Source organism: Hamadaea sp. NPDC051192 (assembly GCF_040682475.1).
GTDB lineage: Bacteria > Actinomycetota > Actinomycetes > Mycobacteriales > Micromonosporaceae > Hamadaea > Hamadaea flava.
This window is the reverse complement of record NZ_JBFBAZ010000050.1, coordinates 1-52600: the sequence shown is the minus strand read 5'-3', so window position 1 is coordinate 52600 and position 52600 is coordinate 1. Positions and strand designations below refer to the sequence as shown.

The 52600-nt window shown below is 70.1% G+C and carries 53 protein-coding genes; 29 read left to right on the top strand and 24 right to left on the bottom strand.

Annotation, left to right across the window (positions count from 1 at the left end; genetic code table 11):
* Positions 1-13 precede the first annotated feature (13 nt).
* Positions 14-1135 (bottom strand): glycosyl hydrolase 53 family protein, encoded by a 1122-nt coding sequence (locus AB0M47_RS21970; protein WP_363416630.1) that lies wholly within the window; start codon positions 1133-1135, stop codon positions 14-16.
* A gap of 339 nt (positions 1136-1474) precedes the next feature.
* A complete protein-coding gene (locus AB0M47_RS21965) occupies positions 1475-3406 on the bottom strand; it encodes a beta-galactosidase (RefSeq protein WP_363416627.1) in 1932 nt (643 codons plus the stop codon).
* Positions 3407-3677: 271 nt separating this feature from the next.
* Here AB0M47_RS21965 and AB0M47_RS21960 point away from each other — a divergent pair, with 271 nt between their 5' ends.
* From AB0M47_RS21960 to AB0M47_RS21945, 4 genes are read left to right on the top strand one after another with little or no spacing between them, the layout of a single operon-like run.
* On the top strand, positions 3678-5000 hold the full coding sequence (locus tag AB0M47_RS21960) for an extracellular solute-binding protein (protein ID WP_363416624.1): 1323 nt from the start codon (positions 3678-3680) through the stop codon (positions 4998-5000).
* A gap of 1 nt (position 5001) precedes the next feature.
* Positions 5002-5928 carry a sugar ABC transporter permease gene (locus AB0M47_RS21955; RefSeq protein WP_363416621.1) on the top strand — a complete coding sequence of 309 codons (927 nt, stop codon included), beginning with the start codon at positions 5002-5004 and terminating at the stop codon, positions 5926-5928.
* The gene (locus tag AB0M47_RS21950; RefSeq protein WP_363416618.1) at positions 5928-6761 is read left to right on the top strand and encodes a carbohydrate ABC transporter permease; all 834 of its coding nucleotides are present in this window, start codon (positions 5928-5930) and stop codon (positions 6759-6761) included. The genes AB0M47_RS21955 and AB0M47_RS21950 overlap by 1 nt, the downstream gene beginning before the upstream one ends.
* Positions 6761-7777: a LacI family DNA-binding transcriptional regulator gene (locus tag AB0M47_RS21945; protein ID WP_363416615.1), complete on the top strand. Its 1017-nt coding sequence runs from the start codon at positions 6761-6763 to the stop codon at positions 7775-7777. Before AB0M47_RS21950 ends, AB0M47_RS21945 begins: the two co-directional genes overlap by 1 nt.
* Before the next feature lie 76 nt (positions 7778-7853).
* Here the strand turns inward: AB0M47_RS21945 and AB0M47_RS21940 are convergent, their stop codons facing one another.
* Positions 7854-8702: a hypothetical protein gene (locus tag AB0M47_RS21940; RefSeq protein ID WP_363416613.1), complete on the bottom strand. Its 849-nt coding sequence runs from the start codon at positions 8700-8702 to the stop codon at positions 7854-7856.
* Positions 8703-8777: 75 nt separating this feature from the next.
* Between AB0M47_RS21940 and AB0M47_RS21935 the strand changes: the two genes are divergently transcribed.
* Positions 8778-9368 (top strand): hypothetical protein, encoded by a 591-nt coding sequence (locus tag AB0M47_RS21935; RefSeq protein WP_363416611.1) that lies wholly within the window; start codon positions 8778-8780, stop codon positions 9366-9368.
* On the opposite strand, the gene AB0M47_RS21930 is transcribed toward AB0M47_RS21935, so the two are convergent.
* On the bottom strand, positions 9369-10445 hold the full coding sequence (locus AB0M47_RS21930; protein ID WP_363416608.1) for an NYN domain-containing protein: 1077 nt from the start codon (positions 10443-10445) through the stop codon (positions 9369-9371).
* 69 nt (positions 10446-10514) lie between these two features.
* On the bottom strand, positions 10515-11684 hold the full coding sequence (locus tag AB0M47_RS21925; protein ID WP_363416605.1) for a hypothetical protein: 1170 nt from the start codon (positions 11682-11684) through the stop codon (positions 10515-10517).
* Positions 11685-11823: 139 nt separating this feature from the next.
* On the opposite strand from AB0M47_RS21925, the gene AB0M47_RS21920 reads away from it, so the two are divergent.
* Positions 11824-12357, top strand: coding sequence for a hypothetical protein (locus AB0M47_RS21920; RefSeq protein ID WP_363416603.1), 534 nt, complete (start codon positions 11824-11826; stop codon positions 12355-12357).
* Here AB0M47_RS21920 and AB0M47_RS21915 read toward each other — a convergent pair.
* Entirely contained in the window at positions 12354-12887 is a 534-nt protein-coding gene (locus AB0M47_RS21915) for a hypothetical protein (RefSeq protein ID WP_253762541.1), read from the bottom strand. The two genes, AB0M47_RS21920 and AB0M47_RS21915, sit on opposite strands and share 4 nt — an antisense overlap.
* A 45-nt stretch (positions 12888-12932) precedes the next feature.
* Between AB0M47_RS21915 and AB0M47_RS21910 the strand changes: the two genes are divergently transcribed.
* The 6 genes from AB0M47_RS21910 (at position 12933) to AB0M47_RS21885 (ending at position 17556) form a co-directional block, all read left to right on the top strand.
* A complete protein-coding gene (locus AB0M47_RS21910) occupies positions 12933-13532 on the top strand; it encodes a TetR family transcriptional regulator C-terminal domain-containing protein (protein WP_363416601.1) in 600 nt (199 codons plus the stop codon).
* 57 nt (positions 13533-13589) lie between these two features.
* Positions 13590-14558, top strand: a complete 969-nt coding sequence (locus tag AB0M47_RS21905; protein WP_363416598.1) for a chitosanase — start codon at positions 13590-13592, stop codon at positions 14556-14558.
* A 56-nt stretch (positions 14559-14614) separates the two neighbouring features.
* Complete coding sequence (locus tag AB0M47_RS21900) at positions 14615-15160, top strand: DinB family protein (protein WP_363416595.1); 546 nt, start codon at positions 14615-14617, stop codon at positions 15158-15160.
* Positions 15161-15418: 258 nt separating this feature from the next.
* Positions 15419-15574: a hypothetical protein gene (locus AB0M47_RS21895; protein WP_363416592.1), complete on the top strand. Its 156-nt coding sequence runs from the start codon at positions 15419-15421 to the stop codon at positions 15572-15574.
* A 14-nt stretch (positions 15575-15588) separates the two neighbouring features.
* Positions 15589-16848 (top strand): arginine deiminase, encoded by a 1260-nt coding sequence (locus AB0M47_RS21890; RefSeq protein ID WP_363416589.1) that lies wholly within the window; start codon positions 15589-15591, stop codon positions 16846-16848.
* A gap of 21 nt (positions 16849-16869) precedes the next feature.
* Positions 16870-17556 carry an HAD-IA family hydrolase gene (locus AB0M47_RS21885; protein WP_363416586.1) on the top strand — a complete coding sequence of 229 codons (687 nt, stop codon included), beginning with the start codon at positions 16870-16872 and terminating at the stop codon, positions 17554-17556.
* Here AB0M47_RS21885 and AB0M47_RS21880 read toward each other — a convergent pair.
* The 6 genes from AB0M47_RS21880 to AB0M47_RS21855 are packed head-to-tail and all read right to left on the bottom strand — an operon-like array spanning position 17510 to position 23018.
* Positions 17510-18652: a VWA domain-containing protein gene (locus AB0M47_RS21880; RefSeq protein WP_363416583.1), complete on the bottom strand. Its 1143-nt coding sequence runs from the start codon at positions 18650-18652 to the stop codon at positions 17510-17512. The two genes, AB0M47_RS21885 and AB0M47_RS21880, sit on opposite strands and share 47 nt — an antisense overlap.
* A complete protein-coding gene (locus AB0M47_RS21875) occupies positions 18652-19671 on the bottom strand; it encodes a VWA domain-containing protein (RefSeq protein ID WP_363416580.1) in 1020 nt (339 codons plus the stop codon). The genes AB0M47_RS21880 and AB0M47_RS21875 overlap by 1 nt, the downstream gene beginning before the upstream one ends.
* The gene (locus AB0M47_RS21870; protein WP_363416577.1) at positions 19668-20552 is read right to left on the bottom strand and encodes a DUF58 domain-containing protein; all 885 of its coding nucleotides are present in this window, start codon (positions 20550-20552) and stop codon (positions 19668-19670) included. Before AB0M47_RS21870 ends, AB0M47_RS21875 begins: the two co-directional genes overlap by 4 nt.
* Positions 20553-20554: 2 nt before the next feature.
* Entirely contained in the window at positions 20555-21547 is a 993-nt protein-coding gene (locus AB0M47_RS21865; RefSeq protein ID WP_253762532.1) for a MoxR family ATPase, read from the bottom strand.
* Between the two features lie 23 nt (positions 21548-21570).
* The gene (locus tag AB0M47_RS21860; RefSeq protein WP_363416574.1) at positions 21571-22323 is read right to left on the bottom strand and encodes a trypsin-like peptidase domain-containing protein; all 753 of its coding nucleotides are present in this window, start codon (positions 22321-22323) and stop codon (positions 21571-21573) included.
* 53 nt (positions 22324-22376) lie between these two features.
* Positions 22377-23018, bottom strand: coding sequence for a class I SAM-dependent methyltransferase (locus AB0M47_RS21855; RefSeq protein WP_363416571.1), 642 nt, complete (start codon positions 23016-23018; stop codon positions 22377-22379).
* Positions 23019-23059: 41 nt separating this feature from the next.
* Here AB0M47_RS21855 and AB0M47_RS21850 point away from each other — a divergent pair, with 41 nt between their 5' ends.
* Positions 23060-23551, top strand: coding sequence for a GNAT family N-acetyltransferase (locus AB0M47_RS21850; protein WP_363416568.1), 492 nt, complete (start codon positions 23060-23062; stop codon positions 23549-23551).
* Between the two features lie 30 nt (positions 23552-23581).
* Here AB0M47_RS21850 and AB0M47_RS21845 read toward each other — a convergent pair whose 3' ends face one another.
* Positions 23582-24064, bottom strand: a complete 483-nt coding sequence (locus AB0M47_RS21845) for an 8-oxo-dGTP diphosphatase (RefSeq protein ID WP_363416565.1) — start codon at positions 24062-24064, stop codon at positions 23582-23584.
* 130 nt (positions 24065-24194) lie between these two features.
* Here AB0M47_RS21845 and AB0M47_RS21840 point away from each other — a divergent pair, with 130 nt between their 5' ends.
* On the top strand, positions 24195-25625 hold the full coding sequence (locus AB0M47_RS21840) for a DUF222 domain-containing protein (RefSeq protein WP_363416562.1): 1431 nt from the start codon (positions 24195-24197) through the stop codon (positions 25623-25625).
* Positions 25626-25715: 90 nt separating this feature from the next.
* Here the strand turns inward: AB0M47_RS21840 and AB0M47_RS21835 are convergent, their stop codons facing one another.
* Positions 25716-26318 carry a TetR/AcrR family transcriptional regulator C-terminal domain-containing protein gene (locus tag AB0M47_RS21835; protein ID WP_363416559.1) on the bottom strand — a complete coding sequence of 201 codons (603 nt, stop codon included), beginning with the start codon at positions 26316-26318 and terminating at the stop codon, positions 25716-25718.
* 62 nt (positions 26319-26380) lie between these two features.
* Between AB0M47_RS21835 and AB0M47_RS21830 the strand changes: the two genes are divergently transcribed.
* Entirely contained in the window at positions 26381-27616 is a 1236-nt protein-coding gene (locus AB0M47_RS21830; RefSeq protein ID WP_363416639.1) for a beta-ketoacyl-[acyl-carrier-protein] synthase family protein, read from the top strand.
* Positions 27617-27665: 49 nt separating this feature from the next.
* Here the strand turns inward: AB0M47_RS21830 and AB0M47_RS21825 are convergent, their stop codons facing one another.
* Positions 27666-28190, bottom strand: coding sequence for a hypothetical protein (locus AB0M47_RS21825; protein WP_363416556.1), 525 nt, complete (start codon positions 28188-28190; stop codon positions 27666-27668).
* A gap of 48 nt (positions 28191-28238) precedes the next feature.
* Between AB0M47_RS21825 and AB0M47_RS21820 the strand changes: the two genes are divergently transcribed.
* Genes AB0M47_RS21820 through AB0M47_RS21810 form a run of 3 tightly spaced genes read left to right on the top strand, consistent with a single transcriptional unit; the run spans position 28239 to position 32059 of the window.
* Complete coding sequence (locus AB0M47_RS21820) at positions 28239-28931, top strand: LppX_LprAFG lipoprotein (RefSeq protein ID WP_363416553.1); 693 nt, start codon at positions 28239-28241, stop codon at positions 28929-28931.
* Positions 28921-30522: an MFS transporter gene (locus AB0M47_RS21815; protein ID WP_363416550.1), complete on the top strand. Its 1602-nt coding sequence runs from the start codon at positions 28921-28923 to the stop codon at positions 30520-30522. Before AB0M47_RS21820 ends, AB0M47_RS21815 begins: the two co-directional genes overlap by 11 nt.
* A 10-nt stretch (positions 30523-30532) precedes the next feature.
* Positions 30533-32059 carry an alkaline phosphatase D family protein gene (locus tag AB0M47_RS21810; protein WP_363416547.1) on the top strand — a complete coding sequence of 509 codons (1527 nt, stop codon included), beginning with the start codon at positions 30533-30535 and terminating at the stop codon, positions 32057-32059.
* A gap of 41 nt (positions 32060-32100) precedes the next feature.
* On the opposite strand, the gene AB0M47_RS21805 is transcribed toward AB0M47_RS21810, so the two are convergent.
* Genes AB0M47_RS21805 through AB0M47_RS21795 form a run of 3 tightly spaced genes read right to left on the bottom strand, consistent with a single transcriptional unit; the run spans position 32101 to position 34953 of the window.
* The gene (locus AB0M47_RS21805; RefSeq protein ID WP_363416636.1) at positions 32101-32736 is read right to left on the bottom strand and encodes a DUF998 domain-containing protein; all 636 of its coding nucleotides are present in this window, start codon (positions 32734-32736) and stop codon (positions 32101-32103) included.
* Positions 32678-34042, bottom strand: a complete 1365-nt coding sequence (locus tag AB0M47_RS21800; RefSeq protein ID WP_363416544.1) for an MFS transporter — start codon at positions 34040-34042, stop codon at positions 32678-32680. The genes AB0M47_RS21805 and AB0M47_RS21800 overlap by 59 nt, the downstream gene beginning before the upstream one ends.
* On the bottom strand, positions 34039-34953 hold the full coding sequence (locus AB0M47_RS21795; protein WP_363416541.1) for a DMT family transporter: 915 nt from the start codon (positions 34951-34953) through the stop codon (positions 34039-34041). Before AB0M47_RS21795 ends, AB0M47_RS21800 begins: the two co-directional genes overlap by 4 nt.
* Before the next feature lie 70 nt (positions 34954-35023).
* On the opposite strand from AB0M47_RS21795, the gene AB0M47_RS21790 reads away from it, so the two are divergent.
* Positions 35024-35917, top strand: a complete 894-nt coding sequence (locus AB0M47_RS21790) for a LysR family transcriptional regulator (protein WP_363416538.1) — start codon at positions 35024-35026, stop codon at positions 35915-35917.
* Here AB0M47_RS21790 and AB0M47_RS21785 read toward each other — a convergent pair.
* Positions 35876-37198 carry an FAD-dependent oxidoreductase gene (locus AB0M47_RS21785; RefSeq protein ID WP_363416537.1) on the bottom strand — a complete coding sequence of 441 codons (1323 nt, stop codon included), beginning with the start codon at positions 37196-37198 and terminating at the stop codon, positions 35876-35878. The genes AB0M47_RS21790 and AB0M47_RS21785 overlap by 42 nt on opposite strands.
* 56 nt (positions 37199-37254) lie before the next feature.
* On the opposite strand from AB0M47_RS21785, the gene AB0M47_RS21780 reads away from it, so the two are divergent.
* Entirely contained in the window at positions 37255-37617 is a 363-nt protein-coding gene (locus AB0M47_RS21780) for an MmcQ/YjbR family DNA-binding protein (RefSeq protein ID WP_253762518.1), read from the top strand.
* Here AB0M47_RS21780 and AB0M47_RS21775 read toward each other — a convergent pair.
* Positions 37603-38592: a hypothetical protein gene (locus tag AB0M47_RS21775; RefSeq protein ID WP_363416535.1), complete on the bottom strand. Its 990-nt coding sequence runs from the start codon at positions 38590-38592 to the stop codon at positions 37603-37605. The two genes, AB0M47_RS21780 and AB0M47_RS21775, sit on opposite strands and share 15 nt — an antisense overlap.
* A 65-nt stretch (positions 38593-38657) precedes the next feature.
* Between AB0M47_RS21775 and AB0M47_RS21770 the strand changes: the two genes are divergently transcribed.
* Positions 38658-39323 carry a TetR/AcrR family transcriptional regulator C-terminal domain-containing protein gene (locus AB0M47_RS21770; RefSeq protein WP_363416533.1) on the top strand — a complete coding sequence of 222 codons (666 nt, stop codon included), beginning with the start codon at positions 38658-38660 and terminating at the stop codon, positions 39321-39323.
* A 70-nt stretch (positions 39324-39393) separates the two neighbouring features.
* Here AB0M47_RS21770 and AB0M47_RS21765 read toward each other — a convergent pair whose 3' ends face one another.
* Positions 39394-40428 carry a hypothetical protein gene (locus tag AB0M47_RS21765; RefSeq protein WP_363416531.1) on the bottom strand — a complete coding sequence of 345 codons (1035 nt, stop codon included), beginning with the start codon at positions 40426-40428 and terminating at the stop codon, positions 39394-39396.
* A gap of 86 nt (positions 40429-40514) precedes the next feature.
* Here AB0M47_RS21765 and AB0M47_RS21760 point away from each other — a divergent pair, with 86 nt between their 5' ends.
* On the top strand, positions 40515-41063 hold the full coding sequence (locus AB0M47_RS21760; RefSeq protein ID WP_363416528.1) for a hypothetical protein: 549 nt from the start codon (positions 40515-40517) through the stop codon (positions 41061-41063).
* Here AB0M47_RS21760 and AB0M47_RS21755 read toward each other — a convergent pair.
* Entirely contained in the window at positions 41030-43600 is a 2571-nt protein-coding gene (locus AB0M47_RS21755) for an EAL domain-containing protein (RefSeq protein ID WP_363416525.1), read from the bottom strand. The two genes, AB0M47_RS21760 and AB0M47_RS21755, sit on opposite strands and share 34 nt — an antisense overlap.
* A gap of 366 nt (positions 43601-43966) precedes the next feature.
* On the opposite strand from AB0M47_RS21755, the gene AB0M47_RS21750 reads away from it, so the two are divergent.
* The 5 genes from AB0M47_RS21750 to AB0M47_RS21730 all read left to right on the top strand — a co-directional run bounded on the left by AB0M47_RS21750 (position 43967) and on the right by AB0M47_RS21730 (position 47295).
* Positions 43967-44302 carry a YciI family protein gene (locus AB0M47_RS21750; protein WP_253762512.1) on the top strand — a complete coding sequence of 112 codons (336 nt, stop codon included), beginning with the start codon at positions 43967-43969 and terminating at the stop codon, positions 44300-44302.
* An 88-nt stretch (positions 44303-44390) separates the two neighbouring features.
* On the top strand, positions 44391-45575 hold the full coding sequence (locus AB0M47_RS21745) for a DUF6596 domain-containing protein (RefSeq protein ID WP_363416633.1): 1185 nt from the start codon (positions 44391-44393) through the stop codon (positions 45573-45575).
* Between the two features lie 43 nt (positions 45576-45618).
* Positions 45619-46158 (top strand): hypothetical protein, encoded by a 540-nt coding sequence (locus AB0M47_RS21740; RefSeq protein ID WP_363416521.1) that lies wholly within the window; start codon positions 45619-45621, stop codon positions 46156-46158.
* A gap of 34 nt (positions 46159-46192) precedes the next feature.
* Positions 46193-46612 (top strand): HEAT repeat domain-containing protein, encoded by a 420-nt coding sequence (locus tag AB0M47_RS21735; RefSeq protein WP_253762510.1) that lies wholly within the window; start codon positions 46193-46195, stop codon positions 46610-46612.
* Between the two features lie 8 nt (positions 46613-46620).
* Positions 46621-47295, top strand: coding sequence for a rhomboid family intramembrane serine protease (locus tag AB0M47_RS21730; protein WP_363416519.1), 675 nt, complete (start codon positions 46621-46623; stop codon positions 47293-47295).
* On the opposite strand, the gene AB0M47_RS21725 is transcribed toward AB0M47_RS21730, so the two are convergent.
* Together AB0M47_RS21725 and AB0M47_RS21720 are read right to left on the bottom strand one after the other, a co-directional pair.
* Positions 47255-49732, bottom strand: a complete 2478-nt coding sequence (locus AB0M47_RS21725; protein WP_363416517.1) for an ATP-dependent Clp protease ATP-binding subunit — start codon at positions 49730-49732, stop codon at positions 47255-47257. The two genes, AB0M47_RS21730 and AB0M47_RS21725, sit on opposite strands and share 41 nt — an antisense overlap.
* A gap of 1 nt (position 49733) precedes the next feature.
* Complete coding sequence (locus tag AB0M47_RS21720; protein ID WP_363416515.1) at positions 49734-50024, bottom strand: LPXTG cell wall anchor domain-containing protein; 291 nt, start codon at positions 50022-50024, stop codon at positions 49734-49736.
* Between the two features lie 152 nt (positions 50025-50176).
* Between AB0M47_RS21720 and AB0M47_RS21715 the strand changes: the two genes are divergently transcribed.
* Positions 50177-50701 (top strand): DoxX family membrane protein, encoded by a 525-nt coding sequence (locus AB0M47_RS21715; RefSeq protein WP_363416512.1) that lies wholly within the window; start codon positions 50177-50179, stop codon positions 50699-50701.
* A 218-nt stretch (positions 50702-50919) separates the two neighbouring features.
* Positions 50920-52464, top strand: coding sequence for an alpha-L-arabinofuranosidase B (locus AB0M47_RS21710; protein WP_363416510.1), 1545 nt, complete (start codon positions 50920-50922; stop codon positions 52462-52464).
* The last annotated feature ends 136 nt before the right edge of the window (positions 52465-52600 follow it).

Here is a 52600-nt window from a genome sequence, read left to right as displayed (position 1 = left end):
GTGGGGGTGGGGGTTAGGGGGTCCAGATGACGTTGGGGTTGATGTGGCCGGTCCAGTTGAAGATGGCCATGTTGTCCCACTCGTCGCCGGTGCCGTTGATGTTCGCCGGGTCCCAGCCGTTGCCGGCGACGGCGTACCAGGTCGGCTCCCAGTAGAAGACACCGATCGCGCCGGCGTTCCGGGCGGTGTTCTGCACGTGGGTGAACTCGGTGGCCTGCCCTGCCCAGGTCGCCGCGTAGCCGCTGCACGGCGTGGAGCTGGACACCGCGTTCGCCTGGCTGTCGGCGTTGGCGGCGGTGAACGGGTACGCCGTCTCCATGATCGAGACCGGCTTGCCGTACCGGGTACGGGCGTCGACGATGACGTTGTACAGGTTGGCCAGCGAGCCGTGCCAGAAGCAGTAGTACGACAGGCCGGTGATGTCCCAGGTGACGCCCTTGGCGGTGATGCCGTCGTAGAACCACCGCATGTTGGCGTCGCTGTCCGCGTCGGCGGTGTGGATGATGACCTTGGTGCCGCTGTTGCACGCCTTGGTCGCGTTGTAGCCGGACTTCAGCAGCAGGCTCAGGTTGGTGAAGTCGTTGTTGACCACCTTGCCGTCGTTCCAGAGCATGCCGACGTTGATCTCGTTGCCGATCTGGACGCTGTCCGGCGTGGTGCCCTGCGCTTTGAGGCTGTTGCAGACGTCGTAGGTGTAGTTGTAGACGTCGGTCTGCAGCGCGCTGATGCCATGGCTGGCCCAGGCCGCCGGCTTGTACTGCTTGCCCGGGTCGGCCCAGGTGTCGGAGTAGTGGAAGTCGATGAGCAGGCTCAATCCCTTGGCCTTCACCGTCTTCGCGTACGCCAGCACCTTGGCCTTGTTGTTGTAGCCGCTGGCCGGGTTGTTCCAGACGCGCAGCCGGACGTAGTTGACGCCGAGCGCCTTGAGGATGTCGAGCGGATCACGGGCGACTCCGGACGCGTCGTAGTACGGCGCACCGAGGTCGATCGCCCGCTGCACGGACGAGACGTCCGCGCCGCGCATCGTGAGGGTGTTGGCTGCCACGGCTGGGGCCGGGGCGGTGAGCGTTCCGGCCGCGACGGCGACGGTGGCCGCGAGGGCGAAGAACGCGCGAGCGAGAGTGGGTCGGAGCATGTGGACTCCTCGACAGGGACGGGCGACGCCTCCCGGGCAGGAGGCTTCTGTGAACGTTCACAGTCAAGGAACCAGGGTGGTGGACCAACCCCGAGAAATCAATACCGATTTACCTGCACTAATGTCGATGGCTTACCTGTGCACGTTCACAGAACACTGCCGAGCGTTGATCATGGAGTTTCCGGGCGCGACACACCGTCGAGACAACAGTTAACTCCATGATCAACGAGGAAGGGCTGGGGACGAGGAGGGGGCTGGGGGCGGGGAGGGGCCTGGGGCGGGGAGGACGGGGGACGAGGAGAGGGCTGGGGCGGGGAGGGCTGGTGGGGCGGGGAGGGGCTAGGCGGGCACGACTACGACCTCGCCCGCCGGAACCGTCGCCCCGTACGCCGTGACCTCGGCCGATCCGTGGTTGACGAGGAACCGCTGCGAACCGCGTACGACGACCTCCAGGGTGTCGGGCAGGCCGACGGGGACGTCCACGCCGGCTGCGTCCAGCACCGACCCGAGCAGGTCGCGCAGGTCCGACGGGGCGGTCGCGACGTACCACGCGTGCCCGTCGCCGACGGCGTTGCGGGTCACGGCCGGACGGCCGGCGTCGGGACCGCTGGCGAACGCCCGGACCTGCGACGCCCCGGCGAGGTGCACGTGCTCGGACCAGATCCGGCCGTCCCCGCCGCCGTCGAGGGCCACCCGCTCCCCCGCCCGCAACGGGTGGAACTCCTCGACCCACAGCCCGAGAGTGTCGCGCAGCGCGCCCGGATACGGCCCGACCGGCACGGTGTCGTGCTCGTCGACGATCCCGGAGAAGTACGAGACGACCAGCGTCCCGCCGCCGTGGACGTACGCGTGCAGGTTCTTGGCCCCGGCCTCGCCGAGCAGATACAGGCTGGGCGCGACGACGACCTTGTACGCCGACAGGTCGGACTCGGGGTGGACGAAGTCGACGGTGACGTGCTCGCGCCACAGCTCGGCGTAGTACGCGTCGACGCGCTCCCGGAAGGCGAGGTCCACCGACGGCCGCCAGTCCAGTTCGAGCGCCCAGTAGGACTCGAAGTCCCAGACGACGGCTACCTCGGCCGGGACCGGCTCTCCGCGTACCGCTGAAAGAGCCGAAAGCTCGCCGCCCAGCGCGACCACGTCCCGCCACACCTGTGTGCCCGTCCCACCTTGCGGGACCATCGCGGAGTGGAACTTCTCCGCGCCGAAGCGCGAGGCGCGCCACTGGAAGAACATGACGCCGTCGGCGCCGCGTGCGACGTGTGTGAGGCTGTTGCGCCGCAGTTCGCCGGGGCCTTTGGCGATGTTGCGCGGCTGCCAGTTCACCGCGCTGGTCGAGTGTTCCATGATGATCCACGGCCGGCCGCCGCCGACGGAGCGTGCCAGATCGGCGGACATCGACAGGACGAGGTGGTTGTCCGGCTCTTCGGCGTTGAGGTAGTGGTTGTTGGAGACCACGTCGACCTCGCGCGCCCACTTCCAGAGGTCCATCGACTTGCAGTTGGTCGTCATGAAGTTCGTCGTCACCGGAACGTCCGGGGTGATCTGGTGCAGGATGTCGCGCTGGAGGATGTAGCAGGCCAGGTGCTCGTCGCTGGTGAAGCGGGCGAAGTCCAGGCGCTGCGCGGGATTGACGGCCGTGTGGTTGTGACGCGGCGCGTCGATCTGCTCCCAGTCGGTGTAGCGCTGGCTCCAGAAGATCGTCCCCCAGGCGTCGTTGAGCGCTTCGAGGTTTCCGTAGCGGGCGCGCAGCCAGGTCCGGAACGCGCGGACGCTCGCCGGGCAGTAGCACTCGCCGAGCGGAGCGCCGTACTCGTTGTGCACGTGCCACAGGACGAGCGCGGGGTGGTCGCGGTAGTGCTCGGCCAGGGCCGTCGCGAGGCGGGCGGTGGCCGCGCGGTAGTCGGGCGAGCTGGGGCACGAGTGTTCCCGCCCGCCGAATCCCACGCGTACGCCGTCGCGCGTGACCGGCAGGCTGTCCGGGTACGCCTGGACGAACCAGGCCGGCGTGGCCGCCGTGGGGGTGGCGAGGTCGACGGCGATCCCGTTGGCGTGCAACCGATCCACGATCTCGTCGAGCCAGCCGAACTCGTACCGGCCCTCTTCCGGCTCCAGGAGCGCCCAGGCGAAGATGGCGACGCTGACCATGGTCACTCCGGCCTCGCGCATCAGCTCGACGTCCTCCAGCTGCACCTCACGGGGCCACTGCTCCGGGTTGTAGTCGCCGCCGTAGGCGATCCCCGCGGGGCGTGCCGGAAAACGTGCCGTCACGGCACCCTCCTCGAGTCGAGCACTCTGTTCTGTGAACGTGCACAGTAGCGAACCGGCCGTTCCGGCGGTAGATCAGGTCCGGTTACTCCCAGCTTTCTTTCGCGTTGTGCAGGGGTTGAGCAGCGAACTTAACGGCTTTGCAACGTCCGCTTGACTCGGCCGAAGTGATGACACACACTGTTCGGCACCTGTGAACGTTCACAGACACATGATCTGGCTTCGCATATCCCCCAACCCCCACCACCCCGACTTTTCACATGCCGGAGGAACAATGCCCCACGGACTCCCCCGCCGTTCTGCGCTGGGCCTGCTGCTCGGCGCCGCGGGCGCGGCCGCCCTCGGTGGCGTAGCCGCCTGTTCCAGCGACGACGACAAGACGACGGCGACCCCTGAGGAAACCGGTCCGGTCGAGCTCGTCTACTGGACCTGGGCGCCGAACATGGACAAGATCGCCGAGGTCTGGAACAAGGCGAACCCCAACATCAAGGTCACGATCAGCAACCAGGGCGGCGGCAACGAGTCGGCGGCGAAGTTCCTGACCGCCGCGAAGGCCGGCAACGCGCCCGACATCATGCAGGCCGAGTACCAGATGCTGCCGTCGTTCGTGGCGGCCGAGGCGGTCGCCGACATCAAGTCGCTGGTCAGCGGGGCGAAGTCGGCGTTCAGCGACGGCCTCTGGGGACTGGTGACGCTGGGCACCGACGCCGTCTACGGCCTGCCGCAGGACAGCGGCCCCATGGGCCTGTTCTACCGCGTCGACCTGCTGGAGAAGTACGGCGTCGCCGTCCCCAAGACCTGGGACGAGTACGCCGCGGCCGCCCGCAAGGTGCACGCCGCCGACAAGTCGGTCTACTTCGGCGGCTTCTCCAACAAGGACGGCGGCTGGTTCGCCGGCCTGTCGCAGCAGGCCGGCGGCCAGTGGTGGTCGATCGCCGGGGACTCCTGGAAGGTCGGCATCAACGACGCCGCCACCACGAAGGTCGCCGAGTTCTGGGGCGGCCTCGTGAAGGACGGCGTGGTCGACACCCAGGCGTGGTGGTCCAACGAGTGGAACGCCGCGTTCACCAACGGCAAGCTGCTCACCTGGTGCTCGGCCGTCTGGGCGCCGGGCGTGCTGTCGAGCAACGTGCCGAGCACCAAGGGCAAGTGGGCCATGGCCCCGCTGCCGCAGTGGACCGCCGGCGAGAGCTTCAGCGGCTTCTGGGGCGGCTCGGCCGCCTCGATCTCGGCCTCCTCCAAGCACAAGAGCGCCGCCGCCAAGTTCCTCACCTGGCTCAACACCGACCCGGCCGCGGTCGACCTGCTCGTCAAGCAGGCCCAGGTCTACCCGGCCGCCAGCGCCGGCCAGTCGTCGCTGACGACCCCGCCGGACTACTTCAGCAACCAGGCGAGCTTCTGGAAGGACGCCGCCGCCATCTCCTCCGGCGCTCGCGGCTTCACCTTCGGGCCGAACGTCAACGCCGCGTACACCGCGTACGAGGACTCGTTCGGCAAGGCCATCCAGGCGAAGTCGTCGTTCACCGACGCGCTCACGTCGGTGCAGCAGGCGACGATCGCCGACATGACCAAGGCCGGGTTCAAGGTCGCCTCCTGACATGTCTTCGCGCCCTCCACGGACCGGCGCCCGCCTTCGGGCGGGCGCCGTGCCCTACCTCTTCCTCGCTCCGGCGATGGCGCTGTTCGTCGCGTTCTTCGCCGTCCCCATCGGGTACACCCTCTACCTGGGCACCCGGGGGACCAAGGTCAGCGGACTCGGCCTCGGCAAAGGCTCGCGTCGTGAGGTCTCGGTCGGCTTCGACAACTACAAGGCCACGCTGACCGACCACGAATTCTGGGCGGGCTGGCTGCGGGTCCTCGGCTACGGGGTCGTCGTGCTCACCGTGATGCTCGGGCTCGCGGTCCTGTTCGCGCTACTACTCGACTCCGCCCACGCGCGGCTCAAGCGGGTGTCCCGCATCGCGATCTTCCTACCGTACGCCGTGCCGGGCGTCGTGGCCTCGCTGCTCTGGGGTTTCCTGTACCTGCCCAGCCTGAGCCCGATCCACGCGGTGCTGCGCTGGTTCGGCCTCCAGGCGAACCTGTTCGACCCCGGCGTCGTGATGTTCTCGATGGCCAACATCGCCGTCTGGGGCGGCACCGGGTTCAACATGCTGGTCCTCTACACCCACCTGCGCTCGATCTCGCCCGAGTATTACGAGGCCGCCCGGCTGGACGGCGCGAGCGAGTTCCAGATCGCGACCCGCATCAAGCTGCCGATGCTGGTGCCGTCGCTGATCCTGACCACGGTGTTCTCCATCATCGCCACCTCGCAGGTCTTCACCGAACCGATGACGTTGCGGCCGATCTCGAACACCATCAGCTCCACCTGGAGCCCCCTGATGATGGTCTTCACGCAGGCGTTCAAGAACCTCGACCTGTACTCGGCCGCCGCGACGTCGATCGTGATCGCGGCGATCTCCCTGGTGTTGTCCTTCGGCTTCCTGCGCGTCGTCCGCAAGCGAGCCTTCAGCGAGGAGTCCTGATGCGCCGCCGCTTCGGCCTCACCCCGACCGTCCTGCTGCTCATCGGCGCGGTCTACAGCCTGCTGCCGGTGGTCTGGGTGCTCATCGCCGCCAGCAAGTCACGCGCGGAACTGTTCTCCAGCAACGCCTTCCAGCCCGGCACCGGGCTGTGGGACAACCTCGTCGAGCTGACCGACCACCGCGACGGCATCTTCTGGCGCTGGACCCTCAACACCGCCTTGTACGCCGGGGTCGGCGCGCTGCTGTCCACCATGGTCAGCGCGATCTCCGGGTACACCCTGGCGAAGTTCCGGTTCCCGGGCCGGAACCTCATCTTCAACCTGCTGATCGGCGGCATCCTGGTGCCCTCGGTGGTGCTGGCGATCCCGCAGTACCTGCTGCTGGCCAAGGTCGGGCTGGCCGACACCTACTGGTCGGTGCTGCTACCGGGCATCCTGCATCCCTACAGCATCTACCTGGCTCGCGTGTACGCCGGCGCGGCGATCCCCGACTCGATGATCGAGGCGGCCCGGATCGACGGAGCGGGCGAATTCCGGCTGCTCAACCGGATCGCGCTGCCGATGATGGTGCCCGGCCTGGTGACGATCTTCCTGTTCCAGTTCGTCGCCATCTGGAACAACTTCCTGCTGCCGTTCATCATGCTGGCCGACGACCGGAAGTTCCCGCTGACCGTCGGCCTCTACACCTGGCTGGCCACCGGCGCCAACCAGCCCGCCCTCTACACCCTGGTCATCACCGGCGCGCTCATCTCGATCATTCCGCTCATCGCGCTGTTCCTGACCATGCAACGCTACTGGCGTACCGACCTCACGAGCGGAGCTGTGAAAGGCTGATGCACGTGAGCCCACGCGTCTCCCGTCCCACCATCCACGACGTGGCCCGCGTCGCCGGAGTCTCCCGCGGCACCGTGTCGCGGGCGATCAACGGCGACGCGTACGTCAGCGCCGCCGCGCTGGCCGCCGTGCAGCGAGCGGTCGCCGAGACCGGCTACGTCGTCAACCGGGCCGCCCGCAGCCTGGTCACCCGGCAGACCGGCTCGGTGCTGATGGTGCTGTCCGAGCCGCAGGAGAAACTGTTCGAGGACCCGAACTACAGCACGCTCATGCGGGTCGCGATGCGCCGCCTCGCCGAACGGGACATCTCGCTGGTCATGATGCTGTCCGGCAACGACGGCGACCGGGACCGGGTGGTGCGCTACGTGCGCGGCGGGCACTGCGACGGCGTACTGCTGGTGACGACGCACTCGGGCGATCCGCTGCTCGACGAGCTGAGCCGCCAGCACATCCCGGCGGTGACCTGCGGCGAGATCCCCGGCGGCCGGCACCAGGTGCCGTTCGCGGCGGCCGACGACCGCGGCGGCGCCCAGCGGATGACGCAGTACCTCGCCGACTCCGGCCGCCGCCGGATCGCCACCATCACCGGCCCGCTCGACACCCCCGGCGGGCTGCTGCGGCTCGAAGGGTTCTGTGACGTCCTCGGGCGCAAGGCCACCAAGAAGCTCATCGCGTACGGCGACTGGACCCGCCGCAGCGGTGAACTCGCCATGACCGAACTGCTGGCCCGCTCGCCCGACCTCGACGCCGTCTTCGTCGGCAACGACCTGATGGCGGCGGGCGCCCTCGCGGCGCTGCGGGCCGCGGGCCGCCGCGTACCGGAGGATGTCGCGGTCGCCGGGTTCGACGACTCGTCGGTGGCGATGTCGACGCATCCGCTGCTGACCACCATGCGCCAGCCGCTGGAACAGGTCGCCGAGGAGACCGTACGCCTCCTGCTCGAACTGATCGACGGTTCGGAGACGGTCGACTCCGTCGTCCTGCCGACCGAACTGATCGTCCGCGAATCCGCCTAGCCCCACCTTTAGCGGCAGATCACGGATATGCATGCGATCTTTGGCAGTTTTGGGCTGCATAACCGTGATCTGATCGCTACGCCGCCGGGCGGCGCGGCTCGACGAACCAGTCGTAGTAGGGCCATTCGTCGTCGCCGAGGTCGATCGTTCGGGAGTGCCGCCATCGCAGCAGTTCACGGCGATCCTCGGGGGACAGATCGCTGACGTCCGCGGTCCTGCTCATCTGCGGGTTCAGGCGCAGGTCGACGTTGTAGTGCAGCTCGTCGCCGACGAGGTAGTCGCGGCGGAAGTCGGTGCCCCACTGTGAGTTGCTTCCCCAGCCGTGCGACAGGTCGCGGGCGAGCCGGTGCCGCCGCCACCACGCCCAGTAGAGGCAGGATTTCGTGGCGATGACGGGGTCGAGGTGGTTGGCTCCGGCGCGTACCGTGACACCGGCTCGAACCAGGACCATCGCGCCGAGGAAGGCGCCCGGCCACAGCTGGTCGACCAGCGTCGGTGGCTCGTCCGGGTCGTCAGCCGGTAGGACGCTGACGACCTCGTGGAAGAACGGGTGGAACGCGTCCTCGGCGATCTCCACCGCTCCGGCGGCTGGCAGGAACTCCGCCCAGGCCGTTGGAGACGGCAGCGGCCCGATCCACCAGGGCTCGCCAGTGGTCCAGTTCTGCAGCGCCGGGTCGTCGTCGACCGGTTGATGCGGCGCGATGAGGATCTCCGCCAAGCGCGACACCGCGTACAGCCCGAAGGTGACGTCGTCGGTGACCTTGCGCCGGTGACTGTCGGGCCGCCCGATCTCCCGGAGTTCGGTCGTGACCTCAGGATGCTCCGCCAGCCAGGGCAGCAGCACCTCGGCACCGAAGCCCGGCTCGCCCCGGTCACGCAGGTCCAGGATCAGATCCCGGACCTGCCACAGCTGCGTCTCCTCCACGCCCGGATACGCTAGATCGTCGCGTATCGGCGGTCACGCGGATTTCCGCGGACTGAGCACCGGTAGCCTGGCGCGGTGACTTTGACGGACGACCAGCGGGACGGGCTCAATCGCGCCCTGAACGAAGCGACGTGGCTCGGACTGACCGTGGACGCCGACGCGGGTCGTGTGACGACGACCTTCGACGTGCTCACTCTCCCAGAAGTCGGCCCGTCACCGGAGCACGCGCTCGCCACCTTGGTCCTCGACGGTGTCAGCCGTGTCGCGGCGTCGCTTCGCAACGGTATGTGGTACGACCGCACCGCGTCTGTCGAAACGCTGCAGCTGGCGCAACTGCCTGAAACGGTCGACCGTGTCAGCGGGCATCCCATCTACGGCTGCGAGTTCGTCGACCCGCCCGAACGGAGCTGGGCGTCCTGGCGCGATCGGCTCAGTCTCGACGTGAACCTGGCCGAGCCGCCGGGCCGCCACGTCCTCGACCTGTTCCAGGAAGCGGGCAGGATTCTGCAGCATCTCGACCTGCGCATCTGGTTCGACTCGCTGCGCGTCACCGACCCCGACGGCGGCGAGATTCCGTTGCAGGACTTCATCGACGGCGGGGTGCGCTGGTGGGACGCCCTGTTCGCGCGCGACCCGCGTACGCAGGGCCGGGGCATCGTCGCGTAGTCAGCGAGTCGGCGTGCTGAGTTGGTAGTCGCCGACGTCGGGGTTCCAGTTCAGGTCGATGACTCCGCTCGTCGCGGCGGCCTGACAGAACTGGAGGAAGCTGCGGTAGCCGAGCTTCTTCTCGCTGAACTCCGGGCGTACGCGCCGCAGCTGGTTCTTCAGCCCGGACAGGGCCACTGCGCCACCGCTGCGGGACAGTTCGGCGACGACCGTCCGGAGCAGGCCGAACGCTTCTTCGCGGTCGCCGTGCTCGGGCAGCGACACCTCCGGGTCGCCCTTCGCCGGCCCGTCGGTCAGCTCGATGATGTCGTGCTGGGCCAGGAATCGCAGCAGTTCGCCGAACGCCCGGAAGCCGTAGTCGGCCTCGTTGAAGGTCGGATCCTTGCGGAGCAGCGTGCGCTTGAGCGTGGAGGCGGTGACCGAGCCGCCGCTGCTGCGCTGCAGACCCGCGACGGTCTGGGCGACCTGCACCGACAGGGAGTCGATGTCCCGGGTGGCGGGTTCCGGCTCGGCGGGCTCCGGCTCGACCGGTTCCACTGGTTGCGCGGGCTTGGGCGGTTCGGCGGCCTTCGCCGGTTGCGGCGCCGGGCGGGTCGGCACCTCCACGCCTTCGAGCCGGTCGTAGAACAGGAACTCGTCGCAGGCCGGGGGCAGCAGCGCCGAGGTGGTCTTCTCGACGCCGACACCGATCACACGTTTGTTGAGTTCGCGCAGTTTGTGCACGAGCGGGGTGAAGTCGCTGTCGCCGGTGCAGAACACGAACGTCGAGATGTAGTCCCGTTCGAAGGCCAGCTCCATCGCGTCGACGGCCATCTTGATGTCGGCCGAGTTCTTGCGGGAGGCGCCCATGCGCTGCGGGATGTCGATCAGCTCGACGTGCTGCCGGGTCAGCCGCCGCCGGTCCTCGTCGAAGTAGGACCAGTCCGCGTACGCCCGGCGCACGACGACGCGCCCTCGCTCGGCCAGCGCGTCGGCGACCGGTTTGAGGTCGAAGGCCATGCCGCCGAGATGGTCGCGGGCGCCGATCGCCAGGTTCTCGTAATCGAGGAACAGCGCGATGCGCTCTTCTTGATCCACATCAGCTCCAGAAGAATCGCCGGCCAGAAACCCTTTGTACCAGGTCGAGCCGGGCAACCCACGGAACCGTCAGTAACCGATCGCCGTGGCGGCCACGCCGCGAAGGTATGCCGCGACGTCGGCGGGCAGGTACAGCGCGGGAAGGTCGCGCGGCGACTGCCCGAGCAGAATCCCGAACAGGGTGGCGGCGTCGAGGTAGACGGCGTTGTCGTTGGGGTGCTTGCCGTCGGGGACGATCAGGTAGGACGGACCTTCGGCGGCGATGATCTTCTCGAATTCGTCGCCGATCGGGGCGAGCAGATTCGGCGTGGCCAGGGCGGCGGACAGCGCGGCGTAGTTCGCATCGATCGCGGCCTTCGCCGCGGTCCGGGAGCGGAACGGCGACGGGTTGGTCAGCGCCCAGTTCTTGAACAGGACCACCCGGCCGCCCGGTTTCAGCGCCCGCTGGAACGTCGGCGCGTACAGCTTGAGCAGGGTGTCTCGGGCGGCCGGCAGGTTGGTGGCGACCAGTGTGCTCAATTCCTGGAGCACGATGAAGTCGTACTGCCTCGTGCCGTCGAGCGCGGTCGCGGCCAGACCGTCGTTCCAGGTGTGCCGCAGGCTGTAGCCGAAGTGGATGACCTTGGTGATGTTCACCGACCGGCCCGCGCTGGTCGCGAAGTGGCGCATCAGTTCGGGGGTGTCCTCGCCGGTGGCCCTGGTCGCGGTGCCGATCAGGCTGTTGCCGACGAACAGCACGTCGATCGTCTGGTCGGCGGCCGCCGCCTCGTCCTCCGAGACCGTGAACCGGACCGAGAACTCGGCGCCGATCGGCGTACCCGTCGCGTCCTCGCCGCTGTACGCCTGGACGGTCACCGTGTAGACATCGGGCGTGGCCAGCAGCGGGCAGTCCACATAGTCTCCGCACAGGAAGAACGGGGCCTGCGACTCGATCCGCGCGTAGCTGGTGCCTTTGGACCCCAGCATCGTGAAGGCGACACTGCCGGGCTTCTGACCGGCGGCGATGACGGCCTGCAGGCTGACGCGGTGGTGGGCCAGGCGACGCAGGTCGATGTCGGCACCGCCGATCAGCGGGCTCAGGCCCAGGATCGGCTTGCGGCTCACGTCGTTGACGAACAGCACGCCGCTGACGACGTGGCTCTCATCGTCGCTGCTCGCGGCGACGCGCGGCGCGAGCCAGAGAAAGACGGCGGCGAACGCCACTGCGACGACGGCGCGCGAACGGCGAGAGTAGGCCATTTCCGCGGTGATCCCCCGATCAAGAAATGCGAAGTGTTCGCCCAGGGTGAGGACCACGACGTGCGCTGTCAATCAGCTTGTCCGCGGATCGTCCGAATCGCCGTATGGTCGGTCCGTTCATCGGACCTACCATCAGGTCATGCGACGGGGATGGATGTCGATCTCGATAGCGGTGCTGACATTGACTGGCCTGACGGGCTGCAGCCCGGCGGTCGACGGCGTCGGGGGCGTACGCCTCGACGGCACGGGACGGCTCGTAGCGGTGCTGAGCTGGTGTGCGGCGTTCGGCGTACCGCGGACGATCATTCTGTATCCGGCCAAGTCCGGCGGTGGTGTCGGCGATCCACTGCTTCGGCTGGAGCGCACCGGTGACGCCCCCGAGGGGGACTTCCTGGAGGTGACGCTCGCCGAGCCGGGTTCGCAGTGGAAGTCCGAGGGCACGATCCCGGCCGCGTTGACAGACGGCAGCGACGACGGCGGCTACGAGGTACGCGCCTGGGACGAGTCCGGCGAGCATCGCGTACGCAGCTTCCCGTTCACCCTGGCCGAGGTGCGGGCGGCCGACCCGGCCCGGCCGATCCTGACCAAGACGTATCAGGGCGACGATCGCTATGCGAGCAGTCTGCTGAGCGCCGAGGAGTTTCAGGACGCGGCCGGGCAGGAGTGCGATTAGGACTTGGCCTTGCGGGGCGCCAGCGTGTAGCTGAACGAGATGAGGAAGTCGACGATCACGACGACACCCCACCCGCCCATCGGCCCCCACATCGGCAGCACCCGCTCGACGTCGCCGACGAGCAGGGTGAACAGCCCCATGACGGCGACGGCGATCGCGTACGCCAGCAGGTGGCGCAGCCACTGCCGGCGTTCGTAGGCGGCGTGCGCCGGGCCGTGCTTCGGCGGGCGTACGGGAGCCGGCCCGCCCGCGAACCGGTGGGCGAACCGCTGGTCGGCCCAGCGCACCAGCTGGCCGCCGAAGGCGACCGACACCCCGATGTAGATGGCCGCCAGCCCGTGCGCGACGGTGGCGGTGCCCCCGCCCCGCAGGTCGATGACCGACGCCGCCAGCAGCACGAGGTCCACCAGCGGTACGCAGATCAGCAGCACTGTGCTGAGCGTCTTGGCCTTGAGCAGATAGCGCGCGGCGAGCCCGGCCAGCAGCAGGACCCAGAAGCCGACCTCGCACGCGATGATCAGCGGAATCACGGCACCCTCCCCCGTTTTTTAACACGACCGTGTCATAATAGCTCAGTGCCCAAAATCGTGGATCACGAGCAGCGCCGCCGGGAGCTGGCCGCCGCCGTCTGGCAGGTGATCGCCGAGCACGGCGTCGACGAGGTGTCGATCCGGACCGTGGCCGCCGCCGCGGGCTGGTCGACCGGCGCCCTGCGCCACTACTTCGCGACCCGAGGCGAGTTGCTGGCCTTCGCCTGCGAGCAGGTCATCGACCAGGTGACCGAGCGCATCCGGGCACTGCCGCCGCCCACCGACCCGGTACGCGCGGTGCGGGCGATCCTGCTGGAGACGATGCCGGTCGACGAACGGCGGCGTACGGAGGCTTCGATCGCCTTCTCGTTCCTGGCGCTGGGCCTCGGCGACCCCGAACTGGCCCGGGTACAGCGACGGCATTTCACCTCGATGTACGAGCTGTGCGTCCAGATGATCGAAGGGCTCGCCGCGTACCAGGCGCTCGCGCCGACGACGCAGGACGTGTCGACGCTGGCCCGCCGGATGCACGCGGTGGTCGACGGGCTCACCGTGCATGCCCTGGCCGGCCACCTCACCGCCGACGAGATGGTGGCACAGCTCGACGCGTACCTGTCGGAAGTGACTGGGCAGGACGCGGGGTGATCGGCGCGACGTGGCCGGCGGTTGGACAGACCTGGCGCATGCCGTAAATTGGCGCGCGTGAATCGCACCGTCCGCCGTTTCTGGCTGGCTGGAGCCGCGGGCGTCGCGGTCCTGGCACTGCTCGTGGTCGTGCTGGTGAAGCTGGCCGCGCCTACCCCGGGCATCGCGTCCGCCGCGGTCGAGGGCACCTCGACCCCCAGCGGGAGCGAGCCGGTGACGGCCTCGCCCAGCACGAGTCCCGCAGCCACCCCGAACGCGACCAGCAGCGTCAGCCCGACGGCGACGCCGAGCCCCACGAAGGCGACGAGCAGCACGGTGACCAATTTGGACAGCCCGGCCAAGAAGGAGATCGCGATGAAGCTGGTCTCCAGCGCCGAGAACTCCTCGCTGAACTGGAAGGCCCAGTACAAGTACATCGAGGACATTGACGACGGCCGCGGCTACACCGGCGGGATCATCGGCTTCTGCTCGGGCACCCACGACATGCTGGAACTGGTGGAGCTGTACACGAAGCGCAAGCCCGGCAACGTGCTGGCGAAGTACCTGCCCGCGCTCCGCGCGGTCGACGGCTCGGACTCGCACGCCGGTCTCGATCCCGGCTACCCGGCGGACTGGGCGACCGCGGCCAAGGACAGCGCGTTCCAGCAGGCGCAGAACGACGAACGGGACCGGGTCTACTTCACGCCGGCGGTCCGCCAGGGCAAGGCCGACGGGCTGCGGGCGCTCGGGCAGTTCATCTACTACGACGCCCTCGTCATGCACGGCCCCGGCAGCGACCCGGTGAGCTTCGGGGGCATCCGCGCCGCGGCCATGCGCAAGGCCAAGACACCCGCCCAGGGCGGCGACGAGTACGCGTATCTGACGGCGTTCCTGGACGCCCGGAAGGCGGCGATGCTGACCGAGGCGGCTCACGAGAACACCGACCGGGTCGACACCGAGCAGCGCGTGTTCCTCAAGGCCCGCAACTTCACCCTGGCCACACCGCTGCGCTGGTCCGTCTACGGCGACTCGTACACGATCAGCTAATACGCTCGCAGCTAATTCGGTTGCGGCGCGCCCGCCCCACCGCCAAGGCTGGGCCCATGACGGAAGAGCGGCAGTTCGGCTGGTCCAACATGTTCGTGGCGCCCGAGGACGATCCGCGTAGCCAGCAGGGCTATCGCGGTGAGCGGGCGGTGCTGGTCGGCTATCTCGACGACTACCGCAAGACGCTGGTGCTCAAGTGCGCCGGCCTGGACGCGGAGCAGCTCGCCCGGCGGTCGGTCGAACCCTCGACGATGTCCCTGCTGGGCTTGATCCGGCATCTGGCGAGCGTCGAGCACTACTGGTTCCGCATCCACATGGACGGCTACGACGGGCCGCGGCTGTACCGGTCCGGCGACGATCGCGACGAGGACTTCAACGGCGCGGTCGGCGATCCCGAGGTCGTCCGGGAGGCGTGGGAGACCTGGCGGGGCGAGGTCGAGTTCGCCGAGCAGTACGTCGCCGCCGCACCGGGCATGGACTTCGCCGGGGCCAAGGGCGACGAGCTGCGCGACATCCTGGTGCACATGATCGAGGAGTACGCCCGCCACATGGGTCACGCCGACCTGCTCCGCGAGCGCATCGACGGCCGGGTCGGACAGTAGTCCCCGGTTCCCCCAAATTGCACGAATACGGACCAAAGGCTAGATCTCGACAGTAGAGTCACGGGCAGCGGAAGGGGCCCGTACGCGTGCAGGTCGAGACGAAGCCGGCGGCTGCCAGCGCGCCGGCGTCGGTGAAGCTGACGTTCTGGACCATGGCCTCGATGGTCGTGGGCTCGATCGTTCACCTTCGCCCTCGACCTCACCAGCGCGCTCACGCTGATCCCGTTCCTGCTGGCGGCGGCGTACGCGCTCAAGGTGATGCCGGGCTGGGACGCCGACCGAAGACGCGGGCCCGGCGGGCAGATCCTGATCGCCGCACTGGCCACTGTGTACACGCTGTTCCTGTTGGCGGTCTCGATCGCGGGTGCGGTGCTGGGCATCGTGGCGCTCGCGGCCGGCTGGATCAGTCTCTAGAGCAGGAGGTCGCGATGACTGAGTCGGGCAAGCCCGCCGCCGCGTACGGTGTGCACTCCGAAGCCGGCAAGCTGCGCAAGGTGCTGGTCTGCCGGCCGGGTCTGGCCCATCGGCGGCTGACCCCGACCAACAGCGACGATCTGCTGTTCGACGACGTCATGTGGGTGGAGAACGCGCAGCGGGATCACCTCGACTTCGTCAACAAGATGGTCGCGCGCGGCATCGACGTCGTGGAGCTGCACGACCTGCTCGCCGAGACGATGGCGATCGGGGACGCCAGGACCTGGCTGCTGGACCGGAAGATCACCCCTGACGAGGTGGGCCTCGGGCTGGTCGAGCCGACGCGGGCGTACCTGGACAGCCTGGATCCGGCGAAGCTGTCCGAGCACCTGATCGGCGGGCTGGCCGCCGCCGATCTGCCGGACGCGTTCCGCTCCCCCTACCTGGCCCTGGTCCGCGAGTCGGCCGGCATCCACGAGTACCTCATGCCGCCGCTGCCCAACACTCTCTACACGCGCGACACGACGTGCTGGCTCTACGGCGGTCTGACCATGAACCCGCTGTACTGGCCGGCCCGCCACGACGAGACCATGCTCATGAAGGCCATCTACTCCTTCCACCCCGACTACGTCGGATCGAAGGTCTGGTGGGGCGATCCCGAGCAGTCCTGGGCGCAGGCCACCTTCGAGGGCGGCGACATCATGCCGGTCGGCAACGGCGTCGTGCTCATGGGCATGAGCGAGCGCACCTCCCGCCAGGCGATCACTCAGGTCGCAGCGTCGCTGTTCGAGAACGGCGCGGCCGACCACGTGGTGGTGGCCGGAATGCCGAAGCTGCGCGCCGCGATGCACCTGGACACGGTGTTCACCTTCGCCGACCGGGACGTGGTCACCCTCTACCGCAAGATCGTGGAGTCCATCCACACGTTCTCGCTGCGGCCCACGGACAAGACGCCGCGCGTCAAGGTCGTCGACCACGGCGATCGGCCGTTCGTCGAGGTCGTGGCCGAGTCGCTCGGCCTGCCCAAGCTCCGCGTCATCGAGACGGGCGGCGACGTGTACGCCTCGGAGCGCCAGCAGTGGGACAGCGGCAACAACGCCGTCGCGCTGGAACCCGGGGTGGTGGTCACCTACGACCGCAACACGCAGACGAACACGCTCCTGCGGAAGGCCGGCATCGAGGTCATCACCATCGTCGGCGCGGAACTGGGCCGGGGCCGCGGCGGCGGCCACTGCATGACCTGCCCGATCGTCCGCGACCCCGTGGAGTTCTGAAGACCCGGCTATTCTCGCCGGATGCCCAGCAGACCGCAGGCCGTGCTGTTCGACTCCGGCGGCGTCCTGATGCAGCCCAAGGGCGGCCGATGGAACCCGCGCGCCGACTTCGAGGACATCCTGCGCGAACACTTCCCCGCGCTCAGCGACGAGGACCTGGCCGGAGCGATCGCGGCCGGCGACGTGTTCATGGCGGCGGCCGCCGATGCCGCCACGCCCGACTACGACGACTTCCACCGGGCCATCCTGAGCCACCTCGGCATCACCGGAACCCCGGAACTGCTGGCCGATCTGCGACGGCCGGTGCCCCCGGAGTCCATCCTGGAAGTCTTCCCCGAAGTGCTGCCGACTCTGCGTACGCTGCGTGAACGCGGAGTCCGGATGGCGGTCGTCTCCGACGCCTGGCCGGAACTGCCCGAGCTACATCAGGCGCTGGGACTGGGCGGTTTCTTCGAGGCGTACGCCATCTCGGCGCTGGTCGGCTGCCACAAGCCCGATCCCCGGATGTACCGGCACGCCAGCGACGCCCTCGGCTTGGCGCCCGGACAGTGCCTGTTCGTCGACGACGCGCCCGACCTGGTCGAGGCGGCGCTCGCCCTGGGTTACCAGGGCCGGGCCGTGCTGCGTACGCCGCCGGAGCGGCCGTGCCCGGTCGACTGGGTCACGGGGATCGATCAGCTCCTGCCGCTGGTCCAGCCGGCGGCTTAGCGGCGACCGACGCCGGGACGCTCAGCGACCGGTTCCACCGCAGGGACAGCACCACCGCGGCGACGGCGAGCAGCGTACCGAGCAGGACGAACCACACGCTGATCTCGACTTTCTTCAGCTGCCCGACGAAGTTGCTCGGCAGGTCGGTCAGGACGTCCTGCAACTGCTCGGCGTCCTCGGCCCGGAAGTACTCGCCGCCGGTGATCTCGGCGACCTTCTCCAGGGTGTCCTCGTCGATCTGCTGAACGCGGCCGCCGCCGAACCCGCCCCCGAAACCGCCGCCGAACCGGCCGCCGTCGCTGCCGAAGGCGGAGCCGTCGCTGATCTGGTCGGCCGTGCACACCATCGGCGCGGGCTGGGTCGTGCCGAAGCCGATCGTGTAGACCCGCAGTCCGCGCGCGGACGCCTGCTCGGCGGCGGTCACCGGTTCGACGCCCTGGGTGTTGGCTCCGTCGGTCAGCACGACGATGGTGTCGGCCTGGTATTCGGCCGGGGCGCCGGAGGGCGCGGGCGAGGCCTCCTCGGTGGCGGTCACCCCGGTCGGCGGCACGGCCGGATTGGTCTCGGCGATCGCGTCGATCGATGTCAGGATCGCCTGCCCGATCGCGGTGCCCCGGCCGGTACGCAGCCCGTCGATCGCTTTCAGCAGCTTGTCCTGATCGGTCGTCGGCTCGACCAGCATGGCGGCGATGCCGGAGAAGGTGACCAGGCCGATCTTCGTCTCGCCGCCCTCGGCCTTGATGAACTCGCGGGCGGCCGCCTGCGCGGCGGTGATCCGGTTCGGCTGCACGTCGGTGGAGCACATCGACCGGGAGACGTCGATCGCGAGCAGGATCGACGTGGCGTTGGCCGGTACGCGTACCGAGGCTTGCGGGCGCGCCGCCCCGATGGCCAGGAACACCAGTGCCGCCGAGAACAGGATCACCGGGATGCGCCGCCGCCACGACGTGCGCCCGGGCACGGCCGCCCGGATCAACGCGAGGCTGGAGACGCGTACCGCGTAGCGGCGTCGCCGCCGGTTGGCCCACCAGCGGGCCGCCAGCAGCAGCGGGACGACGAGGAGGGCGGCCAGCGCCCACGGCCAGCTGAGCGACATCAGACGATCCTTCCGTGCCAGCTGATCATCAACAGGCCGCCCGCGGTGAGCAGGACCAGTGCTGCGACGGCCAGGACGCCGGTCAGTTCGACGGTCTCCGGGCGGGTGGTGATGCGCAGGTCGATGGAGCGGTGGATCTGGTTGATCTGGTCGGCGTCGGAGGCGGGGTGGTACGAGCCGCCGGTGGTCGCGGCGAGGTCGGTCAGCACGTCCTCCCGCAGCGCGGTCGCGACCTGGTAGCCGTCCGCCTTGACGGTGGTGCCCTGCGCGGTGCCGATGCCGACGGTCTCGATGCGTACGCCCGCCGTGGCGGCCAGGTCGGCCGCGGTCTGCACGCCGCCGCTGCCGCCGCCGCCGCCGCCGCCGGCTCCGCCCCCGCCGCCGCCACCCCCGCCCGAGGTGTCCTCACCGTCGGAGAACAGGACGATCGTCGCCGACCCCCAGTAGCCGAGGTCCGGGGCCTGGCCGTCGGCGGGCAGGGCGACCGGCTTACCCACGATCGCCGTCAGCGCGACGAGGATGGCCTGCCGCAACGAGGTGCCACCGGCGGCCGAGGCCCGGTCGATGGCCGACAGCACCGCGTCGTGGTCGGCCGTCGGGGCCTGGGTGGCCAGCCCGTCCTGGCCGAACACGACGACACCCATGTCCACGGTGCTCGGTTGGGCGGCGACGAACCCGGCCGCGGCGGTCTTGGCGGCCGACAGCCGGTTCGGTTTCACGTCGTCGGCGGTCATGCTCTGCGACACGTCGAGGACCAGGATGACCGTGCCGGACACGCGCGGCACGTTGACCTCGGCCGCCGGCCGGGCCAGGGCCAACAACAGCAACGGCAACGCCGCCAGGAACAGCGCGTACGGCAGATGACGCCGGCGACCGGCCGGGCCGGAGAAGGCCGCCAGGTCGAGTCCGGCCGCCCGCAGCGCGGCGGACCGGCGGCGCAGCAGCACCACGTACGCGGTGATCGCGGCCGCCGCGAGCAGCACCGCGACCACCGCGAGAAGCGGGTACATCACCGTCATGGGCGTCTCCGATGCGAGTCCTGAACCATCTCCACCAGCGCCCGCAGCAGGTCGGCGTCGGTCGTGATCCGATGGGCGGTGACCCGGGCCTGCCGCATCGCCTCGGTCAGCGCCGACTCGCGCGCGTCCACCTCGGCGGCCAGCCGCCGGCGCAGCAGCGGATCGCTGGTGTCGACGAGGATCTGCTCGCCCGTCTCGGCGTCCTCGACCACGACCAGGCCCACGTCGGGCAGGTCCAGCTCGGCCGGGTCGACCAGGCGCACCACGACCACTTCGTGCCGGTACGCCAGTTGGCCGAGCGCTCGCTCCCAGCCCGCCTCGCCGATGAAGTCGGACAGTACGAAGACCAGGCTGCGTCGCCGGGCGGCGCCGGCCACGGTACGCAGCATCCCCGCCAGGTCGGTCGTGGTGCCCCGGGCCGGGCCGGCGTCGGTCCGAGCCAGTTCATGGGCGATGCGCAGCGCCTGCGTACGCCCGGTCTTGGGGTGGATGACGTGCTGGAAGTGGTTGTCGTAGAACACCGCGCCCACCCGGTTGCCGTTCTGCGACAGCAGCCGGGCCAGGCAGATCGCGAGGTCGCCGAGGACCGCGTCCTTGCCGGGGCCGACCCCGCCGCGCATCGAGGCGGACCGGTCCAGGACCAGCCAGGCGGTGAGGTCGCGTTCCTCGGTGTACTGCCGGACGAACGTCTCGTCCATCCGGGCCGTGACGTTCCAGTCGATGTGCCGGACGTCGTCCTCGGGCGTGTAGGTCCGCAGGTCGGTGAAGTCGATCCCGGCGCCGTGCCAGACCGTGCGATTGGCGCCCTGCAGCCGCCCGTCGAGCTTGCGGACCACCTGCCATTCCAGGCGTCGCAGCAACCGGTCGGAGGCCAGGCTCATGGCTACCGGGCCTGCATCGCGATGTCGGGCACCGGCAGCGCCAGCAGCACCTCGGTGAGGATCGCGTCGGCGCTCACCTCGTCGGCCAGCGCCTCGTAGGACAGCACCAGCCGGTGGCGCAGGATGTCCAGGGCCAGGTCGGTGAGGTCCTGCGGCACGGCGTAGTCGCGACCGCGCAGGAACGCCAGCGCGCGAGCGGCCAGCACCAGGTTGATCGAGGCACGCGGGCTCGCCCCGTAGGTCACGTAGCGGCTCAGCTTGTCGAGCCCGACCAGCGCGGGCGTACGCGTCGCGGTGGTCAGGCGCACCGCGTACTCGATCAGGGCCGGGTCGACGTAGACCTGGTCGACCTGCTGCTGCAACGCCACCAGCCGAGCCGGGTCGATGATCGCCTGGATCGCGGCCGCGGCCTTGAGCGCACGCTCGACGACGACGAACTCCTCGGTCGCGCTCGGATAGCCGACCAGCACCTTCATCATGAACCGGTCGACCTGCGCCTCCGGCAGCGGATAGGTGCCGTCGGACTCGATCGGGTTCTGCGTCGCCATGACCAGGAACGGCTCGGGCACACGATGCGTCTCACGCCCGATGGTGACCTGGCGTTCCTGCATGACCTCCAGCAACGCGCTCTGCACCTTCGCCGGCGCCCGGTTGATCTCGTCGGCGAGCAGCAGGTTGGTGAAGACCGGGCCGAGCGACACCTGGAACTCGCCGCTGTGCTGGTGGTAGATCCGCGTGCCGACGATGTCGGCCGGGACCAGGTCCGGGGTGAACTGGACGCGGTGGAACTGGCCGCCGATCGCCTCGGCCAGCGACTTGACCGCCAGGGTCTTCGCCAACCCGGGCACGCCCTCGACCAGGATGTGCCCGCGGGCCAGCAGCGCGACCACGAGCCGCTCCAGCAGGACGTCCTGACCCACGATGGTCTTCTTGACCTCGTAGAAGACCTGTTCGACCAGGGTCGAGCCGGGCGCTGCGGAACCGTTGGGCTGCAAAGCTTCCTCCTGCCGTGGAACTGCTAGATCTGGGGTGGCCGCTCGCCGCCGGCGCCGACGGCGGTGCCGATCGGCACCGCGAAGCCGATGCCGATGAAGGTGCCGTCCTTGGTCGGGTTGGCCAGCGCGACGACCACGCCGACGACCTGCCCGGCCGCGTTGAGCAGCGGGCCGCCGGAGCTGCCGGGGTTGACCGCCGCGTCGAACTGGATGAGCCCCTTCAGGTCGGCCTTGCCCGCGCGGGTCAGCGACCGGTTCAGCCCCGAGACCACGCCGGTGGTGGTGCTCAGGGTCAGCCCGAGCGGGTTGCCGATGGCGATGACGTCGTCCCCGACCGCCGCACCGCCGCCGAGCACCGCCGGCACCACCACCGACGGCAGCTGGTCCGGCAGGAGCACGGCGATGTCGGTGGCGGCGTCGGACGCGGCGACCTGCGCTTTCGCCTGGGTGCCGTCGGCGAAGACGACCTGGATGGTGGTCGCGCCGTCGACCACGTGCAGCGCGGTCAGGATGTTGCCGTCGGCGTTCACGATGACGCCGGTGCCCGAGGCGCTCTCCGTCTTGGAGACCGAGGTGATCGAGACGACCGACGGCGCCAGCGCCGTGTAGACCTCACTGACCGTCGGCGGAGCGGTCGCGCTCGGTGACGCCGACGGCCGGGCCACCGGCGTCTCGTCCCGGTCGCCCGCTCCCCACCGGTACGCGAACACGGCGGTTCCCACCAGCGCAACGACCAGGATCGCAGCCGGCAGCGCTCTTCCGAGTCGCCCTCGCATCCTTCGAGACTAGATCGGCGACCTCAAAGCCCGGTAGGAGGCAGCTTTGCCAATTACAACGGCGATTTACGGGCGATGATCATTCCACGGGGGATGTTCTCCCCTGCCTGCGTCTTGCGGCGCACCGTGACGTGCACGTCGAAACCGTTGCGCTCCAACGCTTCGGTCATCACCTCCGGCGACCGGAAGTAGTAGTTCAACGCGAAGGTGAGGCCGAACGCCTCGGTCCGCAGCACGTGTTCGTCGCGATCCATGAAAAACAACAGCAGCTCACCGCCGGGCCGCAGCACCCGGTGGAACTCGGCGAGCACGACGGGCAACGCCTCGTCGGGAATGTGGATGATCGAGTACTGGGCCGACAGGCCGGCCAGCGCCCCGTCCGCGATCGGCAGCGCCGTCATCGACGCCTCGGTGAACGACACCTCCGGAAAGCGCTCGCGCGCCAAGGCGAGCATCCCGGGCGACAGATCCACCCCGAACACCTCGAGCCCGAGTTTACGCAGGTCCGCCGTCCCTGTGCCGGTGCCGCAGCCGACGTCGGCGACCGGCCCGGACCCGGCGGACCGGACGAGATCGGCGAAGGCGCCCAGTAGCGCTCGTTCGACCGGGATGCCGTCGAGCCCCTCGTGGAACTGCTCGGCGTACGCCGGGGCCATGGTGTCGTAGGCAGCGCGGGTGCTCTCCAGAAACGTCACCCGGTGAGCCTAGTGATCTGGTCCGACACCATGATGTCCGGATGATCTCCGCAATCGTCGTACGCCCCGCCGGCCTCGCCGACACGGACGATGTCCGCGCGGTCGGCCTCGCCGCGTGGCCGCCCACCTACACGCCGCTGACCGGCCCCGACTACGTGCGGTGGGCGCTGGCCAACTGGTGGTCGGTCGAGGCCACCGCTCGCGGCATCGCGGCCGGCAACGTCCTGGCCGCCGAGATCGACGACCGGATCGTCGGCATGGCCGGTCTGGGCGAGAAGGACGGCGTACCGGTGTTGTGGAAGCTGTACGTGCTGCCCGAGACGCAGCGCTCCGGTGTGGGCTCGGCCCTCATGGCGGCGGTGTTCGAGCGACTGCGCGGCCAGGGAGCGGATCGGCTGCGCCTGGAATACCTGGACGGCAACGACCGGGCGGCGGCGTTCTACCGCGCACACGGGTTCCGGGAGATCGGCCGCACCACCGATCCCGACCACCCCGACCTGCCCCAGGACGTGTGGATGGAGGTCGCCCTCTAACGTCTGCGGCGAGCTGCTGATCGCGTCCGATCAGCGCTGGAAGGACCAGGAGAGCATCTGGTAGCCGTCATACGGCATCACGCCATGGAACGGCGAGTCGTGCTGGTCGAAGACCATGGGTAGCCAGAGGTGGTCGCTGTCCCACAGGGGGAGGCTGGCCAGGTCATTCACCGGGACCCACTCGAGCGTGCCTTCTTCGTTGCCGTCGTGGGCGGTGCCCCTGAAGGCATCGGCACGGAAGATGAAGCAGAGGACGTTGGCGCGGTCGCGGCCGAACCCGGTCCACAGCACCGTTCCCCGAAGTGTCACGTCAGTGATGCTCAGTCCAGACTCCTCTTGGACCTCCCTGCGCGCACAGGAAAGCACATCCTCATCAGGCTCGACGTGACCTCCGAGGCTGAGGTACTTGCCGAAGTGAACGTCCTGCTCATCCTTGTCGCGGCGCATGAGCAGCACGCGCCTCCGATCGTCTGACAGCACGTACACGGCGGTCTGCAGGACGGGTGCGATCATCGCGGCAGTATCTCATCCCCTCGGTCGACCGGCAGCCGATCATCCTTTATGGATTGATCGATGATCGTGGCACATTTTCGTGACCTTGACCCCCTGGAAGGTGTCGGACGACTGTTCTAACGTTGACTCTGTGAACGGGGTGTTGGCGCAGGTGGAGGCAGGTGTGTCCGAGCTGGCAGCCGGTCCCCTGTGGACACTTTCGGACGCCGAGATCACCGACGAGGTCCGCCGGGTTCACGTGACGATTCAAGCCCTGTCGGGCCGGTTCCTGACGTTGATCGGCGCGGCCGACAGCCGGGACATCCCGCACAACGCGGGCGCGACCGGCACGGCGAACTGGCTGTCGTATCTGCTGGCGATGCGCTACCGCGACGCGCAGGCGTGGACGAAGCTGGCCGGAATGCTGCCCGCGGTGCCGGTGGTCGAAGCGGCCCTGGCGGACGGACGCGTGACCGTCGACCAGGCGCGGGTGATCGCCAAGACCGTGCACGATCTGCCCTCCGGGGTGGGTGAGCTGGGCAAGGCGAAAGCCGCCGAGGTGCTGACCAAGCTCGCCACCGACGACCGGCTGCTGCCGGAGATGCTGGAGAGGCATCAGCGGCAGATCCTGGAGACGGTCGCGCCGGAGATCGCCGAGGACAAGCTTCGCAAGGATCTGGAACGCGCCGAACGCTCCGCCTACGACCGCCGCGACTTCACCCTCATCCCCCACGGCGAAGGCGAATACCGCATCCGCGGCGTGCTCGACGCCGAAGCAGCCGCGATCGTGCGCACGGCGCTGGATCCGCTGTCCGGACCTCGTAAACCCGCACCGACAGCCGCCGCCGCGATCGACGATTGCGGCGATGCAGCCTGCGGTGATGCAAGCCGCGGCAGGCGTGCCGGCGCTGGCGGCATGGACGCTGATAGGGAATGCATTCACGCGGGACGCGGTGCGGATGCGGTAGACGGCGATCGCGCTGAGGTTCGGGCGTTGCCGGGTGAGCCGGACCTGCGCTCGGCCGGCGCCCGCCGCGCCGACGCCCTCGTCGAGGTGTGCCAGCGGATCATGAACGCCGGCGAGCTTCCCGACAACGGCGGCGAGAAGCCGCACCTGACGATCACTCTGCCCTGGGACGCCCTCCGAGCCAAGGTCGGCGCGGGCTTGCTCGACACCGGCGACTTGGTCACCCTGGAGACCGTGCGACGTCTGGCCTGCGACGCGATGATCATCCCTGCGGTGCTCGGTGGCGATGGCCAAGTACTCGACGTCGGCCGCGCCCGGCGGCTGATCGACCGGCCGTTGCGCCGCGCGCTGGTGTTGCGGGACAAGGGATGCGCGTTCCCCGGCTGCGAACGGCCGCCCCAGTGGTGCCACGGACATCACATCCGATCATGGGCAGACGGCGGAGGCACCTGCCTCGCCAACAGCGTCCTGCTATGTGGCTTTCACCATCGCGAGATCCACCACGGGCACTGGGAAGTCCGCATCAGACCAGACGGCTTCCCCGAATTCCTCCCGCCGGCCTTCGTCGACCCGCTCCGTAGAGCAGTCCGCAACACCCTCCACCGGCGATGCTGATTGGCAGTGCAGGATGCGCCCCGCCGAGTCGCTCCTCGCTTCCGCCTGCTCTCCCCGGTGCCCCGCAATGGAGCAGCGGAATCGGTGGCATCAGGGGAGCCGGATCGTCAGGACGCCGGCGAGGTCGATGTCGTCGGAGCGGCCGCCGAAGCCGGACTCGGAGACGAGCCGCGCGCCCAGCACGGTGCTCCAGAAGGTGCGTGTCTCGGCTTCCGGGGTGCGGTCGACCACCCAGCCGCGCCGGGACAGTACGCCGGTGAGATAGCGCTCGGCCTGCCGGAACAGGATCGCCAAGTTGTGCTGGGCTACGGCGCGCAGTTCCGGGCGGCGGCCGGCGATCGACATCGCCTGCACTGCGAGCGGCACCGTGGGCAGCGCCAACGCCGCCCTGGCCAGGACGATGCGAAAGGACTCCGGCGTGCGTTGGCGGCGGCCGAGCGGCTCCAGCCGGGCCGCGTCCCGCAGCAGCAGGAGGAAGGCGGCGTGGACGAACAGGCCGTCTTTGGAGGTGAAGTAGTAGGTGATCTGGTTCGGGTGGGCGCCGGCCGCTGCCGCGATCTCCGCCACGCTCACCGCGTCGCCGCCACGGGCGGCGAACAGGTCGGCGGCCCGTTCCAAGATCTGCGCCCGCGTACGCCGGCCTCGGGCTCGGGGCGGTTCGGTGACCTCGGGCGGCCGGTTCGCGGTGGACATGCGATAGTTGTATGCGATACAACTATCGCGACGCAACCCAACCCGTTCGGGAGGCCACCACCATGAACGCGCAGGACGTCGTCGTCACCGGGCTCGGCGCCACCACTCCACTGGCCGGTGACGTGGCCGGGCTCTGGGCCGGCCTGCTCGCCGGCGACTCCGGCGTACGCCGCATCGACGACCTGCTCGAAGGCGTGCCGTTCGGCGACGAGATGCCGACCCGCATCGCCGCGCCGATGGCGGTCTCCCCCGACGGCGTCCTGCCCCGGGTGCAGGCCCGCCGGATGGACCGGTGTCAGCAGGCCGCCCTGGTCGCGTCCCAGCAGGCCTGGGAGGACGCCGGCCGGCCCGAGGTCGACCCGGTACGCCTCGCCGTCGTGATCGGCACCGGCATCGGCGGCGTCGGCACCCTCCTCGGCATGGACGACCTGCTGGAGGAGAAGGGGCCCGGCCGGATCTCACCGTTGACGGTGCCGATGCTGATGCCCAACGGCCCGGCCGCCTGGGTGAGCCTGGAGTACGGCGCCCGCGCGGGCGTCTACACGACCGTGTCCGCCTGCGCCTCCGGAGCCGAGGCGCTCGCCTTGGGCGCCCGGTTGATCCGCGAGGATGAGGCCGACGTCGTGATCGCCGGCGGCGCCGAGGCGGCCATCAACCCGTTGACCATCGCCGGGTTCGCCCAAGCGCGTACCCTCTCGAAGCGAAATGACGACCCCGCGCGGGCCTCGCGCCCCTTCGACGTGGACCGGGACGGGTTCGTGCTGGGTGAGGGCGCGGGCGCGATGATTCTGGAGCGGGCCGACTTCGCCGCGGCGCGCGGAGCTCGTGTGCTGGGCCGCCTGGCCGGGTTCGGCATCACCGCGGACGCGCACCACATCACCGGCCCCGACCCGACCGGCGCGGGCCAGATCCGGGCGATCCGCAAGGCCGTGCGCGACGGCGGCCTGGAGCCCTCCGATGTGGATCACGTGAACTGCCACGCCACGTCGACGGTGGTGGGCGACGTTTACGAAGCGGTCGCGATCCGGGCGGCGCTGGGCGACAAGCCCGTGCTCACCGCCCCGAAGTCGAGCCTGGGCCACCTGGTCGGCGCGGCGGGCGCGGTCGAGGCGATCATCACGCTGCTGTCGGTGGCGCACGGCGTCATTCCGGCGACGCTCAACCTGACGGAGAAGGCGGCCGACGTCCCCCTGGACGTCGTGACCGGATCACCGCGCGAGATGACCGTCGGCGCGGCGATCTGCAACTCGTTCGGCTTCGGCGGCCAGAACGTGTCGCTCCTGTTCACCCCGGCGTGACGGATCACCGACACCACCTCACGGGCCGCCGGCGCGGCGGGACGGCTGCTCAGTTCGGGGTGACCGTCTGCAACAGCCCGTGCACGAAGCGGTAGCCGGCATCGCCGGTCTCCACCAGCCAGTGCGCGGCCGTCTGCGGATCGACCTGGCGCGCGTCCGGGTGAGCGGCGAGGACGTCGCCGATGACGCTGCGCCACGGTTCGATCGGCGGCGGCTCGGGCGGGCCGGTACGCACGAGCTGACCGCGGAGCACGAAACCCTCGTGACCGGTGATCGCCTCCCACGACAGGTCCGGCCACAGCCCGCCGAAATGCCACAGGTGTGCCGTGACCTCGGCGTCGCCGACGCTGATCAGCCGCGCGGCGTCGGACGGGCCGAGCACCGCCCGCAACAGCTGGAGCCCCTGCGGAGCCGTACGCGAGCGCAGCATCCGCTGCCATCGGGTGTGCGCGTCCAGGTACTCCCGCCGGGTCGCACCCAACCGCGGATAGGCCTCCTCGACCAGGTCAGGCCGCAGATCCGCCATCCGGCGCAGCAGCATCAACTGGAACTCGCGGCGTGCGTACCCGATCACAACGAGCAGCCTATGAGCACCTTGCCCGCATTCACTAGCATGCTCCCCATGTCACGGACACTCCGCGCGGTAGCCGCGCTGTCTTTGCTCGCGATCGTCGTCAGTGGATGCTCGAAGAAGGACGACCCGACGCCGACCCCGTCGGCGAGCACGCTGCCCAACGGCGCGACCCTGCTCACCGAGGCGGCGGTGGCGATGGCGACCGTGAAGACGGCCCACTTCACCCTCAGCGTCGACGGCGACATCGAGAACCTGTCGATCAGCAAGGCCGAGGGCGACCTGACCCGCGAGGGCAACGCCAAGGGCACGGCCACCCTCACCCAGAGCGGGCTGAAGGTCGAGACCGAGTTCGTCATCGTCGGCCAGGACGCGTACCTCAAGGGCCCGACGGGCGGCTTCACCAAGGTGCCGCTGTCGTTCGCCGCCACCGTCTACGACCCGTCGGCGATCCTCGACCCGACCCGGGGCGTGGCCAACCTGCTGAAGGTCGCGAAGAACCCGCAGACCACGGCCCAGGAGGGCAACGCGTACAAGGTGACCTTCGAGCCCGACGCGACCGCGTTGCAGGCCGTCGTCCCGACCAAGGTCACCGGCATCACCGCCGCCGTCTGGATCGACTCGGCCACCAAGCAGGTCACCAAGGGCCAGTTCACGGTGCCGGCCTCGGGCGGCAAGCCGGGCGGCACGATCAACGTCACGTTCTCCAACTACGACGCCCCCGTGACCATCAGTGCCCCCTGAGCTCGTACGCCCCCGGCTGACGCTGGGAGCCGGCGGCCTGGCCGTCCTGCTCGGCGCGCTCGACGCGTACGTGCTGGTCTCGCTGCTGACCGCGGTCGTCACCGATCTCGACATCCCGATCAACCACCTCGAGCGGGCGACCCCGGTCATCACCGGATACCTGCTCGGTTACGTGGCCGGGATGCCGCTGCTCGGCCGGCTGTCCGACCGGTACGGCCGCCGTGTGGTCATCCTGGCCTGCCTGGGGGCGTTCGCCCTCGGGTCGGTCGCGACCGCCTCGGCGACCGGGATCGTCCAGCTCGTCGCCGGCCGGGGCCTGCAGGGCCTGGCCGGCGGCGCCCTGCTGCCGGTGACGATGGCGCTGGCGGCGGACGTCTTCGGCGACCGCCGCCGCGCCGCCGCGCTCGGCTGGGTCGGGGCCGCACAGGAACTGGGTGCGGTGCTCGGACCGCTGTTCGGTGCGGCGGTCGGTGGCTGGCTGGGCTGGCGTGGCATCTTCTGGCTCAACCTGCCGCTGGCGGCGCTGTGCGCGCTGGCGGTCTGGTTCGCCCTGCCCGCCCGCGACAGCGCCCTGCCCAACCATCACGACGCGCTGCCCGCCCGCGACAGCACTCTGTCCGCCCAAGACGACGCGCCCGCCGGAGACCGGACAACGGAGCGGCCGAGGGTCGACGTCGTGGGCGGCGTCCTGCTCGCGATCGCCTTGGGCCTGCTCGTGGCGGGTCTCTACAACCCCGAACCGGAGCACCAGGTGCTCCCGTCGTGGGGCCTGCCCACCCTCGGCGCGGGTGTGCTGGCGTTGATCGGGTTCGCCGTCTGGGAGTCCCGGGCGAACGTGATGCTCGTCGACCTCACGGGCGTGCGGCGTACGCCGTTCTTCGGGTCGCTGCTGGCCAGCCTCTGCGCGGGTGCGGCGCTGCTGGTGACCCTGGTCGACGTGCAATTGGTCGCGCAGACCGTGTTCGGCAAGTCGGCGTGGGACGGCACTCTCCTGCTCACCCGCTTCCTCGTGGCGCTGCCGGTCGGCGCGGTCCTCGGCGGTCTGCTGCTGCGGTTCGCCGGCGAACGGGTGCTGACCGTTCTCGGGCTGCTGCTCAGCGCGGGGGCGTACCTGTTGATCGCGGGGTGGCCGGCCGACGCGCTCACCGCCCGCCACCCGCTCGGTCTGCCCAGGGTGGACACCGACCTCGTACTCGCCGGGCTGAGCCTCGGCCTGGTCATCGCGCCGTTGTCGGCGGTCGTCCTCCGGGTCGTCCCGGCCGCGCAACGAGGTGTCGCCTCGGCCGCGCTCGTGGTCGCGCGGATGATCGGCATGCTCCTCGGCGTCGCCGCCCTGTCCGCGTGGGGATTCCACCGGTTCCGGGAACTCACCGCCACGTTGAACACCCCGCTGCCGTTCGGAGTGTCCGAAGAGGACTTCCAACGGCAGATGACCGCGTACGAGCAGGCCTTGCGGGCGGCCTTGCAGACCGAGTACCGCGAGATCTTCCTCGCGACCGCGGTGATCTGCGTGGTCGGTGCAATCGGCGGCCTGCTGCTCGGCGGCGACAGTTCAGACCGGCGTCGCCTGGAGGTCACCGCAGACCGTTAGACCAGGCGGCATGGATCGCAGAACACTTCTCCGCGGCGGGCTCGCCGCGACCGGCGGCATCGTCACCGGGGGCGCGCTGATCCAGGGCGCCCCCGCGTTCGCCGCCAGCGGCCGTCCCCTGCTCACCCACGGCGTCCAGAGCGGCGAGCCGCGCGCCACGTCCGCCCTCGTCTGGAGCCGCGCCGACCGGCCCAGCCGGCTGCTCGTCGAGGTCTCGCTCCGGCCGGACTTCCGCGGGGCCCGCCTGGTCCGCGGCCCGGTGGTCACTCCCGAGACCGACTTCACCGGCCGGGTCGCCCTCCGCGATCTGCCGCCGGGCCGTCGCGTCTTCTATCGGGTACGCGCAGAGTCGCTGGACGCCCACGGCAGGTGCGGCGAGGCGGTGGCGGGAGAGCTGAGCACGGCGCCGGTCGGCCGTCATTCGGGCGTCCGCTTCGTCTGGACGGGCGACATCGCCGGCCAAGGCTGGGGCATCAACCCCGACCTGGGCGGCATGCGGATCTTCGACGCCATGGACCGGCTGAACCCCGACTTCTACCTGTGCAGCGGCGACACCGTGTACTCCGACGGCCCACTCACCGACAGCGTGGCGCTCCCCGACGGACGCATCTGGCGAAACGTCGTCACGGCGGAGAAGAGCAAGGTCGCCGAGACGCTGACGGAGTACCGAGGTCAGTTCGCGTACAACCTGCTCGACGACAACCTGAAGCGGTTCGCCGCCCGGGTGCCGCAGATCAACCAGTGGGACGACCACGAGGTCCGCAACAACTGGTTCCCCGGCCAGATCCTCGACGACGCCCGGTACGCCGAGAAGAACGTCGACGTGCTCGCCGCGCGCGCCCGGCAGGCGTTCTTCGAGTGGGTGCCGATCGCGTCCGGCGAGGTCTACCGCAGCTTCTCCTACGGGCCGCACGCCGACGTGTTCGTCCTCGACATGCGCACCTACAAGGACCCGAACGACGCCAACGTGTACGCCGATCCGGCGCGCGGCCTGCTCGGCGAAGCTCAGAAGAAGTGGCTGATCGACGGGCTGACCCGGTCGAAGGCGACCTGGAAGATCATCGCCAACGACCTGCCGCTCGGCCTGGTCGTCCCGGATGGGGCGAACCTGGAGGGCGTGGCCCAGGGCGACAACGGCGTACCCAAGGGCCGGGAGCTGGAGTTCGCCGAGGTGCTGCGGACGGCGTACCGGCGAGGGGTGACGGGCATCGTCTTCCTGACCGCCGACGTGCACTACACCGCGGCGCACCACTACGACCCGGCGCGCGCCGCGGTCGGCGACTTCGCCCCGTTCTGGGAGTTCGTCTCCGGCCCGGCCAACGCGGGTGCGTTCGGCCCGAACAAGCTCGACGGCACGTTCGGCCCGGAGGCGGTCTTCGTGCACGCCCCGCCGGCCGCCAACACCTCGCCGCTGGACCCGGCGTACCAGCACTTCGGCGAGGTCGACATCGACGGCCGCTCCGGCGCGCTGACCGTCCGCCTGCGGGATGGCTCCGGTACCTCGCTGTGGTCGACCACTCTGGACGCCCCAGTCTGATTCAGCCGGATCCGGCCTGAGTCAGCCGGATCCGGTGTTGTTCAGGCGTCGCCCGCGGTGGTTTCCTCATCGCGGGCGGCGCTTTCCTCCGCACCGGCGGTGCCGCGCACGATGTGCCAGGCGACCATTGCCAGCCACGCTGCGCCGGTGGCGGCCAGGAGACGTTCCAGCAGTCCGCCGATGGCGGTTTCGCTCGCGACGACCAGCCCGAGCAGCAAGACGATGAAGCCGACGCCGGTCAGCCAGGTCGGCCGGACGAGGCGCTCCCAGCCCGGCGTACGCCGCATCGCCGAGGCGGTGACGAACAGCGCCGCGACGAAGATGAAGATCCCGGCGCTGCTGAGGATCGAGTCGAGCGCGCCGCCCAGATTGGCCACCTGATCGGCACCGGTGCAGCCCGGATCGGCCAGCCGGCAGGCCTCCCGCTCGAACGGCGACAGCAGGTCGCCGAGCCCGTAGATGGACAGCGTCACCAGGATCGAGGCGACCGTGCCCCAGCTCCCGGCGGCGGCCAGCGCGGGACGCAGCGCGAGCAGCCCGAACAGGACGGTCGCCAGCCCGCACGCCGTCAGGACGATCACCAGGAGCACGCCGTGCGGGGCGCCGACGGCGTACATGTCACTGATCGTGTGTGCGAGCACGTCGTACCGAGGCCCCTGCCACAACGCCGCGAGCAGCCAGCTCGCTACGAAGACCAGTTGCGCCAGCAGGCCCGCCCAGGCACTCCACCGAACCGTCCGACTGTCCACGCGCAAAGGATAGGCGCGTGTCGCCGTCGGCAGTGGCCCGGCGCAACGGGGAGACGAAGACGGGAACGAAGGCGATGGCGAGCAGTACGCCACCGGCCCACATCGTGGCGCGTACGCCCGCGAGCTGGCCCACGAGGCCGGCGAGGGCCGCCCCGATCGCCAGCGCCCCGGTCAGCAGGAACCGGAAGGTGGCGTTCATCCGGCCGAGCAGCCGGTCCGGCGTACGCCGCTGGCGGATGCTGACGCCGAGGACGTTGTCGAGACCGATCTTCCCCATCGCGAGGAGCCAGCCGACCACGGACCATCCCCCGGCCGGTCCCCGGTCGAGTAGCGGGACCGCGAGCGCGGCCGGGGCGAGGATGAGCCCGGCGTACGCCAGCGTCGGTCCGTCGCCCAGCCGGGCCGCGATCGGCCGGGCGAGGCGCGCGCCGATCAGCAGCCCGACGCCGCCGACCGCCCAGAAGCCGCCGAGCGCTCCAGCCGGCAGGCCCAGGTCGCGGACCACGACGATGGGCAGCACCGTGTTGATGAGCTGCGAGCCGAGGTTGCTCAGCGCCGCCGTGGCCGCCAGTGCACGCAGGGTCCGGTCGCCGAGGACGTGCCGGAGTCCTTCGGCGACCTGGCTCCGCAGGGAGCCGCCGCTAGTTGACGGCTCCGCGCTCGGTCTGATGTGGAACGTCGCCAGCCGGATCGCCGAGGCCAGGTGCGCCGCGGCGGCGTACGCGAGCGCGATCGGCGCGGTGAGCAGTTGGACGAGTGCCCCGCCGGCGCCCCGGCCGGCGACGGTCGCGCCGGAGATGAGGGTGACCACCGCCGCGTTGGCCGGGATCAGGTTCTCCCGGCCCACCAAGCGGGGCAGCACACTCTGCGATCCGACGTCGAAGAACACGGTGGCGCACCCGTTGATCAGCACGACCGCGTACAACTGGGCGAGGGTGAGACCGCCGAGCCACCAGGCCACCGGGACGGAGCCGATGAGCACGGCCCGGATCAGGTCGGCCGCGACCAGCACCCGGCGGGCGTTCAGCCGGTCCACCCACGCGCCCGACGGCAGCCCGATGAGCAGAAACGCCACCGTGCTGAGCGTCGCGAGCAGGCCGACCTGCGCCGTCGTCGCGTCCAGGGCGGTTACGGCCAGGGTCGGCGCGGCCACGTATCCCGCGTTGACGCCGAGCTGGCTGAACGAGGTAGCTGTGAAGAAGACCCGGAAATCCCGGACCCGCCAGACGCTCACTCGGTCGCCGCCGTCGTGGCCGACGACGCCACCGGCGAAGGTGCGGCCGGAGCGGGCCGCGGTGCGAGCCGAGTCAGGGCGACGCCGCCGAGGACCACTGCCATCCCCAGCAGGACCCGGGGAGTCAGCGGCTCGCCCAGGAACACCGCGCCGAGCGTCACCGAGACGACCGGCAACAGGTAGCCCACGGTGGCGGCGCTGGTGGCGCCTTCGTCGGCGATGAGCCGGAAGCTCAGGTGGAAGGTCAGTCCGGTGGCGAACACCCCGAGGACGACCACGGCGGCCAGGCCCGCGAGGGTGGGCGTACCGGGGTCGCCGAACGGCAGTGCCGGAACCGTCCACACCGCGGCCGTCCCGAGTTGGGCGGCGGACAACGCGAGCGGCGCGGCCCGGCCGGTCAGCCGCCGCTCCATGTACGCGAACGCGACGGCATAGCTGGCCGCCGCCCCGAGCAACGCGACCGCGCCCCAGGTACGCAGTCCCCCGTCCCGCCACGGCTCGAAGATCACCAGTACGCCGCCGAAGCCGAGCAGCAGCCCGGTCAGCCGCACCGGCCGCAGTCCTCGTTCGCTGCCGAGCAGCAGTCCCAGCAGCACCGACCACAGGGGCGTCGTCGCGTTCAGGACGCCGGCGGTGCCCGACGAGACGGTGCGCTCGCCGAAACCGAACAGGAAGAAGGGCAGCGCGTTGCACAGCAGCGCGGCCAGGCCCAGCCGTCGCCAGGTCACCGCGTCGCGGGGCAGCCGCTGCCGGGCGAGCAGCGCCAGGACGAGCAGGAAGGCCGCGCCGGCCGCCGCCCGGCCGAAGGTGAGCTGCGCCGGGGTGAGCCCGCCGCGGAGGGCGAGCTTGATCCAGAGAAAGCCTGATCCCCAGAGCACGGCGAGGACCAGGATGCGGGCGGTTTTGACCATGACTTCACGGTCGCGCGGCCGACCCGGAAGAACAAGTAAAGCTTTCGCGACTACTGTTAAGCTGAGCTACATGCTCGACGTACGCCGCATGCAGATCCTCCGCGAGGTGGTCGACAGCGGTTCGGTGACGGCCGCCGCGACCCGGCTCGGTTACACCCCGTCGGCGGTGAGTCAGCAGGTCGCCGCGCTGGAGCGGCAGGCTGGGATCGCGCTGCTGGAACGGATCGGCCGAGGCGTACGCCCGACGGCGGCCGGTCGGCTGCTCACCGAGCGGGCGAGCGCGATCGATCAGCAGGTCGCGGCGGCCGAGATGGAGCTGGCCGAGCTGCGCGCCGGACGTGGCGGGCGACTGTCCGTACGCTATTTCGCCACCGCCGGGGCGGGTCTGGTGGCGCCGGCCGTCGCCCGGCTGCACCGCGATCGGCCCGGCATCGGGCTGGATCTGCGCCTGTCCGACCCCGGCGATCCGCTGCCCGAGGTGGCTCAGGGGCAGGCCGACCTGGCGGTCGTCGTCGGGCGGCCCGGCGACGTGCCGGACGGCGTACACCTGGTGCATCTGCTCGACGACGCGTACCACTTGGTCGTGCCGAAGGACCACCGGCTGGCCGCGCAGCGAGTCGCGGAGCTGGCGACGGTGGCGGGCGAGCGGTTCGTGGGCAGTGAGCCGCCGGGGCCGTGCCTCGACGCGATGCTGACGGGCTGCGCGGCGGCCGGGTTCGTCCCGGAATTCGCCGTGCCGAGCGAGGACTACGCCACCGCGCAGGGGTTCGTCGCGGCCGGGCTCGGCATCGCGCTCATCCCGGAGATGGGACTGCGGCGGCGCGATCCGGGGGTGGCGGTGCTGCGGCTGCGGACGCCGCAGCCGGTCCGCGCGGTCTACGCCGCGGTCCGCCGCTCGTCGCTCGGCCAGCCCGCGATCGAGCTACTGCTGGGGGCGCTGCGCGACACGGCGCGTGGCGCGTAGGACCTTCCAGACCATGCGCGGCTTGAACAGCACGCTCGGCGGCAGCACCAGATGTTGTACGCGGTTGAAGGTGACCCGGACCTCGGCGTCGCGCATGGCGGCGAGCAGCATCCGCTTGGAGTAGCGGTTCAGCAGGTCGATGAGCGGCGGCTTCGGGCCGGTCGTCTCGGGAAACGCGAAGTCGCCCCCGGCGGCGAACCGCCACGGCACCGCGAGGATCCCGGCCGCCCGCCGGTAGTACTCCGTGGCCAGGCGAGCGGAGACGGAACCGTGTTTGTCCAGCAGCGAGCCCAGCTCGACGGCTTCCAGCGCGGCGCAGGTCATGCCCTGGCCGTAGATCGGGTTGAAGCTGCACAACGCCTCGCCGAGCGTGACGTAGCCGGCCGGGTGCCGGTCCAGCTTCTCGAAGTACCGGCGCCGGCTGGCCGGGAAGGCGTGCACGAACACCTCCGACAGCGGCTCGGCCCGGCTCGCCAGGTCGGCGAAGGCCGGATGGGGCATCGCCGCCAGGTGCCGGGCGAACCCTTCCTCGTCCCGGGGGTACGCACCATGCCAGGCCCCGGCCATGACGAGCCACCGGTCGCCCTCGATCGGCAGCAGCAGCCCGGTGAGGTTGGCGTGCGGCGGCATCGGGAACGCGAAGACAGCCTCGCCGTCGGTGACGTCGTCCGGCTTGCGGGGGTAGACGCGGGTGGCGTACCCGACGCCGACCTTCACCTCGGCCGGCTCCGGGCTCGGGAAGCCCAGGTCGCCGAGCCACCGGTCGGACCGGGAACCCCGGCCGGAGCAGTCGGCCACCAGCGACGCCGTCAGCACCTCGCCGGTATCCAGGCGTACGCCGTCGACCCGGCCCGAGCCGGTCAGCCCGGACACCGCCACGCCGTCACGGACCTCGACGTTGGGCAGCAGGCGGTCCCGGAGCGTCTGCTCCAGCAGCGGACGGCTGAACGAGACCAGCCGCAGCCCGCTGGCGACCCGCGGCCACAGCGCGCCGAACCGGTGCATCCGAAGGTCAAGACCGGGATCGAAAGGCACCGCCCCGGCCGCCACGAGCGCGTCGGCGAACCCCGGGAACAGCTCGGTCAGCGCCGCCTGACCAGCGGCGAGGAGCACGTGCCCATGACTGCCCTGTGGTACGCCGCGGCGGGTCTGCGGCTCGCCGGGCAGGGTGTCCCGCTCGATGAGGGTGACTCGGCCGAACCGGCCGGCGAGCGCCTGGGCGGCGGCGAGCCCCGCCACCCCCGCTCCGATGACGACGGCGTGCTCCTCCGCGAACGACACGGCCTCACCGTATCAGGGATCGACCGTCCGAGATGGACTGCGACTATGCTGGGCGGATGGACCTCGTCGACCGCGTACGCGCCATCTTCCTGGCGTTTCCGGAGGTGACGGAGCGGCCCAGCCACGGCGCCCCGACCTGGTTCGTCCGGGACAAGAAGTCGATCGCCACGCTGTGGGCGGACGGGCACCACGACGACGACTTCCCGCACCTGTGGGCGGCCGCGCCGCTGGGCGCGCAGCAGGAGCTGATCGCGATCAACCCGGACCGCTACTTCCGGCCGCCCTACGTCGGCCATCGGGGCTGGGTCGGCGTACGCCTCGACGGCGAGATCGCCTGGGACGAGCTGGCCGAGATCGCCGAGGACGCGTACCGCGTGATCGCACCCAAGTCCCTGGTGGCGAAACTAGACGGGCGCTGACGCGAGCACGGCGTACGCCTCCTTGGGCCGCCACGTCCCGTCGGGATGCACGGCGACCATGCCGTAGCCGGCCGTGTCCAGGTTGTGCTCGGGCCGGTCGTCCCACGGGTAGAGGTAGCTGGCCCAGGTGAAGACGAAGGCCCCGTCGATCGGCTCCTCGCGGTAGATCGCCAGCAGCTCGGCCAGCTCGGTGGCCTGCTCCGCCTCGTCCCGCACGATCCCGTCGGCGAGCCGAGCCGGCGTCGCCGACCGGTCGATCGCCGCCCAGCCCATCCCGCCCCGATCCGCCGCACCCCGGTAGGTGCAGCAGCCGAACTCGGTCAGCACCACCGGCTTGCCGGGCCGTGCGCAATCGCGCAGCAGCTGCCGATACTTCGTCCGGTTCTTCGCGCTGCGGTAGAGGTTGATCCCGACGATGTCGAACGGCGTCCAGTCGACCCGCTCCCACGAGCCGGCGGCGTAGGTGACCGGCCCGCCGAACCGCTCCCTGGTCACGGCGACCGCCTTGGCCAGGTACGCGTTGAGCCGCTTGTGCGGATCGCCGGTCCGCAGCATGCCCAGCAGCAGCCGGACCGGGCGAGACGCGAGCGTGATCCGGTCGAGAGTGGTCTCGCCGGGGAAGAAGCCGTGCTGGAACAGGGTCGCCTCCAGCCCGGCTACGAACACGACCTCGCCGCTGGTGCGCAGCTGTTCGGCCAGCGCCGCCGTCTCCCCCACGTACGCCAGCGCCTCGGCCTCGCGCAGGTTGCCCCGCACCGGCGACAGGTAGACGGCCAACCCCAGCTCATGGGCGATCCGGGCGGCGACGGCCAGCCGGTCCGGGTCTTCACCGGAGATGCGGACGGCGTCACAGTGCAGGTCGGTGGCGATCGCGGTCAGCTCGGCGCGGGCGGTCGCCGCGTCGAATGTCGGCCGGGACAGCCGGCCGGCGATCATCTCGGCTCCGACGTCGTAGTTCATGCCTCGGGTGCGCATCCCGACCTCCCCAACACTGATACGCAGAATTTGATACAGCGTATCACTACGATACACTGTATCGCATGGCTCTGGTGTGGGAGCGGCCGGTCGCCGAGCGCCGCCGCAGCGTTCCGCTCGACCGCGACCTGATCGTGGCGACCGCGGTCGCGCTCGCCGATCGCGACGGACTCGACTCGGTCACCCTGCGCCGGGTGGCGGCCGACCTGGACGTGCTGCCGATGCGGCTCTACACGTACCTGGCGACCAAGGACGACCTGCTGGACCTGCTGGCCGACTGGGCGTACGGGCTGGTCGAGCTGCCCGGTCCCCGGACGGTGTGGCGCCCCGCGCTGCGCAAGGTGGCCCGGGAACTGCGCTCGATCGCCACCGGACACCCGTGGGTGATCACCCTGTTCGGCACGCGCTCGCCATACGGCCCCAACGGCCTGCGACTGGTCGAACGGGTCTGGTCGGCGCTCTACGACCGTGCCCCCGACCCGGCGACCGCGGCAGCGGCGTGCACCGCGTTCATCGGGTACGTCACCGGGGCGCTGGCCCAGGAGGCGGGGGCGCCGGACTCCCCCGACGTTCAGCGGTACCTCGCCACGGCGGTCGGCGGCGGGGCGTACCCGACGCTCGCGCGGGCGTTCGCCGAGCTGGGCCCGGCCGACACCTTCATGGGCGGGCTCGACGTGGTCCTGGACGGCATCGCCACCCGCCTCACCGCGCCCGCCGCACCGCGTCGGTGATCGCTCGCCCTTCGCGTCGCTGATCGCTCGGTCGCTGATCGCTCACCCCGTTGATCGCTCACCCCGTTGATCATGGAGTTTCCGGCTCCGACACACCGTCGAGACCACGGTTAACTCCATGATCAACGGAGAGGGGGCGGGGGAGGGGGCCGGAGAGGGGGTGCAGGGGGCGAGGGGTGGGGGTGGGGTGGGTGAAGAAGAGGGCGGACAGTTCGGGGGCCAGCAGCAGGGGCAGCACGAGGAAGGTGGCGTACTGGAGCGGCCAGGCCGCCAGCACGGCTGCCGGAACTCCGGCCACCCAACCGCCCGGCCAGTTCTGGTACGCCCAATGCCGGTGCACGGCGTTCTGCAGCTCCATCAGCACGCCGAAGACCGCCGACGCCCCGGCGATCGCGATCAGCGGCGTCCAGTAGCCGCGCCGGAGCGAGCCGAGCAGCGACGGCCGGCCCCACCGGGACAGCAGCGCTTCGGCGGTCGCCCACACGCCCAGGAACGCGATGAGGGCGTACCAGAACGGGGGCGCGTGGCCGACTGGGTGCTGGACGGCCAGGACGTAGCCTTGTGCGTACCAGTGGAGGTAGAGCAGGAGCGCCACGAGGAGTGCGGAGCCCCCGAGAAGGAAGAGTCCTGCGGACCGGCGTAGGACCACGGAGCGTGACGGGCGTGCGATCCGGTCGAGGACGGCCTTAACCGCCAGATAACTCTCCACGATGGACAGCCAGTAGAAGGCGAAGCCGGGCACCACGATCAGCGCGTAGAGCCAGACAGTCCAGTATGGATAGATCCACAGCCGGCCGAGCCACTCCGCCACCAGCTCCATGGCCAGGCCCGCCGCCGCTCCGGCGAGCAGGACGCGGGCGAAGCGGGCCGGATCGGCGACCGCGAGCGTCCACAGCGACGGCGCGCCCAGGCGGCGGCAGATCCCCTCGCCGAGCAGGATCACCCCGGTCGTGAACAGGGTGGCCGAGAAGCCGAGGACCACCACCGGGACGACCGGCAGACCGAGGACGAGGTCGGTGGGCCGGTCGTACACCCGGGACGGCACCAAGAGCTGGCCGCACGAGGCGACCAGGCAGAACAGACCGGCCCAGACGGCGGCGTTCATACTCACCAGTCTGCTCCGCTTTGGGAGCGGTACCCCGCGCATTCCCGGCAACGGTTAAGTTGGAGCACAGACCAGTGGAGGTGACGATGCGTTACGAAATGACGGAGGAGCTGGAGCAGCCTCGGCTCGACCAGGCTTGGGCGACGTACTCGGCTGCCTTCGACGAGCTCCGGGCGGCCACGGTCGAGCGAAATGTCATGTATCGGCATGAATTCGACGTGGTCATGTTGGACAAAAGGATCGAAAAGCACTACGCGGTCGATCCGGCCATCGACCGGGTGGTGGCGCTGGCGACGTTCACCAACGCGCTGGACGCGCTCACCTGGCTGTCCCCGGAGTATTTCGCCGCACGGTGGCCCGACCAGTTCGCCAAGAAGCAGATCTGGTACCTCGGCTTCTTCGCGATCCATCCGGAGTACCGGCACAGCGGCATCTTCGAAGCGGTCATCACTCAGATGTGGCGACCGATCCACGCCTCGGGCGGGGTCGCCGCGCTCGACATCTGCGGCGTCAACATCTCCCTGGGGCTGGCCGGCGCGATCACGCGCACGCTCAAGGACCTGACGCCGGCGATGGTGACCGAGGAGATCGACGTGCAGACCTACTGGGCGTTCAGCCTCGACGCGCCGGCCTGAATCCGCACTGGCGGCGCGACCGACCAGCGTCGCGCGAAGTCACCGGCGCTCACGGCGTGGCCCCAGAGCCAGCCCTGGCCGTAGGTGACGCCGATCCGGGACAGCAGTTCCCGCTGCCCCTCGTCCTGCACGCCTTCGGCCACCACGCTGAGCTGCAACGCCTCGCTCATCGCCGCGACCGCCCGGACGATCGCCTCGTCCTCGGGGTTGTGCCCGAGCCCGACCACGAACGACTTGTCGATCTTCACCCCGGTGACCGGGAAGTTCCGCAGATAGCCCAGGGCGGAGAAGCCGGTGCCGAAGTCGTCGACGACCAGGCTGACGCCCAGGTCCCGAAGCGCTTGCATGGTCTGATCGATCGCGTTGGACGGCTCGATCATGACCGACTCGGTCAGCTCGATCACGACCGCCGTGGGCGGCAGGCCGTACTCCCGCAGCGCCGCGCCCAGTTCCCCCGGCAAGCGGGCGTCGCGCAACTGCCGGGGCGAGACGTTGATCGACAGCCAGAACCGCTCGGCGACCACGCCCTCGGCCCGCCACTGCGCCAGCTGCCACAGCGACTCGTGCATGACCCAGCGGCCGATGTCGATGATCAGCCCGGACTCCTCGGCGACCGGAATGAACGTCGCGGGCCCGATCAGACCGCGCTCCGGATGCGTCCAGCGCAGCAGCGCCTCGGCGCCGACGATCCGGCCGGTCGGCATGTGCGCCACCGGCTGGAAGGCCAGATGCAGCTGGCCGAGCGCCATGGCCTCCCGCAGCGCCAGGTCGATGTCGATGCGCTCGCGTACGCGGTCGCGCATCACCGGGTCGAAGATGACCCAGCCGTCGCGACCGTTCGCCTTCGCCTCGTACATCGCCGTGTCCGCGTCGCGCAGCAGATCCTCGGCGCTGACGATCGGCCCGGCGGTCTCGATCTCCGGTACGCCGTCCTCGCCGAACCGGCGGACGGCCTCACCGTGCTCAGCCGGGTTCCGGCCGGCCTTGCCCTTCTTGTGGGCGGGCTCGCCCTTCTTGGCAGCCTCAGCATTGTTGGCGGCCTCAGCCTCTGCGGCGGCCGTCGTCGGCTCGCCGTTCTTGGCGGCCTTGGCGGTGGGCTCGCCGTTCTCGGTGGTCGGCTCGGCCATGTCGCGAGCGGCCTCGGCGGCCGTCTCCCGGCTCACGAAGCCGGCTTCGCCGGCCGTGTGACCGGCGGTCCTGGTCGAGCTGGAGATGCCGATCGAGACGCTCACCACGACGTCGGCACCCGGCATCCGCAGGGTCTGCCGCATCGTCTGCAGGATCACCTCGGCCAGCGTCAGCGCGTCCTCCCGGGTCGCCCGGTACGCCACCACGAACTCGTCGCCGCCGACCCGGGCGATCTGGGCCGCCGCCGGGGCACAGGCGCGCAACCGCCCGGCCACCTCGGCGATGACCTGGTCCCCGGCCATGTGGCCCCGGGAGTCGTTGACGTACTTGAAGCCGTCCAGGTCCAGGAAATACACCCAGACCTCCTGGCCGTCGACCGGCTGGGCCAGCATCTGGCGGACCCCGGTGAACCAGAGCGAGCGGTTCGCCAGGCCGGTCAGGGAGTCGTGGGTCGCCTGGTACTCGTAGCGGTGCTGGGCGGCGGCGTACCCGCGTACGGCGGAGACTGCCCGCGCCAGCAGCAGGACGACGATGGCGGCCCCGCCGACGGCCAGCAGTAGGCGGTCGAACGTCGTCGGCTTCTCGATCAGGACGGCGAGGACGAACGGGACGGCGAGCGCCGGCGCGATCAAGATCAGGCGGCGGGCGGACCAGGCCTGGATGGGCAGGCTCGCCTGCCGGCCGATGTCGGCCATCGACGGGTGCAGCCCGGAGGCGCCGATGAGCGTGAAACCCAGCAGGAACGGCAGGTCCAGCAGCGGCGAGCCGACCAGCTCCCCCTCGGTGCCGATGATCGCGTACGCGACGTCGCCGGTCAGCAGCAGCGCCATGCACCCGAGCAGCATGCTGAACGCGGGACCGCGCCGGGTCGCGAAGGCCAGGTTCATCACGAGCAGCACGAGGATGCCGTCGAGCAGCGGATAGACCCCGGCCAGCGCCGAGACGGCAGCCTGGCGGCCGGTGATCGAGACCGCCGGCACAGTGAAGAACATGACGAACAAGACGGTCACGCCGACGCCGATGAGCAGACCGTCGATGACCGCGTGCCGCTTGTCGCCGACGCGGGCCCGCAGGAAGCCGCCGAGTGCCAGGAACATGCACAGGTAGCCCGGGATGGTGAAACAGTCGGGCAGCACCCCGCCGAGGCCCGAATGCTGGTCCAGCATGGTACGCAGCAACGCCCCGGCCAGGAACAGGAAACAGGCGGCCGACAGCAGCCGCCAGGGCCAGGCCGGAAGCGGCCGGTAGCGGCGGATGCCGAGGATTATCGCGTAGCCGGCTCCGATGCCGACCGCGCTGAACGCAAGCCCGCTGACGACCGGGTTCGGGACGAACGCATAGAGCGCTGCGGCGACGAGCCCGCCCGCCAGGAAAAAGCTCCAGGCCTGCGTCGGAGACTTATGGGGCATGGGCACACCCCCCTGCGGGAAGGCTCACGGCGCGGCGGATGAGAAACGATATCAACGTCCGCCCAACGATAGCGAGGGTTCTCGCTGTAGCCGCAAATACGACATTTCGCCCCCTTCCTTGGCCGGCGTTCTGTTGGCGCCCGCCTGTCGCGCGGGCCGTTGGCGCCCGCCTCTCGCGCGGGCGTTCCGTTGGCAGCAGATCACGGTTATACCTGCGATCTTGGTCCAAGATCGCAGGCTTATCCATGATCTGGGCGGAAAAAAGCCCGCGGAACCGCCGGGCGTACTGTCGATTCCGGCGATTCTCGTGCGTCGGAGTTGACGAACGACCTGATTCCCAGGTCACTGAGCGGAAGGGCCACGACCATGGCCAAGTACCTCATCCTCATCCACGGCGACGAGCAGCCGTGGGAGAATCCCTCGCCGGCCGACCTCGACGCCATGATGGCCGCCCACAACGCGTTCTCGGCCAAGCACGGCTCGGCCATCGTCGGCGGCGAGGCGCTGCAGTCCACCAAGACCGCCACCAGCATCCGCGCCGACGGCACCATCACCGACGGGCCGTTCGCCGAGATCAAGGAAGCGCTGGGCGGGTACTACCTCATCCAGGCGGCCGACCTCGACGAGGCGATCGCCATCGCGAAGGACTGCCCGATGCCCGACGGCGGCGTCGAGGTCCGCCCGGTCATGGAATTCGAGTAGGCCGTACCCCGTGACCGCGCTCCGGATGCCGGCTCCGGCCGAGGTCGCGGCCGCGGTCGCCGACGCGCACCGTCGCGAGTGGGCCTTCGTGCTCGCCGCGACGGTGCGCGTTACCCGTGATCTCGACCTCGCCGAGGAGTGCGTGCAGGACGCGTACGCGAGTGCCTTGTCGGCGTGGCCGGCGACGGGCATTCCGGACCGGGCGGGCGCGTGGCTGACGACCGCCGCCCGTAATCGCGCCCTCGATCTGTTGCGCCGCGATCAGACCGCACGCCGTCATCTCCCGCTGCTGCTCGACGATCCGGCGCTACCCGGGCCGGAGAGCACATTGGACACTCCGGACATCCCCGACGACCGCCTGCGGCTGATCTTCACCTGCTGCCACCCCGGGCTTGCGGTCGAGGCGCAGATCGCGCTCACTCTCCGGCTTCTCTGCGGGCTCACCACCGCCGAGGTCGCCCGGGCCTTCCTGGTCAGCGAGCCGACGATGGCCGCCCGCATCACCCGGGCCAAGAAGAAGATCGCGAACGCGCGAATCCCTTACCGCGTACCGTCTTCCGCCGATCTGCCGGACCGCGTCGAGGCCGTCCTGTCCGTCGTCCACTTGCTCTACACGACCGGCCACACCGCACCGTCCGGTGCCGACCTGATCCGGGCCGATCTGGTCCAACGCTCCCTCGACCTGGCCCGCATGCTGCGCGAACTCCTGCCGCGCGAGCCCGGCGTCGCCGCGCTGCTCGCGCTCATCCTGCTCACCGACGCGCGAACCGGCGCGCGTACCGATGGTCACGGCCGGATGGTCCTGCTCGGGGATCAGGACCGCTCACTCTGGGACCGCCGAGCCATCTCCGAAGGCACTCGACTGGTACGCGAGGCGCTGAGCAGCCGGCCACCGAGCAAGTACGCCCTGATGGCCGCCATCGCCGCCGTCCACAGCGAAGCCCCGAGCTGGGCGGCGACCGATTGGGCGGAACTCGTCGGCCTCTACGACCTCCTGATGGCGACCTGGACCTCTCCCGTCGTCGCCCTCAACCGCGCCGTCGCCGTCGGCTTCGCCCACGGCCCCCTCGCCGGGCTGCACGCGCTCGACGAGCTGAGCACTGAACCCCAACTCGCCCGGTACTCATACTTGGCGGTGGCCCGCGCCGAGTTCCTCGAACGCCTCGGCCGGATCGTCGAGGCGCGGCTGGCGTTCACCGAGGCGCTCATGCTGACCGAGAACGCCATCGAGCGCTCATTCCTCGAAGGCCGCCTCGCCGCCCTACCCGACTAGCCGGCCTCCGCGGGCTGTTGCAGGGCGGGGTTACCGTCGGGTCATGACGTTGTTCGCCCCGTTCAGCGGGACGCTCTACCTCCCCGACAAGGAGTTCCTCAACACCAGTACGCCAGTCCTGCTGCCCGACGGCCGGCCGATCGCCGGGATCGTGTGGCACACCTGGACGCAGCGTTTCGAGATCACCGACCCGGCCGGGTCGATCGTGGCCGAGTGCCGCCCCGAGGGCGTGTTCCGGCGGCGGTATCCGGTGCGTACGCTCGACGGTCGCCGGGTCGTCCAGCTGAGTCCCGGCGCTTGGCGGCCGTTCAACGGGGCCGAGCTGATTCTGGCGGCCGGCGGCCAGTTGACGGTGCGGCAGGTCAGCGTCTGGTCGGACCGGAAGTTCGAGTTCTACGGCCAGCATGGCCTCGTCGGCCGGATCATGCCGACCACGGGCACGTTCAGTTTCCGCCCCGACTCGTACGCCTTCGAGGTGCTCGCCCCCGTGATGTCAGCGCTGGAAGCGGTCGCGATCGCACAGGCGTTGCGGCTGGTGGCCCGGGGCAACCGGTCGTCCGCGGCGGCCGCGTCCAGCGTATAAGCGCCTGTCGGACCCGTCTGGCATATTCGGCGGCGTGGACCTGACGCCGCGTGAGCAGATCGAGTGGGAGTGCCGCCGCCGGGGCAAGGCGGCGGTGCTCGCCGACTGCCTGGCGCTGCTGCGCGGCGAGACGGATCTGCGGCTGCTCCGGTCGGTCGCCGGGCGCGGCGCCGACAAGTATTTCGACGGCGCGGAGCACGAGGACACGTACTGGTTCCGGGTGTGGGCCATGCGAGGGCTGCTCTGGTCCTGGGACGACAGCGCCACGAACGCCGTCGTCGGCGCGTTCGGCGACGAGGCTTGGCGCGTACGCGAAATGGCGGCCAAGGTCGTGGCGAGGCATCTGGTGGCGGAGGCCGGTCCGGCCGTGGCCGAGCTGCGCGACGACCCCGTTCCCCGCGTACGCGCCGCCGCCGAGCGCGCGGTCGCGAGGCTGATCTCGGCTCAGGCATGATCTTGGGTGTGAAGAGGTTCCCTTGGTTGACCGTCGTCGTCTTCGCCGGCACGGCCGCCGTCAGTTTGTGGTCCGCGCTCGATGGCGACGTGCTGAGGGCGCTCGCGCGTGATCCGGCCGGGTTCTCGGTGGGCGGCTGGTGGCGGCTGTTCTCGGCGTTGCTCGTGCAGGCCGACGGCTGGACGCAGCTGGTGTTCAATCTGCTCACTCTTGCCGGCTTCGGCTACCTCGTCGAGGCCGGCCTGGGCCGATGGCGCTGGGCGGTGCTCTACTTCGGCGCGGGCCTGCTCGGCCAGGCGCTCGGGTACGCGTGGGAGCCGCCTGGCGGCGGGAACTCCGTCGCGGTCTGCGGCCTGGTGGGCGGGCTGGCCGCGGCGGCCGTGCTGAACCGGGTGACGCTGCCGACGAACACCGGCTACCTCACGGCGCTGTACGCGGTAGCGCTGACGGGCACGCTGCTCGGCGACTGGGTCGCCACGATGATCGGGATGATCGTGCTGGTGGCGGCCTTCGTCGCACTGAGGAGGACCGGCCGCGGCACCGGGATTCTGGCCGTCCTGGTGCCGCTGGCCGGTCTGGTCCTGCTGGTGAGGCAGGACCATCACGGGGCATCTCTGCTGTTCGGCGTCCTCGCCGGAGCAGTCACGCTGTGGCGGGCTCCTCGGCTCGCTCCGGCGCCGTGACCTGGAAGTCGAGTTTGCCGTCGACGACACCGACCGTGGCCGTGTCGCCGCCGGTCACCTGACCCCCCAGGACCATCTTCGACAACGGCCCGTCCAGCTCACGCTGGAGCGCGCGGCGTAGCGGCCGCGCGCCGTACTCGGGCTGGTGACCGCGCTCGGCCAGCCAGTCGACCGCTTCCGGCGTGACCTCCAGCGTGATGTCCTGCGCCTTCAGTCGGCGTTTCGTGCCCTGGAGCAACAGCTCGGTGATCTGGCGCAGGTCGGCCTGGGTCAAGCCGGTGAAGATGATGACGTCGTCGATCCGGTTCAGGAACTCCGGCCGGAACCGCTGCCCCAGCAGCTCCATCAGGTCGTCGCGCAACACGGCTACGTCCTTGCCGGCCGTCTGCGCGGCGAGGATGCGGTCCGCGCCGATGTTGCTTGTCATCACCACGACCGTGTTGCTGAAGTCGACGGTACGCCCCTGGCCGTCGGTCAGCCGCCCGTCGTCGAGCAGCTGCAGCAGGATGTTGAAGACGTCCGGATGGGCCTTCTCGATCTCGTCGAACAGCAGCACGCTGTACGGGCGGCGGCGGACGGCCTCGGTCAGCTGCCCGGCGTCGTCATAGCCGACGTATCCGGGCGGCGCCCCGACGAGGCGGCTGACGGTGTGCTTCTCCTGGAACTCGCTCATGTCGAAGCGGACCATGCCGTCCTCGTCGCCGAAGAGCGCCTCGGCGAGCGTACGCGCCAGCTCGGTCTTGCCGACCCCGGTCGGTCCCAGGAACAGGAAGGAGCCGTCGGGGCGCTTCGGATCGCCCAGTCCGGCCCGCGCCCGGCGTACCGCCTCCGCGACCGCCGTCACCGCCTCGTCCTGGCCGACGACGCGCTGGTGCAGATGTTCCTCGAGCTTGAGCAGCCGGTCCCGTTCGGCCTCGGTCAGCTGGGCCACCGGGATCCCGGTACGCCGAGCCACGACGTCTGCGATGTCCGGCACGCCGACCTCAGGCACCTCCCCGGTCTGCCCCTTCAGCCGGGCGAGGTGATCCTCGGCGTCGGCGACGGCCGCCTTCATCTGGTCCGCCTTGGCGTACTCCTCGTTGCGGACGGCGGCGTCCTTCTCCCGTTGCAGCTTCGCCACCTGCTCCTCGGCGTCGCGGGTGTCCGCCTTCGGCATCCGGGACTTCAGGCGTACGCGGGCTCCGGCCTGGTCGATGAGGTCGATCGCCTTGTCCGGCAGGAACCGGTTGGTGATGTAGCGGTTGGACAGATCGGCCGCCGCCGTCAGCGCCGCGTCCAGGATGCGTACCTGGTGGTGGGCCTCGTAGCGGTCGCGCAGCCCCTTCAGGATCGCGATCGTGTCGTCGACGGACGGCTCCGGAACCAGGACCGGCTGGAACCGCCGTTCCAGCGCCGAGTCCTTCTCGATGTACTTCCGGTACTCCTCCAGCGTCGTCGCGCCCACGACATGGAGTTCGCCTCGGGACAGGGCCGGCTTGAGCATGTTGCCGGCGTCCATCGCACCCTCGCCGCCGGCGCCCGCCCCCACCACGGTGTGCAGCTCGTCGAGGAACAGGATCACGTCACCGCTGGCCGCGCGTACCTCGTCGATGACCTTCTTCAGGCGTTCCTCGAAGTCGCCCCGGTACTTGCTGCCCGCCACCATGCCAGCGAGGTCGAGGACTACGACCCGCTTGCCGGACAGCGTCTCCGGAACGTCGCCGTTGACGATGCGCTGTGCGATGCCCTCGACGATCGCGGTCTTGCCGACGCCGGGATCGCCGATCAGGACCGGATTGTTCTTGGTACGCCGAGAGAGGATCTCGATGGTGTCCTGGATCTCCGCTTCGCGCCCGACGACGGGATCCAGTTCGCCCGCCTCGGCGCGGCTGGTCAGATCCTGCCCGTACTCGTCCAGCGTCGGGGTCTCGCTCGGCGGCTTCGCCCCTGGCGCCTGCCCGGGCGGAGCCGGGCTGACCAGCGTACGCAGCGCCTGCCCAGCCAGGGTGTCCGGATTGGCGGCGATGCCCAGCAGGATGTGCTCCGGCCCGATGTAGGAGGAGCCGGACTGCCGTGACTGCGTGTGGGCGTCCAGCAGCGCCCGCTTCGCCGCCGGCGTCAGCTGCGACGCCGGGCCGCCGGACGGGCCGTGGTCGTGTGCCTGCGCCATCTGCCCGGCGAGCTGGTCGGGATCGGCGCCCGCCGTGCTCAGCAGGCGTCGCGTCGGATCCTGCTGGGTCGCCGCCCACAACAGGTCCGTCACGTCCATCTCGTGCGAGCCCCAGTGCCCGGCCTGGGTGGCGGCCAGCTCGACCAGCTCACGGGCCTGGTCCGACAGCAGTCGCGACAGATCTACCCGTTGCACGGGCCGGGCCGCGAACGGATCGCCGCCGAAGAACCGATTGATGAGATCGTCGAAGCCCCGGCCGGTCATCCCGGCCATCCCGTCGATCGACATGTCACTGCGGATCGTTCACGCCGTGCGCCAGCTCGGCGACGGACTCCGTCATCGGTTCGGGCGCGTTCACCTCGACACCCGGTGTCGCCTGAGCGGCCCCCGACGACCCGGCGGGCGGCGCCGAGGCGATGCCCAGCATGGTCTCCTCGTCGAGCATGCCGTGGTCGTCGTTCCGGCGACGCCGGTAGGCCAGGTACGCCGCTCCGGCCGCCAGCCCGGTGGCGGCGACCCCGGCGACCGCCATCTTCCTGCCCCGCCCGGTGGCGGGGGCTGCCTTCTTCGTGGACTTCATCGCCGACTCCCCGCGTAGCTCATCGACCCGCGTAGCTGATCGACGGACGCCGTCCCGGCGTCCTCGTCCCCACGCTAGTGGTGAACCCGACCGATCGTGTCGAATCCCGGATATCCGGAAATCAGGCCGAAAACGCGCCATACGCTGATCTCATGAGTCAACATCGACTGCCGAACGAGCAGGCGGACCAGGTCGGCTCGTGGGGCTTCGGTGAGGCGATGTTCGCCGTCACCCGGATCGCCATCGGGTTCATCTTCTTCTGGGCGTTCCTGGACAAGCTCTTCGGCCTCGGCAAGGCCACCCCCAGCGAGAAGAGCTGGATCAACGGCGGGTCGCCGACCAAGGGCTACCTGTCCAGCCTCAAAGGGACCTTCGCCGACACCTTCACCGACATCGCCGGCAAGGCCTGGGCGGACTGGCTGTTCATGATCGGACTATGCGGCATCGGTCTGGCCCTCATCCTCGGCATCGGCATGCGCATCGCCGCCGTCACGGGCGCGATCCTGCTCTTCCTGATGTGGCTCACCGCCCTGCCGATCAGCAGCAATCCCTTCCTCGACGAGCACCTGATCTACGCGTTCGCGATCATCGCCATCGCGGTGACCGGAGCCGGGCTGCGATACAGCCTCGCGCCTTGGTGGCGCCGGCTCACCGCCAAGGCGCGCTGGCTCTGGTAGGCCCGGCGGACGCCCCGCGCTCGCCCCTGGTGAGCGTGGGGATTACCGCGCGCCGGACCGGCGATCGAAAAAGTTAAGTGTTGCCAGAACATTTTCGGTCGGCTATGTTAACGCTCACATGGCCGGACCGCCGTCCCCAGGACCGACCACCTTTGCGCGGGTGAACCGAGCCCATCTCACGGTTCGCCCTCCACCGCCCCGCAAGGAGGTCACCACCCATGGCCCTATTCGGCCGTCCACGTCCCGCCGTCCTCGCCCTCACCGCCGCGGCAGCGCTGCTCGCGAGCCTGCTCACCGGAGGCGGCACCTCGCAGGCCGCCACCACGGGTCCGTGCGACATCTACGCCACCGGCGGCACGCCCTGCGTCGCCGCGCACAGCACGACCCGCGCGCTCTACGGCGCGTACAACGGCTCGCTCTACCAGGTACGCCGCTCCTCGGACAACGCCACCCTCAACATCGGACTGCTCAGCGCCGGCGGATACGTCAACTCCGCCCCGCAGGACTCGTTCTGCGCCGGCACGTACTGCGTCATCTCCGTGATCTACGACCAGTCCGGCCGGGGCAACCACCTCACCCAGGCCCCGCCCGGAGGCTTCAGCGGCCCGGCGGCGGGCGGCTACGACAACCTCGCCCCGGCGACGATGGCGCCCATCATGGTCGGCGGGCACAAGGCGTACGGGGTGTTCGTGTCGCCCGGCACCGGCTACCGCAACAACGCCACCAACGGCATCGCCAAGGCCGACCAGCCTGAGGGGATGTACGCCATCTTCGACGGCACGCACTACAACGCCGGGTGCTGCTTCGACTACGGCAACGCCGAGACGAACAGCCGCGACAACGGCAACGGCACCATGGAGGCCATCTACTTCGGCAACATCAAGGCCTGGGGCTACGGCACGGGCAACGGCCCCTGGATCATGGCCGACCTGGAGAACGGCCTGTTCTCCGGAGTGAACGCCGGATACAACTCGAACGACCCGTCGATCAGCCACCGGTTCCTGACGGCGATCGTCAAGGGCGAGCCGAACCATTGGTCGATCCGGGGCGGCAACGCCCAATCCGGTTCACTGTCCACCTTCTACAACGGCGTACGCCCGAACGTGTCGGGCTACAACCCGATGAAGAAGGAAGGCGCGATCATCCTCGGCATCGGCGGTGACAACAGCGTCAGCGCGGCAGGCACGTTCTACGAGGGTGTCATGACCTCGGGCTATCCCTCCGACGCGACCGAGAACTCGGTCCAGGCGAACATCACCGCGGCCGGGTACGCCACCGCCGCCCGCGTCGGCCCCGCCAACGGCGCGGTCGTCTCGCTGCGCGCCACCACGGCGTGCTGCACCACGCGGTACATCTCGCACTCCGGCGCCACGACGCTGACCTCGGTCGTGACCTCGTCCAGCTCGGCGACCGACAAGGCCAACGCGACCTGGATCGTCCGGGCCGGCCTGGCCAACAGCGCCTGCGTCTCCTTCGAGTCCCGCAACACCGCGGGCAGTTACCTGAGGCACCAGAACTACCAGCTGTACATGCACGCCAACGACGGCAGCCTGCTGTTCGCCAACGACGCCACGTTCTGCCCGACCGCCGGCGTGAACGGACAGGGCATCTCGCTCCAGTCGTACAACTTCTCCAACCGCGACATCCGCCACTACAACAACAGCGTCTACATCGCGAGCTACGGCGGCTCCAACACGTTCGACGCCACCGGCTTGTGGGGCGACGACTCAAGCTGGGTCGCCACCACCCCCTGGACCCCCTAGCTAGCTCCCCTCCCCTCCGCCCCCGCTCTCCCCGTTGATCATGGAGTTTCCAGTGTCGACACACCGTCGAGACAACGGTTAACTCCATGATCAACGGGGAGAGAACTGGGGGCGGGGGCGGGGGCGCGGGAGTGGG

Bases quoted from the DNA above. Each gene is read 5' to 3' on its own strand.
- AB0M47_RS21970 (WP_363416630.1), bottom strand. From the start codon at position 1,135: ATGCTCCGACCCACTCTCGCTCGCGCGTTCTTCGCCCTCGCGGCCACC.
- AB0M47_RS21960 (WP_363416624.1), top strand. From the start codon at position 3,678: ATGCCCCACGGACTCCCCCGCCGTTCTGCGCTGGGCCTGCTGCTCGGC.
- AB0M47_RS21955 (WP_363416621.1), top strand. From the start codon at position 5,002: ATGTCTTCGCGCCCTCCACGGACCGGCGCCCGCCTTCGGGCGGGCGCC.
- AB0M47_RS21950 (WP_363416618.1), top strand. From the start codon at position 5,928: ATGCGCCGCCGCTTCGGCCTCACCCCGACCGTCCTGCTGCTCATCGGC.
- AB0M47_RS21945 (WP_363416615.1), top strand. From the start codon at position 6,761: ATGCACGTGAGCCCACGCGTCTCCCGTCCCACCATCCACGACGTGGCC.
- AB0M47_RS21925 (WP_363416605.1), bottom strand. From the start codon at position 11,684: ATGGCCTACTCTCGCCGTTCGCGCGCCGTCGTCGCAGTGGCGTTCGCC.
- AB0M47_RS21920 (WP_363416603.1), top strand. From the start codon at position 11,824: ATGCGACGGGGATGGATGTCGATCTCGATAGCGGTGCTGACATTGACT.
- AB0M47_RS21900 (WP_363416595.1), top strand. From the start codon at position 14,615: ATGACGGAAGAGCGGCAGTTCGGCTGGTCCAACATGTTCGTGGCGCCC.
- AB0M47_RS21895 (WP_363416592.1), top strand. From the start codon at position 15,419: ATGCCGGGCTGGGACGCCGACCGAAGACGCGGGCCCGGCGGGCAGATC.
- AB0M47_RS21890 (WP_363416589.1), top strand. From the start codon at position 15,589: ATGACTGAGTCGGGCAAGCCCGCCGCCGCGTACGGTGTGCACTCCGAA.
- AB0M47_RS21885 (WP_363416586.1), top strand. From the start codon at position 16,870: ATGCCCAGCAGACCGCAGGCCGTGCTGTTCGACTCCGGCGGCGTCCTG.
- AB0M47_RS21880 (WP_363416583.1), bottom strand. From the start codon at position 18,652: ATGTCGCTCAGCTGGCCGTGGGCGCTGGCCGCCCTCCTCGTCGTCCCG.
- AB0M47_RS21875 (WP_363416580.1), bottom strand. From the start codon at position 19,671: ATGACGGTGATGTACCCGCTTCTCGCGGTGGTCGCGGTGCTGCTCGCG.
- AB0M47_RS21870 (WP_363416577.1), bottom strand. From the start codon at position 20,552: ATGAGCCTGGCCTCCGACCGGTTGCTGCGACGCCTGGAATGGCAGGTG.
- AB0M47_RS21860 (WP_363416574.1), bottom strand. From the start codon at position 22,323: ATGCGAGGGCGACTCGGAAGAGCGCTGCCGGCTGCGATCCTGGTCGTT.
- AB0M47_RS21850 (WP_363416568.1), top strand. From the start codon at position 23,060: ATGATCTCCGCAATCGTCGTACGCCCCGCCGGCCTCGCCGACACGGAC.
- AB0M47_RS21845 (WP_363416565.1), bottom strand. From the start codon at position 24,064: ATGATCGCACCCGTCCTGCAGACCGCCGTGTACGTGCTGTCAGACGAT.
- AB0M47_RS21835 (WP_363416559.1), bottom strand. From the start codon at position 26,318: ATGTCCACCGCGAACCGGCCGCCCGAGGTCACCGAACCGCCCCGAGCC.
- AB0M47_RS21830 (WP_363416639.1), top strand. From the start codon at position 26,381: ATGAACGCGCAGGACGTCGTCGTCACCGGGCTCGGCGCCACCACTCCA.
- AB0M47_RS21820 (WP_363416553.1), top strand. From the start codon at position 28,239: ATGTCACGGACACTCCGCGCGGTAGCCGCGCTGTCTTTGCTCGCGATC.
- AB0M47_RS21810 (WP_363416547.1), top strand. From the start codon at position 30,533: ATGGATCGCAGAACACTTCTCCGCGGCGGGCTCGCCGCGACCGGCGGC.
- AB0M47_RS21795 (WP_363416541.1), bottom strand. From the start codon at position 34,953: ATGGTCAAAACCGCCCGCATCCTGGTCCTCGCCGTGCTCTGGGGATCA.
- AB0M47_RS21790 (WP_363416538.1), top strand. From the start codon at position 35,024: ATGCTCGACGTACGCCGCATGCAGATCCTCCGCGAGGTGGTCGACAGC.
- AB0M47_RS21780 (WP_253762518.1), top strand. From the start codon at position 37,255: ATGGACCTCGTCGACCGCGTACGCGCCATCTTCCTGGCGTTTCCGGAG.
- AB0M47_RS21775 (WP_363416535.1), bottom strand. From the start codon at position 38,592: ATGCGCACCCGAGGCATGAACTACGACGTCGGAGCCGAGATGATCGCC.
- AB0M47_RS21770 (WP_363416533.1), top strand. From the start codon at position 38,658: ATGGCTCTGGTGTGGGAGCGGCCGGTCGCCGAGCGCCGCCGCAGCGTT.
- AB0M47_RS21765 (WP_363416531.1), bottom strand. From the start codon at position 40,428: ATGAACGCCGCCGTCTGGGCCGGTCTGTTCTGCCTGGTCGCCTCGTGC.
- AB0M47_RS21760 (WP_363416528.1), top strand. From the start codon at position 40,515: ATGCGTTACGAAATGACGGAGGAGCTGGAGCAGCCTCGGCTCGACCAG.
- AB0M47_RS21755 (WP_363416525.1), bottom strand. From the start codon at position 43,600: ATGCCCCATAAGTCTCCGACGCAGGCCTGGAGCTTTTTCCTGGCGGGC.
- AB0M47_RS21750 (WP_253762512.1), top strand. From the start codon at position 43,967: ATGGCCAAGTACCTCATCCTCATCCACGGCGACGAGCAGCCGTGGGAG.
- AB0M47_RS21740 (WP_363416521.1), top strand. From the start codon at position 45,619: ATGACGTTGTTCGCCCCGTTCAGCGGGACGCTCTACCTCCCCGACAAG.
- AB0M47_RS21725 (WP_363416517.1), bottom strand. From the start codon at position 49,732: ATGTCGATCGACGGGATGGCCGGGATGACCGGCCGGGGCTTCGACGAT.
- AB0M47_RS21720 (WP_363416515.1), bottom strand. From the start codon at position 50,024: ATGAAGTCCACGAAGAAGGCAGCCCCCGCCACCGGGCGGGGCAGGAAG.
- AB0M47_RS21715 (WP_363416512.1), top strand. From the start codon at position 50,177: ATGAGTCAACATCGACTGCCGAACGAGCAGGCGGACCAGGTCGGCTCG.
- AB0M47_RS21710 (WP_363416510.1), top strand. From the start codon at position 50,920: ATGGCCCTATTCGGCCGTCCACGTCCCGCCGTCCTCGCCCTCACCGCC.